Source organism: Pseudomonas morbosilactucae, assembly GCF_023241665.1.
Taxonomy (GTDB): Bacteria; Pseudomonadota; Gammaproteobacteria; order Pseudomonadales; family Pseudomonadaceae; genus Aquipseudomonas; species Aquipseudomonas morbosilactucae.
The window spans coordinates 1-56,977 of the sequence record NZ_JALQCX010000013.1; the positions used below are offsets into that span (position 1 = coordinate 1).

The window sequence follows — 56,977 nt, forward strand, 5'->3', positions numbered from 1 at the left end:
GCTTGCCAGCGATGGCGTCCGTGAGAACGATGTCCGCTCCAAGGCCTATCGCCGGCAAGCCGGCTCCTACAGGGCGAGGGCGTTCGTGAGAGCGATGTTCGTTCCGGGGTTAGCGGTAGCGCCGTGGGTCGGCGTCGATCAGGCTGGCCAGTTGGGTCAGGGCAAAGCGCAGCTCATCCTGGGTGGTGGGCGACATCAGCACCACCCGCACACAGCGCGAACTGACGCCGCGCTCCGCCTGGAACTGAGTCCCACTCATCACCAGCACGCCATTGGCCCGGGCCAGGGTGGCGAACTCATCGCCGGTCCAGGGCTCCGGTAAGGTCAGCCACAGGTGATAACTATGGGGCTGGGTCTGCACCTGCAGGCCGGCAAAGACCTCGCGGGCGATGGCCTGGCGCGCCGCCGCCTCGGTGCGCTGGGTTTGCACCAGCTTGCGGTCCAACCCCTCGACAATCACATTGCTCGCCAACTGCGCCGTCAGGGGCGAGGGCATCCACACGCTGCTGCGCACCATCGAACTCAGGCGCGACAGCAACTTCGGCGGGCTGTAGAGATAGCCCACGCGCAACGCCGGCATGATCGCCTTGGACAGGCTGGTGAGGTACACCGAACGCTCCGGCGCGTAGGTAGAAAGCGGCTTGATCGACGGATCGGTGGCGAGAAACCCGTAGATGTCGTCGTCGATGATCAGGAAGTCGAACTCTTCGGCAATCGCTGCGATTTGCGCGCGACGCCCTGGCGACATGATCGCCGTGGTGGGGTTCTGGCAACTGGCGACGCACACCAGCAACGCCGGTTTTTCCCGCAGGCACTGCTCGCGCAGGGCCTCGGGAATCATCCCCTCCTCATCCATCGCCACACCCCGCAGGCGCCGCTCCAGGCCATGGGCCACGGAGAGAATGCCCGGGTAACTCAACGACTCGCAAAGCACCAGGTCCCCGGCATTGCTCAGAGCACCGATGGCCACCATCAGCCCGTGCTGGGCACCCGAGGTGATCACCACTTGCTGCCAATGGGCTTCGGGCAACGCGTGCCGCAACCACTGGGCACCGGCCTCGCGATGGGCCGGGTGGCCGCCGTCCGGGGCATAGTCCAGGGCGCGACCGAAGTCGCTGCTGCGGGCCATGCCCACCAAAGCACCCCGCAACCAGTACTCCAGGGTTTCGCTGTAGGGCTTGATGATCGACAAGTCCAAGGCTTCGGATTGCCCCAGGGACAGGGACGGCGCGCTGGACCCTTCAGGCACCATCAACGCCGGTTGCGCCAGCACATAAGTGCCGCGCCCCACCTCGCCCTGCACCAGGCCACGACGCTGGGCTTCGCTGTAGGCGCGGCTGATGGTGCCGGGGGTGACGTTCAGGGTGACCGCCAGCTCCCGCAGGGTCGGCAGGCGATCACCGTCATTCAACAATCCGCTGCCGATATCCCGCGCCAGGGCGTCAGCGATGGACAGGTAGACCGGCTGGTTGAACTCGCTTAACTGGGGAACCCACATAGAGGCTGATGACCCTCGGCTGCGTTGAAGTGGGCCGGAGCATATCACAGGCCATCACTCGCCTCTTGCATCGACTCAATCAGTGGATTGATTCGATTAACACGCACATGAAAAACCGCAGGCGACTCGATAGATTTTTTATACCCCCTATAAATACTTATAAATCATCAAGTTAATTCCTCACAAAGAGCTTCAGAGATAAAACCAAGTCGAGAAACAATTGAATCGATTCAATTCGTTGAAATACACTCAACCACCATCAACTCAATCGATTCAATCCCACTCCCACTCCACGCCAGTCGAGATGCCATGCACAGTCTCAGAAAGGACCTGTCCCTCTCCGCCGTGATCGCCGGCCTGATCGCCGTGATCATTTCCTACGCCGGCCCCCTGATCATAGTGTTCCAGGCCGCCCGCGAAGCCCACTTGCCCAGCGACCAGGTGTCATCCTGGATCTGGGCCATCTCCATCGGCAGCGGCCTCACCGGCCTGCTGCTCAGTTGGCGCTTGAAGGTGCCGGTGATCACCGCCTGGTCCACGCCCGGTGCGGCGCTGCTGGTGTCGATGCTGCCAACGGTGTCGCTGCCCCAGGCCATCGGCGCCTACATGGTCGCCTCGTTGATCATTGCCGTGGTCGGGCTTTCCGGGGCTTTCGACAAGCTGATGAGCCGCCTGCCCAAGGCCATTGCCGCCGCCATGCTGGCGGGCATTCTGTTCCGCTTCGGCGCCGGACTTTTTACCTCGGTGACCCTGCAACCGGCCCTGGTGCTGGCCATGATTGCCGCCTACTTGCTGGGCAAGCGCCTGTCACCGCGCTACGCGATTCTCGCGGTGCTGCTGGTGGGCTGTGCAGTGGCCGCCGGCCTAGGTGAATTCAACGGTGGCTCCATCACCCTGGCAGTGGCCCAACCGATCTTCATGGCCCCCGAGTGGAACTGGCACGCGATCATCAACATCGGCCTGCCCCTGGCCCTGGTGACCCTCACCGGGCAATACGTCCCGGGCATGGCGGTGATGCGCAGCGCCGGCTACACCACCCCGGCGCGCTCCATCGTGTCCTGGACGGCCCTGACGTCAGTGCTGCTGGCACCCTTCGGCTCCCACGGCATCAACCTCGCGGCCATCACCGCCGCCATCTGCACCGGCCGCGAAGCCCATGAAGACAAGGACAAGCGCTACATCGCCGGGATCGCCTGCGGGCTGTTTTACCTCCTCATGGGGGTGTTTGGCGCGACCCTGGCGTCGGTGTTCGCCGCCCTGCCCAAGGAGCTGATTGCCGCCTTGGCCGGCCTCGCCCTATTCGGCGCCATCAGCGCTGGCCTGAGTGGTGCCATGGCTGACGAAAAACAACGGGAAGCGGCCCTGATCACCTTTCTGGTGACCGCCTCCGGCATGAGTTTCCTCGGCCTGGCGGCGGCGTTCTGGGGCTTGATCTTCGGCCTGGTGGCTCACGGCGTGCTCACCTACACCCGGGACAAGTCCGTGCTGGGCGCGGCGCAAAACCCGCGCTGAATCAGGTGGCGCCATCGCCACTGTTACCAAATTCGAAATGCTTCATGTCAAGAAAAGCGCTTTCTCTCCACGAGACGGCGCTTTATCCTTCCCGTCCCAAAGCAGAACCGTTTCACCTTCTCTTGTAAATCAGCCGTTTGCCGTGGTGCTTCGCCCCGCCGCATGCCGCCTGATGCCAGCCCATTTCTAGAAAAAGACTGCCATTTCATCCTTATGCCTGACGTACCTACTTTTAAAGACAGCGCTGTCTCACACCCCAATGCCCGCCACAAAGCCCTGGCTCTGCTCAGCGCCCTGGGGTTTGCCAGCTGCGCTCACGCGGCGCCCGCCTTCGACAGCGACTCGACCTGGATGCTCGGCGACTGGAACGGCACGCGCACAGACCTGGCTCGCCAGGGCTACGACCTCAAGATGGACTACGTCGGCGAAGTGGGCGCCAACCTGCACGGTGGCTACGACCATGACCGCGCTGCCCGCTACAGCGATCAGTTCGCCTTCGGCAGTCACCTGGACCTGGAGAAGATCCTTGGCTGGAGCGACGCCGAGTTCCAGCTGACCATCACCGAACGCAGCGGCAACAACATCAGTAACGACCGCATCAACGACCCTCGGGTCGGCGGCTTTACCTCGGCCCAGGAGGTCTGGGGCCGCGGCCAGACCTGGCGCCTGACGCAAATGTGGTACCAGCAGAAATTCTTCGACCAGAAGCTCGACATCAAGGCCGGCCGCTTCGGCCAGGGCGAAGACTTCAACAGCTTCCCCTGCGACTTCCAGAACCTGGCGTTCTGCGGCTCCCAGGTGGGCAACTGGGCCGGCAGCGTCTGGTACAACTGGCCGGTCAGCCAATGGGCACTGCGGGTCAAATATCACCTGACCCCGGAGCTCTATGCCCAGGTCGGCGCCTACGAGCAGAACCCGTCCAACCTGGACCGCGGCAACGGCTTCAAGCTCAGCGGCAGCGGCACCCAAGGCACCCTGCTGCCAGTAGAACTGGTGTGGACGCCCAAGCTCGGCGGGCTGCCGGGCGAATACCGCGCCGGCTATTACTACAGCAGCGCCAAGGCCAGCGACGTCTATAAAGACGGCAACGGCCAGCCAGCGGCCCTGAGCGGCGACGCCTACCGCAGCAGCTCGAGCAAGCACGGCCTGTGGCTGGGCGCGCAACAGCAGGTCACCAGCCTGTCCAGCGACCATTCCCGGGGCTTGAGTGTGTTCGCCAACGTGACGATGCACGACAAGAAGACCAACGCCATCGACAACTACGTCCAGGCCGGCCTGGTCTACAAGGGGCCGTTCGACGCCCGGGCAAAAGACGATATCGGCTTTGCCGTGGCCCGGGTCCACGTCAACCCGGCGTACCGCAAGAACGCCGAGGCGACGAACCAGGCCAACGTGGTCTTCGACTACGACAACCCGGCCTACCTGCCTGTGCAAGACACCGAATACAGCGCCGAGCTGAACTACGGCGTGCACCTGAGCAACTGGCTGACCGTGCGCCCCAACCTGCAGTACATCCGCCATCCGGGCGGTGTCGACCGGGTCGATGACGCACTGATCGGCGGGATCAAGATCCAGAGTTCGTTCTGATCCACCTCGCTGCGCCGAACACTTTTTTGCTGAACCATGCCCGCGCCTGAACGTCATCTACAGTGAACAAGCGCGGGAACACTCTTAACGTCACGGAGAACCACACTATGAGCACTGAGGGTGCTTCAAGTCCTAGCCGCCTGCTGCCGAATCTGCTCGGCATCCTGCTGCTGCTAATGGGCCTGGCCTTGCTGGCCGGGGGGATCAAGCTGAGCATGCTCGGCGGCTCGCTGTACTACCTGCTGGCCGGCCTCGGCCTGATCGTCACCGGCATATTGCTGCTGGCGGGGCGCAGTGCCGCGCTGGGCCTGTACGGGGTGGTGCTGTTCGCCAGCTCGGTCTGGGCACTGTGGGAAGTCGGCCTGGATTGGTGGCAACTGGTGCCGCGCCTGTCGCTGTTCTTCGTCTTGGGCGTGGTCCTGCTGCTGCCCTGGTTCCGCCGTCCGCTGCTGCGCAACGGCCCGGCGCCCCTGGGCACTGCGGTACTGAGTGTGGCCGTGATCCTCGCCGGCGGCTCGGCCATCGGCAGCCAGTTCACCCACCCGGGAGAAATCTCCGGCGAACTGGGCCGCGACACCAGTGACCTGGCCAGCACCGCACCGGCCATGCCCGAAGGCGATTGGCAGGCGTACGGCCGCACCGAGTTCGGTGACCGTTATTCGCCGCTGAAGCAGATTACCCCGGCCAATGCCGGCCAGTTGCAGGAAGCCTGGCGCATCCGCACCGGCGACATGCCGACCGCCAAGGACCCGGTGGAGATCACCAACCAGAACACCCCGCTGAAGGTCAACGGCATGCTCTATGCCTGCACCGCCCACAGCAAGGTGCTGGCACTGGACCCGGACACCGGCAAGGAAATCTGGCGCTTCGACCCGCAGATCCAGGGCCCCAACGGTGATGACTTCCGTGGCTGGGCGCACATGACCTGCCGTGGCGTGTCGTACTACGACGAAGCCAACTTCACCAAGGCCGACGCCATCAGCACCCCGGCCACCCTGTCGGACGCTGGCAAGGCGATTGCCGCCAGTTGCCCGCGTCGCCTGTTCCTGCCGACCGCCGATGCGCGCCTGATCGCCATCAATGCCGACACCGGCAAGGTCTGTGAAGACTTCGGCACCAAAGGCGCCGTGGACCTCAAGGCCGGCATCGGCCCGTTCACCCCGGGCGGCTACTACTCCACCTCGCCTACCGCCATCACTCGCAACCTGGTGATCATCGGCGGCCACGTGACCGACAACGAGTCGACCAACGAGCCTTCCGGCGTGATCCGCGCGTTCGACGTGCATGACGGGCACCTGGTGTGGAACTGGGACGCCGGCAACCCCGACGAAACCACCCCGCTGCCGGCAGGCCGCACCTACACCCGCAACTCGCCGAACATGTGGTCCCTGGCCAGCGTCGACGAGAAGCTGGGCATGATCTACCTGCCCCTGGGCAACCAGATGCCGGACCAATGGGGCGGCAACCGCAGCCCGGGCGCCGAGAAGTTCAGCGCCGGCACCGTGGCCCTGGACCTCGACACCGGCAAGCTGCGCTGGAACTACCAGTTCACCCACCACGACTTGTGGGACATGGACGTGGGCAGCCAACCGACCCTGCTGGACATGAAGACCGCGGACGGCGTCAAGCCAGCACTGATCCAGCCGACCAAGCAAGGCAGCCTGTATGTGCTGGACCGTCGCGACGGTAAGCCAATCGTACCAATCCAGGAAGTACCGGCCCCTACCGGCGCCGTCGAAGGTGACCACACCGCGCCGACCCAGGCCCGTTCCGACCTGAACCTGCTGCCACCGCCGCTGGAAGAGAAAGGCATGTGGGGCGCCACGCCATTTGACCAGATGCTGTGCCGCATCCAGTTCAAGGAACTGCGTTACGAAGGCCAGTACACCCCGCCATCGATCCAGGGCAGCCTGGTCTATCCGGGTAACGTCGGCGTGTTCAACTGGGGCAGCGTCTCGGTGGACCCGGTCCGCCAACTGCTGTTCACCAGCCCGAACTACATGGCCTTCGTGTCCAAGCTGGTGCCGCGTGCCGAAGTGGCCGCCGACAGCAAGCGCGAAAGCGAAACCTCGGGCGTGCAACCTAACGCCGGCGCACCTTACGCAGTGATCATGCACCCGTTCATGTCGCCGTTCGGCGTGCCCTGCCAGGCTCCGGCCTGGGGCTATGTGGCCGGTGTCGACCTGACCACCGCCAAGGTGGTGTGGAAACACAAGAACGGCACCAGCCGCGACAGCTCGCCAGTGCCGATCGGCCTGCCTATCGGCGTACCGAGCATGGGCGGCTCCATGGTCACCGCCGGGGGCGTCGGCTTCCTCAGCGGCACCCTGGACCAGTACATCCGTGCCTATGACGTGAAGAACGGCAAGGAACTGTGGAAGTCCCGCCTGCCAGCCGGCGGCCAAGCCACGCCGATGAGCTACACCGGCAAGGATGGCCAGCAGTACGTGCTGGTGGTCGTGGGCGGCCACGGCTCGCTGGGCACCAAAATGGGTGACTACGTGATTGCCTACAAACTGCCGAAATAAGCGCCAACGGCCGTGTTGAAACAGGCGGCTACCTTCGGGTAGCCGCCTTTTTTTGTGCCTCGTTCAAGCCGTCGACCAAGGCTCGTTTAACTGTTTCAGGCTTTTTCAGGCTACGGAATGACTTTTGGCATCGTTTCTGCGTCGAAGCCAAATATGACCGTTTTGTGACAGATTAATGAATACTCCTGCCCCGCACCGCATTCATCCAGTGCAGCCCTTGTTCCAGCCGCCCATGAAGGTGCATCCATGAAAAACAGAGCCACCGTGATCTGCGCGCAAGATGGGAACATTCTTCTGGTGCGCAAGGACAAGCGCAAATGGGCCCTGCCCGGCGGCAAGGTCGAACCCGGCGAGTCGCCCGCCGAAGCCGCTGCCCGCGAACTGAGCGAAGAGACCGGGCTCGATGTCCAGGAACTGCTGTACCTGCTGCAATTCAGCAGCGGCAACGTGGTGCATCACGTGTTCGAGGCCTCGGTCAGCAACCCCCAGGATGCGCGCCCGCAAAACGAGATCGCCGCCATCCAGTGGCGCCCGTATGCCGTGGCCAGCGAGGTGGATGCAAAACCCGCCACCCGGACCATCATCAGTTCGTTTTTGCGGCGCCTGTAACCCCCTCAGCCCACGCCACCGTGAATACAGACTTTTCCTACCCCTCGTAGCGGACGCCACAGCTTGTTCCTCCGAGCGCCCCTGAGTATGGTTTGGCCTGTCACCGCCCCTTCATTGGCAGACGCGCGCCCCCTCTCTGTTTGCAGCCCGGCGCACCCCGCGCCGCTTTGTGGCCCCTCCCATCACGACGAGCCGGCATCCACACCATGACAACCCACCCAGGTGATCGCGCACCTGCCGAGCAGCGCTATATGTCCCTCACCAGTAACGACTGCAACATCCCCGCCTTGCTGATCGACACCCAGGTCCCGCTGGATGTTCTGCATGAAGCAGCGGCCCACCGCATCCGCGCTGCCGCCCAGTTGCTGGAAAACATCGCCAGCCACGACGACCTCCACAACAACCCCGCGTTGCTCCAGGATTTCGCCCAGTTGTGCGTCATCCCCCTGCGCGACGGTTGCGACCTGCTGGATGTGCTGGGGCGGCGCCTGCAGGAAAAGATCCTCTGAGCGCAGAAACGGGCTGGGAAGCCTCAACGAAATAGGGCAGCATCGGCCGCCACCACCGGAGAGGCATCATGCACAGGGACGACGCGGACAAGGGTTTTGAGCAGTTGGAGCACTGGCTGGGCGACTCGCCAGAGGCCCCCTGGAATGAATACATCACCGAGCACGTCGCCAAAGGCGTGCTGCACCAGTTCTCCCCCATAGCGTGGCAGCAGCTCGCCGATGTGCTGCTGAGCAAACCCGAATACTGGCAACAACGCTGTGCGACCGCCCTTGGGGAAGCCCCCACGGCACCTTGCATCGCCCTGCTGAAACGCCTGCTGGCGCAATCCCCCTACCTGGATGTTCGGGTCCTGGCGATCTACCACCTCGACTGGTGCGAGACGCCCATCGAGCAGCAGTACCGTTCGTGCATCCAGGAGGTCATCGCCCGCCTGCCCGCTGCAGAGGTCGAGCCTGAACTGACACGCCTGCTGGCCAAAGCCGAAGCCCGCGCCCACTGAATGCCTGCCCGGCCGATACCAAGGAACTCCCCTTGTTCGACTTGAACCTGCTCACGGGAAACATCCGCTTCGATGACCTCTCGCACCTGACCGATCAGCCCCTGGCCCGCCAACTCGACGCACTCAAGGAAGACCTGCTGCAGGTCGAATACCCAGGGCAACTGCTGCTGGACGTGGGCTGGTACCCCGAATTCGATAAAGACGGGGCCTTTCGAGTGCTGGTGATCAAGGACCAGGACTGGCAGCAGCCGCTGTCGAGCCAACAGGCCCGGAGCCTGGCAGCGTTGCGCGACCGCCTGGCTCAGGCCCAGGGCCTGCTGAGCGCGTTATGTCCGTAGCAATGATCGAGCGCCGCCTAACACCATCGTCCCCGATGGCCGCTTCCTTCCGCCTTCATCCACTGACAGGATCGCCATGAGCACTGAAAAACCGGCTTCATCCACCCCTGCCCCCGTCTTGCTGGAGGCCAACCAACAGATCGTGCTGCCGGGGCCGGTGGCCCTGGAGGCGTTGCGTGAGATCGAATACATACTGATTTCGCTGCGCAAGATTTCAGATCATGCCCTCTTCAACCCCGAGTTCGATTTCGATGCCGCCACGGCCGGTTTCGTGGTCGATGGCCAGGTGCGAAACCGCCTGGCCAAAGTGCGCAAGCTGCTGTCCGAACGTTTTGACAATAGCCTGGGGGCCGATGACATGGGCGATATCGAGCGCTATGTAGAAGACCTGGCGTTCTGGAAACCGGCCTGAGCACAGGGGCTCAGACCAGTACCCGCGACTTCGTCAGCCAGGTTTCGAATGCCCTCGCATCCAAGGGCCGGCTGATGAGGTAACCCTGGGCGGTGTCACAACACCAATCCTTCAGCAGCTTGAGGCTGCCGGCGAACTCCACCCCTTCCGCCACCACCTTGAGACCCAGGTTGTGGCTCATTTCGATGGTCGAGCGCACGATCACCGCGTCACCGCTGGTGTCGTCCAGGTTGCGGATAAACGACTGGTCGATCTTCAACTCCTGCACCGGCAAGCGCTGCAACTGCGCCAGGGACGAATAACCGGTGCCGAAATCGTCCACCGACAGGCTGATGCCGCAGCCACGCAAACGCTGCAACACCGCCAGCGCCTGTTCCGGGTGACGCATGATGGCGCTTTCGGTGATCTCGAACACCAGTTGCCCGGCCGACACCCGATAGCGCTGCAAACAGGCATTGACCCGTGTCGCCAGCCCCTCGTCCTCCAGGTCATTGGCCGAGATATTCAGCGATAGCTGCACAGACAACGCCCGGCGATTCCACTCGGCCAATTGGCGAATACCCTCCTCGATGACCCAGGCAGTGAGGCTGCCCATGCTGCCAGTGCGCTCCGCCAGCGGGATGAACTCTGCCGGCGAGACCACACCGAACTCGGGGTGCTGCCAACGCAGCAAGGCCTCGGCCTGATGCACATGGTTACGGCGAAGATCCAGTTTGGGCTGGTAATGCAGGAACAACTCACCCTCCGCCGCGGCCCGGCGCAGGTCGCGGATCAGGCTGATCTGGCGCTGATGAGCCAGGTCGCGATCCTGCTGGTAGATCTGCAAATAGCCCGGGGCACTGGCGGCGTCGTGACGGGCAATGGCCGCGCGGCTGATCAACTCTTCGGCGGACTGGCCATCCGTGGGGTAAGCCGCCACGCCGATGCAGATCTGCCGCCGCACTTCGTCGCCATTGATCACCTGAGGCCGGCTGAGCAACGTGTGCAAGCGATCGGCCATGGCCACCGCACCATCGACCTGGGTGTTTTCCAGTAACAACAGAAACTCATTGGCGGTGATGCGCGCCGCCGTGTCGCCCAGGGACAGCGCCTCCGACAGGCGTCGACTGGCCTCGCGCATCATCTGCTCCAGCCCGTCAGGACCGACCCCTTCATTGATCGCCCGGTAGTTGTCGATCCCCACGTACAGCAACACCACGCTGCGGCGCGCGGCAATCGTGCTGCTCAGGCGTTCCATGGCCAAAGCGCGATTAGGCAACCCGGTCAGCGGGTCGTGCAGGGCGTTATGGGCCAGTTGCCGTTCACGGGTGGCAATCGCGCTTTGCATGGCGTTGATAGCCTCGGCCAGCACCCCGAACTCATCGCTGCGCCGGGCCACCACCGGGGTCTGGTAATTACCGTCACCGATGCGCCGAGCCGCCAGCGCCAGCCCCTCAAGCGGCCGGGACACCCGACGCGCCATCAGCAAGGCCGCAAGCAGCGACAACAGCAAGGCCACCAGGGCGATCCCCAGAAACTGGCTGTCCAGGGGCGCAAAGGCTTCCAGCGAATGCTCCAGGGGGCTCTGCAACAGCGCCAGCACCTTGGGGTCTCGAGTGTCGCCGGTGTTGGCCAGTTGCAGGGCCTTGTTCAGGAAACGCTTGCCATGGACCTCGCTCAATTGGGGCAGTGCTTCCCATACCGAGTCGCCCAGGGCGCGGATAATCGGGGTCCAGAACGGCGCCTCTTGAGTGCTGAACAGTTCACCAGGCGTCTGGTTATCCACCGCCAGAAACGACACTTCCAGGTTGCTCATGGAGCGCAGCTCTTTGGCGAACTGGTCATCCATGGCAAACCCCATGACCACTCGGGCGATGGGCAACGGCGACAACACATCCCCCTGCACCAACAGAAAAGGCCGACCATCGATGGCGACGATCAGCATGCTTTTGTGTTGTCGCAAGGCCAGGCGCAAGGCCCGGTCGTAGGGAAAGGGTTGATCGCGAACGATGCTCGCCAAGGTACTGGCGATCACCGTGCCCTGCGGGTCGAGCACGAACAGTTGACTGGAACGAATACCGCTACGGTGCTGCCCCAGGGCCGCGAGGATATCCGCCGGTTTGCCACTGAGCACGGCACGGCGGAACTCCGAATCCTCCACCAGCCAGTCCACCCCGTGCTGCAGATTGCGCCCACGCAGGTCGAGCAGGCGTTCGAAGACCCGGGAGCCGATGTTCAGTTGAATCTGCGCCTGCTTTTCCACCGCCTGGTTGGTGGCGGTTTTCACCGCGAAATACACCGCACCGATCAACACCAGCAGCAGTACCGCCAACACTCCGGCAATCCGTGCCTGAAACGTCTGGCGCCACCTCATGAACGGGGGCTCGACGGCACAGCAAACCGCTGCACAGCAGACAACAGGGCCGTGGGCGAGGCGCGCCTCACGCTGAAAAATCCGTTCTTCATACCCAGTCCTCTGAGGAGCCGAATGCGAGCGTCAAATAAATGCCTATTGCAATAATAGGCAGACAGCTCGATCAGATTAATCCTCTAGAAGCGGAAGAGCACGCACTAATACGGGGGCTCAGGCAGACATTTAATTGACGCCAGCGTCTAGCAGCCCACCTAAGTGAATCCTGGAAAACACCCATTCAGCGTTCGATGACCTCGCCACGCATCGGCGCCAGGCGAGCAATCAGACGGTTCTGCACCGGCACTGCGATGCCCTGGCTGTCCATCGAGGCGATCAGGTCTTCCACTAGGGCGTTGAAATCGCTGCGGCTGACATTCTGTCCCTTGTGGCTCTCGGCCATGGTGTCGCCGGTGTAGGTGCAGGGACCACCGCTCTCGAAACAGAACTGCTCGATCAACTTGTCTCGCAGGCGCTGGATATCGATCTTGCGAAAACGCTCGACGATCCGCGGGTCGCGGGCAATGTTCAACAGCATGCCTTCGACGATGCGAGTGATCCCGGGGAGCTGCCCCAGGTCTCGGTAGAGGCTGTCATCACGGGCCGGTTGCTGCGCGCAGGCACTGAGCAACAGCGTCAGGATCAAGGGCAGGACACGCATCAGAAACTCCCCTGCAAGGACAGATAAGGCCCGTTCTGGTGATCCAGGGTGGCGATCTCCCCCAACCGCGCATACGCCAGGACGATCGACAGGTGTTTGTTGGGGAAGTAACCGAGAAACAGGTCGGCCCAGTCGCTTTCCCCGGAGAACGACAGGTTGTCGGGTTTCTCCCGGTACTCCACACCCAAGGCCCAGCGCGGGTTGAACAACACCGCAAGCGAACCTTCCTTGAGCAGGCTGCGGCTGTCCCGACGGTCGCCGCCAAAACCCAGCAACCCGGTTTCGTTGGCCCGGCTGTAACGCACACCACCATTGAGCAACAAGTTGTAGCCAAAGGCCGCGCCCACCAGCAGGCGACTCGCGCTCAGGTAGGCTTCGCTGTCGCTGTCACGGCGTGCGCCCACCAGGCTGGGGATCAGGAAATTGCGCTGATGCTTGTATTGCACACCCAGGGACACCTGGGGCAGCGAGTCGTAGATCAGGTCGCCGAACAGCCGCACTTTGACCCCGAACACGTCCTGGCTGAGGTTGTCCTCGGGCAAGCCGAGCTTGTGCACCAGGGAACCCAGGTCGAAACGCTGGCGGGCGAAGGACAACTCGACACGGTTGTCATACGCCAGTGCCAGGCCGGCCACATCCAGGCGGTAGTCCGGCAAGTTGACGCTGGTGGCAAAGGCGCTGGCGCCCCACTCGCCCTGCTCGCCATAACCGGTGAGCACCGCCCAGGGCGTGATGCCGCCACCGGCGGCACCTTCGATACTGCTGGCGCCGCCTGTGGCCAGTAACCGGCCGTTGTCCGCCAGGGCCGTGGCCGTCTGCAGCGCAGCCAGGCAACCCAGTAATACCCATCTACGTAGAGTCATAAGCATCAATGAACCAAGGAAGTCTGTGCCGCCAGGGGTAAAGCCACCCAGGCCTCGAACGCCGCCGCACTCAGCGGCCGGCTGATCAGGTAGCCCTGGGCAGTGTCGCAATGCCAACGCTCAAGCAAACGCAGGCTGTGTTCGTATTCCACGCCCTCGGCCACCACCTTGAGCCCTAGGTTGTGGCTCATCTCGATGGTTGAACGGACGATCACCGCATCCTCGCTGGTTTCGTCCAGGTCGCGGACAAACGACTGGTCGATCTTCAACTCTTGCACCGGCAGTCGCTTGAGGTGGGCCAGGGAGGAATAGCCAGTACCGAAGTCATCCACCGACAGGCTGATGCCGCAGTCACGCAAGCGATGCAGCACCTTCAGCGCACGCTCCGGCTCCTGCATCACCGCACTCTCGGTGATCTCGAAAATCAACTGCTCGGCCGGCACCCGACAGGTTTGCAACAAGGCTTTGACCCGACCCACCAGATCGACGCCGAGCAAATCCTGGGCGGATATGTTCAACGACAACTGCAAGTGCAGGCCCCGGCTGTTCCACTCTGCCAATTGGCGCATGCCTTCGCCGATCACCCAGTTGGTCAGGCTCTGGATGCTGCCGGTGCGCTCGGCGAGGACGATGAACTCCGCCGGCGAGACCATGCCGAACTGCGGGTGTTGCCAGCGCAACAGGGCTTCGGCCTGGCGCACCCGACCCTGGCGAATATCCAGCTTGGGTTGGTAATGCAGCAGCAATTCGCCGTTGTTGGCGGCGTGGCGCAGGTCGCGGATCAAGGTCACCTGACGTCGATGGGCCAGGTCCCGGCCCTGCTCGTAAACCTGCAAGCGCCCCGGCATCTGCGCCGCATCTTTCATGGCGATGGCCGCCCGATCGAGTAACTGCTGGGCCGACTGGCCGTCTTCGGGGAAGGCCGCAATGCCCAGGCGACAGTCCAGGGCCACATCCTGCCCGGCCAGGCGCTGGGGCTTGAGCAGCAATTGCTGCAACTGGTCGGCAATGGCCACGGCGCCGTCACTGCCGAGGTTTTCCAGCAACAACAGAAACTCCCCGGCAATCAGGTGCGCCACGCTGTCGCCAGGCCGCATGGCTTGCTGCAGGCGTTGCCCAACGTCCTGCAGGGTCAGGTCGACCAGCGCCGGGCCACCGGCCTCGTTGACCGAACGCAGGTTGTCGATACCCAGATAGACCAGCGCCATCGGCCGCTCCGCGGCGATCGAACTGCCCAGGCGCTCCATGGCCAGCGCCCGGTTGGGCAACCCCGTGAGTACATCGTGCAAGGCATTGTGGGCCAGTTGAGCTTCCCGTTCGGCAATGCCGCCCTGCATCGAGTTGATGGCCTTGGCCAGCAACCCCAGCTCATCACTGCGGCTCAGGGCCACGGGGGTCTGGTAATTGCCCTGGCCGATGCGTGCGGCCGCCTCGGCCAAGGCGCGCACCGGTTGCGACACGCTACGGGCCAGCAGCAAGGCACCGGCCAGGGACGCCAGCAAGGCTGCCAGGGCGATCAGCAGGATGCGTCGGTCCAGGGGCAAAAACACCTGCATCGCCGCATCCTGGGGGCTCTGCAACAGGGCGATCACCTGGTGGTCATTTTCATCCTGGCTGCTGGCCAGGGTCAGGGTCTGGCTGAAGAAGCGCTGGTGCAAATGCTCCACCAGTTGCACGTCACGGTGCTGAATGTTCTTGAGCATCAGGTTGACGATGCTCTCGCCCATGGCGCCAGGTTGGGTACTGACCAAGGCCCCTGGCTGCTGCATATCCACCGCCAGGAACGACACCTCCAGGTTGGTCAGGGAGCGCAGTTCCTCGGCGAAGGCCTCGTCCATGCTGAAGCCCATCACCACCCGGGCAATGGGCAGGGGCGCCAGCACGGGCGCTTCTACCAGCAAGTGCGGCTTGCCCTGGACCGGCACGATCAACATGCTCTGCCGGGCACTGCGCGCATCGCGCAAGGCTTGGTCAAAACGAAACAGCGAACCGTCCGGCATGTTCTCCAGGGTGCTGGCCAGCACGTGCCCGTCCATGCTCAGGAGGATCATGTCGCTGGCGCCGATGCGCTTGCCGTGGTTGATCAGCACCGAGCGGATGGTCGGCGAATCACCACTGGCCACCGCATCGCGAAAACCGAAGTCGGCCGCTAGCAGTTGCACGCCATCGTTCAAGCGCCGACCGCGCACTTCCAGCAGACGCTCGAATACCCGCGTACCCACCGCCAACTGCTCATAGGCCTGGGTGCGCACAGCGCTGTTGGTGGCGGCCTTGACGCTGAAGTACAGCGCGCCGATCACCACCAACAACAGCAGGATCAATACGCAGGCGACCCGCGCCTGGAAACTACTGCGCAGTTTCACTGGCAGCTCGCTTGAAGGCATCGCCAAAGGCACTCGGCGCTGGCGGCGTGGGCATGTCTGCGGACAGTGGCTCCAGGGTCAGTTGAAAGGTCTGCTGCGCCCCCTGGGCCGGAATCTGCACCGAGCCACCAGCCTGGGGTTGCAGGTCACGAACCTGAGGGTGCCACAAGGTGGCCTGGTAACTGCCCGCCGGCAATTGCTCCAGGGTCAGGTTGCCCTGGGTATCGGTCACACCGAAACGCGGGTCGTCGGTGACGTACACATAGCCCAGCATCCAGTCATGGATGTTGCAGCCGAGCACCACCACGCCCGGCTTTTCGAACAGCACCGGGTCCGAGGGCGTGCCTTCATACAAGCGCAGTTCGAAGCGTTTGGTCGGTGAAAAGGAATACACCTGGTGGCGGATATTGTCGCTGTTGGGAAACTTCACCGGGGTGCCGGTGTGAACGGCCAGCACATGGGGGGCGAACTCTTTGTCGCGCTGGTCCATGTCGGCCTTGAGCACGCCGGCAGGCTGGCCGAGAGGCCCTTGCAAGGTAACCACCGCGTCTTTTAACGGACGGCCGGCGGCGTCGAGTACCTGCACCTGCAGGTTGGCCGCGCAGGCAAAGGCACTGACCAGCCACAGGCCGGCAACCGCAATACTGGAGTGAATCCTGGCCATGCAAATCCCAAAAACTTGATAGAACGGACGGCCAGCCTTGGCATGAGTACCCACCGCGAGGAACGCAGCTGTGCAGCATGATGCCGCAAGCAAGGCAATTTGCCATCACTGCATCCGCACAAGGGGCAGACCGTTCGTCCGACAAAAACTGATACAAACGGTCAACTTCTGTAAAGCTTTCGGCCGCAATCAGAAAAGCTGAAGTCCGCGCCGCCATTGAAACCACTCGCCGGGTGCCCCATCTAAGTGGCATACCCCATTGCGCAGGTGCCCCATGAGCGACCAGCAAGCCTTCCCCGAAGACCTCAGCGACTACGCAGACCCGGAAAACGCCGAATCCCAGACCTCTTCCCACACCGGCCTGGCCCTACCCGGGCAGAATCTTCCGGACAAGGTCTACATCATCCCGATCCACAATCGGCCGTTCTTCCCGGCGCAGGTGCTGCCGGTCATCGTCAACGAAGAGCCCTGGGCCGAAACCCTGGAGCTGGTGAGCAAGTCCGAACACCATTCCCTGGCCCTGTTCTTCATGGACACACCGCCCGAAGACCCACGGCATTTCGACACCTCGGCCCTGCCGCTGTACGGCACCCTGGTCAAGGTGCACCACGCCAGCCGCGAGAACGGCAAACTGCAATTTGTCGCCCAGGGCCTGACCCGGGTGCGCATCCGTACCTGGCTCAAGCACCATCGCCCGCCGTACCTGGTGGAAGTCGAATATCCCCACCAGCCGACCGAGCCCACCGACGAGGTCAAGGCTTACGGCATGGCGCTGATCAACGCGATCAAGGAGCTGTTGCCGCTCAACCCGCTGTACAGCGAAGAGCTGAAAAACTACCTCAATCGCTTTAGCCCCAACGATCCCTCGCCACTCACCGACTTCGCCGCCGCACTGACCTCGGCCACCGGCAACGAATTGCAGGAAGTGCTCGACTGCGTGCCGATGCTCAAGCGCATGGAGAAAGTCCTGCCGATGCTGCGCAAAGAGGTGGAAGTCGCGCGCCTGCAGAAAGAGATCTCTGCAGAAGTGAACCGCAAGATCGGCGACACCAGCGCGAGTTCTTCCTCAAGGAACAGCTCAAGGTGATCCAGCAAGAGCTGGGGCTGACCAAGGACGACCGCAGTGCCGACCTCGAACAATTCGAGCAGCGCCTGCAAGGCAAAGTCCTGCCGCCCCAGGCGCAGAAGCGCGTCGAGGAGGAAATGAACAAGCTGTCGATCCTCGAGACCGGCTCGCCGGAATACGCGGTGACCCGCAACTACCTGGAATGGGCCACCGCGGTGCCATGGGGCGTGTATGGCGAGGACAAGCTCGACCTCAAGGTCGCACGCAAGGTCCTGGACCAGCACCACGCCGGGCTCGACGACATCAAGAGTCGGATTCTCGAATTCCTCGCGGTGGGTGCCTACAAGGGCGAGATCAGCGGCTCCATCGTGCTGCTGGTGGGGCCGCCGGGGGTGGGCAAGACCAGTGTCGGCAAATCCATTGCCGAATCCCTGGGCCGGCCGTTCTATCGGTTCAGCGTCGGCGGCATGCGCGACGAAGCCGAGATCAAGGGCCACCGTCGCACCTACATCGGGGCCCAGCCGGGCAAGCTGGTGCAGGCGCTCAAAGACGTGGAAGTGATGAACCCGGTGATCATGCTCGACGAGATCGACAAGATGGGCCAAAGCTTCCAGGGCGACCCGGCGTCGGCGCTCCTGGAAACCCTGGACCCGGAACAGAACGTAGATTTCCTCGACCACTACCTGGACCTGCGCCTGGACCTGTCCAAGGTGCTGTTCGTGTGCACCGCCAACACCCTGGACTCGATTCCCGGGCCATTGCTCGACCGCATGGAAGTGATTCGCCTGTCGGGCTACATCACCGAAGAAAAAATCGCCATCGCCAAACGCCACCTGTGGCCCAAGCAGTTGGAAAAAGCCGGGGTGGACAAGAGCAACCTGAGCATCAGCGACAGCGCCCTGCGCGCGGTCATCGACGGTTACGCCCGGGAAGCCGGGGTTCGCCAACTGGAGAAGCAACTGGGCAAACTGGTGCGCAAGGCGGTGGTCAAGCTGCTGGACACCCCGGACGCGAAAATCAAGCTCGGCCCCAAGGACCTGGAGGCGTCCCTGGGCATGCCGGTGTTCCGCAACGAGCAGGTTCTCAGCGGCACCGGTGTCATCACCGGCCTGGCCTGGACCAGCATGGGCGGCGCCACCTTGCCCATCGAGGCGACGCGGATTCACACCCTCAACCGCGGCTTCAAGCTCACCGGCCAACTGGGGGATGTGATGAAGGAGTCGGCGGAGATCGCCTACAGCTACGTCAGCTCGCACCTCAAGCAGTTCGGCGGCGACGGTAAGTTCTTCGACGAGGCCTTCGTCCACCTGCATGTGCCCGAAGGCGCCACGCCCAAGGACGGCCCGAGTGCCGGGGTGACCATGGCCAGCGCGTTGCTGTCCCTGGCACGTAACCAGGCGCCGAAAAAAGGCGTGGCCATGACCGGCGAACTGACCCTGACCGGGCACGTACTGCCGATTGGCGGGGTGCGGGAGAAAGTGATCGCGGCGCGCCGGCAGAAGATCCATGAGCTGATTCTGCCGGAGCCCAACCGCGGGCACTTCGAAGAACTGCCGGACTACCTGAAAGAAGGCATCACCGTGCACTTCGCCAAGCGCTTTGCGGACGTGGCCAAAGTGTTGTTCTGACCCCTGCACCGGCTCCTGCGGGCGACAACCCGCAGGAGCCGGCTAGGCGGCCTTTCGCCGGCCGGCGAATACACCTCACGTCTCAGCCCCTTTCCGCTGGCCCACACTGCGCAGCATCTTCAGTTATGCTCGCCGTTCGTCATGAATGATCGGAGCCCGCTGCCCCATGCCCCCCATCCGCCTGCTCGCCCTTCTCGGCGTGGCCTTGCTCAGCGCCTGCGCCAGCCAGCCCAAACAAAACGTCACCCTCGATGACCAGGACGACTGCCCACTGCCACTCAAGAGCGGCCAGAACCTGATCCTCACCTTGCCTAGCAATCCGACCACGGGTTACCGCTGGGCCATCCAGGACTCGGCAGGCGGCGTGCTGCGGCAAATCAGCCCCGAAGTCTACAGCAACCCGGAAGACAGCGGCCTGGTGGGCAGCGCCGGGCAATCGACCTGGCGCTTTCAAGCCTTCGCCCAGGGCAACGGTCGCCTGCGCCTGACTTCTCAACAACCCTGGGCCCCGGAAGTGCCACCCGTCGAGGTCTTCGACTGCTCGATCACGGTCAACTGATATGGGCTGGCTGATTCTCGCGCTGATGGGCGCAGCCACCTTTCTCTACGGCGTCAGCGTGCACGCAACCCTGCTTTGCCTGTTGGTCAAACCCTTGCCAGTATTGGCGCTGTTGGGCTGGTTGCACGATGCCCCGGTCAGCGATTACCGGCGCTGGATCACCCTGGGGCTGTTGTTCTCACTGTTGGGCGATGTCTTGCTGGCCTGGCCCACGGACCTGTTCGTGTTTGGCCTCGGGGCCTTCCTCGTCGCCCACCTGGCGTACCTGAAAGCCTACTTGAGCGACTGCCGACGCCTGGCGCTGCTGCCGCTGCTGGTGGCCCTGGTGATTGGCGCGGGGCTGTTGAGCCTCCTCATCTCACACGGCCTGGGCCCGTTGCTGGTTCCGGTCATCGTCTACGCCCTGGCCATCAGCGCCATGCTCTGGCGCGCCCTGGCACGCCTCGGTACACAAGTGCCGAAGCGCTCGGCAGTGCTGGCGGCAGTGGGTGCCCTGAGCTTCGCCTTCTCCGACAGCCTGATCGGCATCAGCCGCTTCGTGACGGCCTTCGATGCCGCGCCGTACCTGATCATTGTTTTCTACTGGCTGGGCCAGTGGGGCATTGCCGCGTCAGCGTTCAGCCAGAAGCCGCGCTAAACCTTGTGTCGCCCTCAGGGTCCTGAAGCCCCTTCGGGCCTTATCGCAGCCAGCGGCAGCGGCTACAATGCCGCCCCTTATTTTTATCGCCATCGCCGGAACCGCCGTGAGCAAAGAACCCGATCGCCTTTTCGCCCAGCCCCTGGCCCAGGTGCCCGACTTCGCCTTTAACGAGGATGTGGTGCGGGTGTTCCCGGACATGATCAAGCGCTCGGTGCCGGGTTACCCGACCATTGTCGAAAACCTTGGCGTGCTCGCCGCCCAGTTCGCCCAGCCGAACAGCGTGCTCTACGACCTGGGCTCGTCCCTGGGTGCGGTCACCCAGGCCCTGCGCCGCCATGTGCGCACCGACGGTTGCCGGGTGATCGCAGTGGATAACTCGGCGGCCATGGTCGAGCGTTGCCGGGAATACCTCAACGGCCAGGACTCGATGTTCCAGGAGCTGCTGCCGGTGCAGGTGATTGAGGGCGACATCCTCGCCCTGGAGTTCCAGCCGGCCTCGGTGGTGGCGCTGAACTTCACCTTGCAGTTCATTGCGCCGGAACAGCGCACCGCCCTGCTCGCACGTATTCGCCAGTCGTTGCTGCCCGGTGGGGCGTTGATTCTCTCGGAGAAACTGCGCTTCAACGACAGCGAGGAGCATGCGCTGCTCACCGACCTGCACATCGCCTTCAAACGCGCCAACGGCTACAGCGAGCTGGAAATTGCCCAGAAGCGCAGCGCCATCGAAAACGTCATGAAGCCCGACAGCCTCGAAGAACACCGCGAGCGCCTGCTGGCTGCCGGTTTCTCGAAAGTCGTGCCGTGGTTCCAGTGTCTTAACTTTGCCTCGTTGATTGCCTTGCCATGATTGATCTGTCCCCCCTCGCCCGCCGCCTGGCCGGCACCCCCCTCGCCGAGTGGGCCGCCAGCCTGCAGGGCCAGCTCGACGCCAAGATGGAGAAGGGTCACGGTGATCTGGAGCGCTGGCAGAGCGCCCTGGATGCCCTGCCGAAGATCCAGCCCAGCCAGGTCGACCTGCTGCACGGCCTGACCCTGGACACCGAGTGCGACGACGCCACCCGGGCGCAGATGCATAGCGCGCTGATGGGCCTCTCGCCCTGGCGCAAAGGCCCGTTCGACCTGTTCGGCGTGCACGTGGACACCGAATGGCGCTCGGACTGGAAATGGTCACGGGTGGCCCCGCACCTGGATTTGAACGGCAAGCGCATCCTCGATGTGGGTTGCGGCAATGGCTACTACATGTGGCGCATGCTCGGCGCTGGCGCCCACAGCGTGATCGGCGTGGACCCCAACTGGCTGTTCTTCTGCCAGTTCCAAGCGGTGCAGCGTTACCTGTCAGAGCCGTCGGTGTGGCACCTGCCCTTCCCCTTCGAAGACCTGCCGGCCAACCTGGAAGGCTTCGACACGGTGTTTTCCATGGGCGTGTTCTACCACCGCCGTTCGCCTATCGAGCACTTGCTGGCCCTCAAGGACTGCCTGGTCAAGGGTGGCGAGTTGGTGCTGGAAACCCTGGTGATCGAAGGCGATCAGCATCAGGTGCTGGTGCCTGAAGACCGCTATGCGCAGATGCGCAATGTATGGTTCCTGCCCTCGGTGCCGGCCTTGGAGTTGTGGCTGCGGCGCGCAGGCTTCAGCGACGTGCGCTGCGTGGATGTGAGCGTGACCAGCGTCGAGGAACAGCGCGGCACCGAGTGGATGAAGTACCAGTCCCTCAGCGACTTCCTGGCCCCCAACGATCACAGCAAGACCATCGAGGGCCTGCCGGCGCCGATGCGCGCAGTGATTGTCGCAAAAAAATAGATCCCGCCTTCTTGTAGGATTTGGCTTGCCAGCGAAAACGCTCGCATGAGCGGTGCAAGGCTCTAGGGCCTTTTCGCCGGCAAGCCGGCTCCTACGTGGCTGGTAAGCTCAGCGCGCTCGACGGGCTTTGAAGAATTCGCTCAGCACCGTGCCGCACTCTTCGGCCAGCACGCCGCCTTCGAACAGCACCCGGTGGTTGAGAAAAGCCTGGGTGAAAAACTGCCCCTGGCTCTGCACGATCCCCGCCTTGGGCTCCAAGGCGCCATACACCACGCGGGCAATGCGCGAATGCACGATCAGGCCGGCGCACATGCTGCAGGGCTCGAGGGTCACGTACAGGGTGCTGCCGGGCAGGCGATAGTTGTTCAACGCCTGGGCGGCCGCCCGAATCGCCACCATCTCCGCGTGAGCGCTGGGGTCGCTGCCGCTGATGGGGCAGTTGTAGCCGCGGCCGATGACTTGGCCATCCTGCACCAGCACCGCTCCCACCGGGACCTCGCCCAAGGCAGCGCCCTGGGCCGCCAGCGCCAGGGCTTCGCGCATAAAGTCCTGGTCACGGCTGCGGTCGATGATCGGCGAAGGGCGAATCTGCCGCATCAGGCCACCTCGATGGCGGCCATCAGGCCGGTTTCCATGTGGTCGATCACGTGGCAGTGGAACATCCACACGCCAGGGTTATCCGCCACCAGCGCCACCCGGGCCCGCTCGTTCTTGCCCAGCAGATAGGTGTCGGTGAAATAAGGGGTGATCTTCTTGCGGTTGGAGGCAATGACCTTGAAGCTCATGCCGTGCAAGTGGATCGGGTGCTGATACTGGGTCATGTTCTTCAATTCGAAAATGTAGCTGTTGCCCTTCTTCAAGGTCGCAATCGGCCGGTCGGCACAGGTCTTATCGGTGATGTCCCAGGCCTTGCCATTGATCTGCCACAGGCTCGGCGGCTTGCCATTATCCACGTTCACCGAGACCGAGCCCACCCACTCGAAATTGAAGTTGAGCTTTTCGGCATTTTCCAGGTCCGGCTCGGCAATCGGGTTGGCTGGCAACGCTGGAGGCCAGGCGCCCGGCGCGTCGCTGTTGGCCACCGAACGGAAAGTGCCCAGGCGCACTGGACCATTGCGCAGCGACAACTCCTCGCCGGCAGGCGGTGCCTTGATCGCCAGGCAGATGCGCATGCCCGGGCCCAACCAGTACTCCTTGCCCAGGGGGCGCGGCTCGATAGGGTTGCCGTCCAAGGCGTAGATCTGCGCCTCGACGCCGGGAATATTGATGCGGTAGGTCAGGGTGTTGTCGAGGTTGAGCAAACGTACCCGGGTGATCTGCCCGGCCGGCAGATCGACCACCGCCTGGGGCACACCGTTGATGGTCGACAAACGGCCGGCGGTGCCACCCCGGGCGGCTTCCCGGGGGATGCTGAAGGGTACGAAAGCGCCCTCTTCATCCACGTGCCAGCTTTTCAGGCTCAGGGTGCGTTCGTGTTGAAAGCCCGTGGGCTCGCGCTCTTCGATAATCAGCGGGCCCACCAGGCCACGGCCCAGCTCTTCGCTGCTGCTCACATGGGGGTGATACCAGTAGCTACCGGCATCCGGCACACGGAACTTGTAATCGAAGTATTCCCCCGGCAGCACCGGCAACTGGGACACGTAAGGCACGCCATCCATTTCCAGCGGCAGGCGGATGCCGTGCCAGTGAATGGTGGTGGCCACCGGCAGGTGGTTGATGAAACGCACCCGCAGCCACTCGCCTTGGCGTACCCGCAGTTCGGTGCCCGGCGCCGATGGGCCGAACGCCCAGGCCGGGGTCTTGTGCCCGGCCACCAACTCCACGTCCAGGGGGGCGGCAATCAACTCGTAGTCGTGCCCCGCCTCGGCGTCGGCGCGCTTGCCCAGCCAGTACCGCGACGCGCCGCCAGCCCCCACGCCAACCACCACAAGACCGGCCAGACCACCGAGTATTTGTCGACGAGTAAAGGACATGGACTCAACTACCTCACGTATCCGCGGCGGACCCAGGCCCGCAAAAGGCGAATACGATACACCCGCAGTTGAGAAACAGTAAGGGCGGCGCGGCAAGCGGCCGCACCGTCCCGCTCCGAAATCACCCCTGGGTCAATCCAGCAACGCCATCAGCACCGCACTCAAGGGCCCGGTCCGCCGCAACTCTTTGGCGGTGTTCACCTGCTGAGCGATGCGCGCCACTTCGATCACCGGGTGTTGCAGTGCGTAGCCGCCCTTGTTGTCCAGCCAGGTGAGGACCTCCGCCAGGTGCCACAGCGAAACCTGGCCTTCGTGGATCGCCAGGGGAAAGCGGCTGCCATGGCTGAGCATCAGCTTGCGCATGTTCTGCCGAGACACACCGACGATATCGGCAAGGTCACTGAGCCCGACAACATCTGGGCCGGCTTCCACCAGCCGCGCCTCGGGGATGATCTGCTTGATATCCCCCAGGGCACTGAGCATCGCGGCCTCAGCGCTGCCGGCCTCGCGGCAGAACTCCAGGGCCAGGCGGCCCGCCAGCCCGGCCCCCACCAGGGCATCGGTGCAACCGCCAGCGCCCAGGCGCTCGACCAACGGACCCGGGTCACAGTCGTCGGCGGGTAACAGATAGTTAAGGGTAAACAGGTATTCCATGGTCAAAACTCCCGACCAGGCGTCGGGACCCTGCCGCCCCGCACCTGATTCAACGTGCAGCTATCAATCACCCGGCACAACGCCCGCGCATGGGACGCGGGGTTCGTCGGCGTACGCCACACACTGGTGATACAGAACTCTCCGCAGCCACAGACCTCACTGTTGTAGGGGCAGTAGAGCCTGCCCCACCCATGGCTGCCGCCGACCTCAATTCGCCATCCCTGCCACTCGGCGTAACGCAGGGCCATTTCGATGTCTTGCTGGGGATGCCTTGCACGAGCCATCCGTGGCCTCCAGTCTCATCAGCCAGAATATGTTGTCAGCTGACAACCATACAAAAAGCGAACAATCCCGCTCAGCGGCTACACCGCACAGGTTTCAGTCGGAGGGGACATCTGAAGACTACACAGAGGGCGCTACGAAGGCCCGGGGCAACCCTTTCCTGATATTGCCAAAAGCCGGGACAAGGGGATTTCTACAGGTCCAGAAACACAAATGGCGATCGACACCCGAAGGTCTCGATCGCCATGGTTCAAGCTGGAGGGATCGCTAAGCGATCTCTCGGGGCCCGATCATTCCCACTCAATGGTCGCCGGCGGCTTGCTCGACACGTCATAAGTCACGCGGGAGATGCCTTCGATCTCGTTGATGATCCGGCCGCTGACGGTTTCCAGCAGCTCGTAAGGCAGGTGCGCCCAACGGGCGGTCATGAAGTCGATGGTTTCTACCGCACGCAGGGCCACGACCCACGCGTAACGACGGCCATCGCCGACCACGCCCACGGATTTCACCGGCTGGAACACCACGAACGCCTGGCTGACCTTGTGGTACCAGTCGGCCTTGCGCAGTTCTTCGATGAAGATGTGGTCGGCGCGACGCAGCAGGTCGGCGTATTCCTTCTTCACTTCACCGAGGATCCGCACACCCAGGCCCGGGCCCGGGAATGGGTGGCGGTAGACCATGTCGTACGGCAGGCCCAGTTCCAGACCCAGACGACGGACTTCGTCCTTGAACAGCTCACGCAGCGGCTCAACCAGCTTGAGGTTCATTTCCTCAGGCAGGCCACCCACGTTGTGGTGGGACTTGATCACGTGGGCCTTGCCGCTCTTGGCGCCGGCCGACTCGATCACGTCGGGGTAGATGGTGCCTTGGGCGAGGTACTTGATGTTCTCCAGTTTGTTGGACTGGGCATCGAAGACGTCGATGAAGGTACGACCGATGATCTTGCGCTTCTTCTCCGGGTCGGACTCGCCGGCCAGGTTGTTCAAGAACTGATCTTCAGCGTTGGCACGGATCACCTTGACGCCCATATTCTCGGCGAACATGGCCATCACTTGCTCGCCTTCGTGCAGGCGCAGCAGGCCGTTGTCGACGAAGACGCAGGTCAGCTGGTCGCCGATGGCCTTGTGCAGCAGGGCCGCAACCACGGAGGAGTCCACGCCGCCGGACAGGCCCAGCAGGACGTTGTCGGTGCCGACCTGGGCGCGCACCTGGGCGATGGCGTCTTCAGCGATTTTCGATGGAGTCCACAGAGCTTCACACTCGCAGATGTCGAGAATGAAGCGCGACAGGATGCGACCGCCTTGCTTGGTGTGGGTCACTTCCGGGTGGAACTGCACGCCGTAGTAACGACGCTCGTCGCTGAACATGCCAGCGATCGGGCAGCTCGGGGTGCTGGCCAGGATGTGGAAGTCTTCCGGCATCTTGGTGACTTTGTCACCGTGGCTCATCCACACGTCGAGGCCGAACAGGCCGTCGGCGTCAACGTGGTCTTCGATGCCGTCCAGCAGGCGGCTCTTGCCGACCACATCCACACGGGCATAACCGAATTCACGCAGTTCGGAACCTTCGACCTTGCCGCCCAGTTGCTCGGCCATGGTCTGCATGCCGTAGCAGATACCGAAGACCGGGACGCCCAGGTCAAAGACGGCTTGCGGGCAGCGCGGGCTGTTGGCTTCGTGCACAGACTCGGGACCGCCGGCGAGGATCACACCTTTGGGGGCGAATTCGCGAATCGCGTCCTCGTCCATGTCGAACGGATGCAGTTCGCAGTACACACCGATTTCACGCACGCGGCGGGCAATCAATTGGGTGTATTGCGAACCGAAGTCGAGGATCAGGATGCGGTGAGCGTGAATATCGAGGGCCATGGGAGGAACTCTTTAAAAGCAGTTGCAAGCTTCGAGCTGCAAGCTGCAAGTAATAGGGGGACTGCGCGGTAACTGCGTGGAGGCAGTTACCGCTTGCAGCTTATAACTTGTGGCTTTTAGCTGTCGGCGTTAGCCGACCCGATAATTCGGCGCTTCTTTGGTGATCTGCACGTCGTGCACGTGGGACTCAGCCATGCCTGCACCGGTGATCCGCACGAATTCAGGCTTGGTGCGCATTTCTTCGATATCGGCGCTGCCGGTGTAACCCATCGAGGAACGCAGGCCACCCATCAGTTGATGGATGATGGCGGTCAGGCTGCCCTTGTAAGGAACACGGCCTTCGATACCTTCCGGCACCAGCTTCTCGGCACCCGCGGAGGAGTCCTGGAAGTAGCGGTCGGAAGAACCTTGCGCCTGGGACATGGCGCCCAGCGAGCCCATGCCACGGTAAGCCTTGTAGGAACGGCCCTGGAACAGTTCGATCTCGCCTGGCGCCTCTTCGGTACCGGCGAACATCGAGCCCATCATCACGCAGGAAGCACCCGCCACGATGGCCTTGGACAGGTCACCGGAGAAGCGGATACCGCCGTCGGCGATCAGTGGCACGCCAGTGCCTTCCAGCGCAGCAGCCACATTGGCGATCGCGCTGATTTGCGGAACACCGACGCCAGCCACGATACGGGTGGTGCAGATCGAGCCAGGGCCGATACCGACCTTGACCGCGTCAGCGCCGGCTTCAGCCAGGGCCTTGGCCGCAGCGCCGGTGGCGATGTTGCCGCCGATGACCTGCACTTCAGGGAAGTTCTGCTTGACCCAACGTACGCGGTCGATCACGCCTTTGGAGTGACCGTGAGCGGTGTCGACCACCACCACGTCAACACCAGCAGCCACCAGGGCGGCAACACGGTCGCCCGTGTCTTTGCCGGTGCCCACGGCCGCGCCCACACGCAGACGACCTTGGTCGTCCTTGCTGGCCAGCGGGTAAGCCTTGGCTTTTTCGATGTCGTTGACAGTCATCATGCCTTTCAGGGTGAAGGCAGCGTCGACGATCAGCACACGCTCGATACGGTGTTTGTGCAGCAGCTCACGCACGTCTTTCTTGTCAGCGCCTTCGTTGACAGTGACCAGGCGCTCTTTAGGCGTCATCACTTCACGAACGGTGGCTTCCAGACGGTTCTCGAAACGCACGTCACGGGAAGTGACGATGCCGACCAGGTCGCCATCGTGCAGCACCGGAACGCCGGAGATGTTGTGCTGGCGGGTCAGTTCGAACAGATCACGTACGGTGGCGTCGGCCTCGATGGTAATCGGGTCCTTGACCACGCCGGCTTCGAAGCGCTTGACCTTGCGCACTTCGGCAGCCTGCTGCTCGATAGTCATGTTCTTGTGGATGATGCCGATGCCGCCTTCCTGAGCCATGGCAATGGCCAGACGGGCTTCAGTGACGGTGTCCATGGCGGCAGAAACCAGTGGAATATTCAGCTCAATGCCACGGGTCAAACGGGTCTTCAGACTGACTTCGTTAGGAAGCACCTCGGAATAACCGGGTACTAAGAGAATGTCGTCAAAGGTGAGGGCTTCTTGGCTGATACGCAGCATCGCGGGGGCTCCCGGGCGGGAAAATGGAAGCGCGCCATTATACTGAGACAGCCCCTCGGGCTCAATGTAAAACTCTGTCTAATATCGCTGGAGTGATAGATGGGGATCCCGCCCCTGACTGCAGGGGCGGGCTTGCCAGCGAAATGGGGCCCCACGGTGTTCACACAGAGGTTTTCACCGACAAGTCGGCCCCGCCGAGAAAGCCCTAGAGTTCGACCTTCACCCAACTCACCGGCAAGTCCAGCCAGTCGGCGAATTCGTCGATAAAGCTCTGCTTGAAGCCCGCCTCTGCCCAGTTGTTGAAGATGAACCCCAGGTTGGAAAAGCCGCACTCCTGAAGAAACAGAAAGCCGTTGATGTCATCTTCATGCCCGCACTCGGGGCAGGTGAAGTTGTCGGTGCGCCCAGGCATCCACTCCTCCAGGCTCTCGAACAGCGCCTCACCGACCTCCTGCCGACACTCGGCGCAACCGGCCTCTTCGAGAAAGCCCTTGGCCGGGGTATAGATGCAGCGCTTGGTGATGATCTCCAGGCCATTGATTGGCTCGCCAAAAGGCAACGCCTCCGGGTGCAGCACCACCGCGCGGGCGCCAGGGGCAATGGCATGACCCATGCGATTGCCGGTGCGCCCGCAAGTGCTGAGGTTTTCTTCGATGATGTTCTTGCGCACCAGCCAACGCACAATGGCCCGGGCTCGGGGCTCATGCACCGGCAAGGTGGAAATTTTCGGGACAAGGATGCTTTGGGAGTTCATGGATAAGCCTGGAACGTGCTGAAACAGAGCAAACGCTTTCGCCGAAAAGCCGGCCCCTATCGTCAATTGTAGGAGCCGGCTTGCCGGCGAACGGATTCAAAGGCCCGCAGCTTAATCCCTGAACCCCGCAGGTCAAGTGCTCAGGTAGCGCCCGATCAAGGCAACGCCACTGGCCAGCACCAACCAGGTCACCAAGCGGACAAAAGCCTCCCGAGACAGCTTCATGGTCACGCGCCGGCCTATCCACAACCCCAAGGCCATGGCCGGCAGCAAACAGCCCGCCAACACCAATAAAGGCAACTCGGCATAGACCCCGGCGATCAGGAACAGGCTCAAGCGCACCAAGGTGCTGCAACTGATCAGCGCGCTCTGGGTAGCCCGCGCCGGCTCCTTGGGCAGACGGCTGTTGAGGTAAATGGCATATAAAAAGCCGCCGCTGCCAAACAAGGCCCCAAACAGCCCGCCCACCACGCCCATAGGCACCGCCCAGCCCGCCGCCAACTGCGTGGGCCGAGCCTTTACCCAAAGGCTGTAGACGGCATAGGCGCTGATAAACAGCCCCATCAACAGCAGCAAGAGGTCGGACTTGAGGTTGAGCAGGAAGATCACGCCCAAGGTGCAGCCCACGGCCATGCACGGCAACAAGCGCAGTAACTCGGCCCTGGCCACGTCCTTGCGCGACGGCAGCAGGTTGCCAAAGGCTGCGACAAAATCCAGCAACACCAACAGCGGCACGATTTTCGACAGCGGCATAAACAGAATCAGGACCGGCCCCGCCACCAGCGCGGTGCCAAAACCGGCGATGCCGAACACGATGTACGCCAGGACGATGCCCACGCCAATCGCCAGCCAGGCCTGGGGCCCGAAGGCCCATTGCTGCAACAACTCGATAACACCCATGTGCGCCACATCCTCAGCCGGTATCGAATGACTTTAGCCAGCCGCGAACCTTGCGACTAATATCGTCGTAGTCGCCAACCCATCGCAAAAAGGCATGACTCGTGATCTCAACTCGCCAACTGCGCTACTTCGTGGAAATTGCCGAGTGCGGCAGTTTCAGCGCCGCCGCCGAGCGGCTGTTCGTCGCCCAGTCGGCCCTGAGCCGGCAGATCAAAGAGCTGGAAAACCAGTTGCAAACGCCGCTGTTCGAACGCACCTCGCGCCTGCCACGGCTGACCGCCGCGGGCGAAGCCTTCTTCCCCAAGGCGCGCAACCTGCTGACCGAATTGCACCAGGCCAGTGAGCTGGCGACCCAGGTGGGCCAGGGCCGGCGCGGAACCTTGCGCCTGAGTCACTCCAGCACTGTGCCCATGAGCGGCCGCCTGCTGAGTGGTATCAGTGCCTACCTGGAACAATGCCCTGACGTGTCGATGGACATGCTCAAGCTGTCCTCGGAAGCGCAGTTGGAAGAACTGGCCGAAGGTCGGCTGGATATCGGCCTGCTGCGCCTGCCCGTGCTGCGGCAGCGGGACGGGGTGCAGATTGTGCCGTTGTTCACCGAACCCTTGCTGCTGGCGGTGCCACCACAACATCCCTTGGCGCAGCATCCGCCCGGCCAGGGGGTGAACCTGGCAGACCTCGAACATGAAGCCTTTATTTCCATCCCACACCCCCAACGGGGTGGCTTGAGTTACCTGTCCGCCGAACTGTGCATGCGCCAGGGCTTCTTTCCCAAGGCCGCGCGGGTGGTGTCGCGCAAGACCACACAGTTGCAACTGATCCAGGCCGGCTTCGGCATCGCCCTGCTGCCGGAGTCGATGCGCGATATCGCACCGCTGAATATCCACTTCCTGCCCCTGGCAGACGCCGCCTGCCAAAGCACCGTGGCCCTCGCCTATCGGCAACAACCGACGCCCCTGGTGGCGCAGTTCGTCGAGCATTTTCGCGCCAGTGTCGCGCGATAGCCGCTGGGCCGTTGTTGCATCCATGGAGATTGTCAGGCGAATGCCATTAAACTGCGCCCCATGATTAAAGATCCCTTTGCAAGACTCGGCCTGGACCGCGAAGTCCTCACTGTCAGCCAACTCAACGGCCGTGCGCGGGTGTTGCTGGAAGACGTGTTCAGCAATATCTGGGTCGAAGGCGAAATCTCCAACCTCGCCCGCCCCGCGTCCGGCCACGTGTATTTCACCCTTAAAGACAGCGGCGCCCAAGTGCGTTGCGCGCTGTTCCGGCAGAACGCGGCGAGGGTCCGCCAGGCCCTCAAGGACGGGCTGGCGGTCAAGGTACGCGGCAAGGTTTCGCTGTTCGAAGGCCGCGGCGACTATCAGCTGATTCTCGATACCGTGGAGCCGGCCGGTGATGGCGCGCTGCGCCTGGCCTTTGATGCGCTGAAGGAAAAGCTCAGCGCCGAGGGCCTGTTCAGCGCCGAACGCAAGGTGCCGCTGCCGGCCCATCCGCAGCGCATCGGCATTATCAGTTCACCGACCGGCGCGGTGATTCGCGACATCATCAGCGTGTTCCGCCGTCGCGCGCCGCAAGTGGCATTGACCTTGATCCCTACCGCCGTGCAAGGCCGCGAGGCGACCGCACAGATCGTCCGCGCCCTGAAACTGGCCGATGCCCGAGGCTTCGATGCCCTGATCCTGGCCCGCGGCGGCGGCTCCCTGGAAGACCTTTGGTGCTTCAACGAAGAAGCCGTGGCCCGGGCCGTGGATGCCTGCATCACGCCCATCGTCAGCGCGGTCGGTCACGAAACCGATGTGTCCATCAGCGACTTCGTGGCTGACGTTCGGGCGCCTACGCCTTCGGCAGCGGCCGAACTCTTGGCACCGGATTCCAGCGACCTGCAACGCCGGGTTGAGAGCCTTGAGCGCCGCCTGATGATGCGCATTCGCGATCGCCTGATGCGCGACCGCCTGCGCCTGGAAGGCCTGGCCCGGCGCCTGCGCCATCCCGGTGAGCGCCTGCGCCAGCAAGCCCAGCGCCTGGACGACCTGGACATGCGAATGCGCCGAGCCTTCGAGCGCAACCTCAATACCCGCCGCGAACGCCTGATCCGCCTGGAAACCCGACTCGCCGGCCATCACCCGGGGCGCCAACTGGCGCTGTTGCGTCAACGCCTGGAAAGCCTCGCCGAACGCCTGCCCCGGGCCATGGGCGAAGGCCTGAAATCCCGGCGCCTGCAACTGCAAAGCCAGGTGCAGACCCTGCACGTGGTCAGCCCGCTGGCGACCTTGGGCCGTGGCTACAGCATCCTTTTGGACGAACGCGGCCACGCCATTCGCAACGCCGAGCAAACCCGCCCGGGCCAACGCCTCAAGGCACGGCTCGGCGAAGGCGAACTGCAGGTGCGGGTCGAAGACAACCACCTGACGCCTGTCACCCTCTCTTTACTGGATTGATCCATGCCGCGTTTTCTTTGCTCCCTGTTGCTGCTGTGCCTGACCTTCACTGCCCATGCCGACAGCTACATCACCCGCCTGCTGAACAAGCCGGTGCCCGGTGGCGTCGCCGTAGTCAGCCTGGGGGCCGCCAACCAGGCGCCCAAGGCCACCTATGACGGCAAGCCGGTGCTGGTGGTCAAGGAACAGGACAACTGGCTGGCGATTGTCGGCATCCCCCTGACAGTCAAGCCGGGCAACCAGCAGATCAGCGCCGGCGGCCGCTCGCTGAGCTTCGTCGTGGGCAGCAAGAAGTACCCGGAGCAGCGGATCACCCTGAAGAACCAGCGCCAGGTCAACCCCAACCCGGCCGACCTGAAACGCATCGACGGCGAACTGGCCGAACAAATCCGTGCCTACCGCAGTTTCAGCCCCAACACCCCGAGCAACCTGTTGCTGGACAAGCCGGTGAACGGCCCCCTGTCGAGCAAGTTCGGCGTGCGGCGCTTTTTCAACGGTGAGGAGCGCAACCCTCACGCCGGCCTGGACTTCGCCGTGCCGGCAGGCACCCCGATCAAGACGCCAGCCGCCGGCAAGGTGATCCTGACCGGCAACTACTTCTTCAATGGCAACACCGTGTTCGTCGATCATGGCCAGGGCTTTATCAGCATGTTCTGCCACATGTCGAAAATTGACGTGAAGGTCGGCCAGCAACTGACCCGCGGCGCCGTGGTCGGCAAAGTCGGCTCCACCGGTCGCGCCACCGGGCCTCATATGCACTGGAACGTCAGCCTGAATGATGCACGGGTCGATCCGGCGATCTTTATCGGGGCGTTTCAGCCCTGATCCAGAGGCCTGGCCGCTGGCAAGCCGCCCCCACAGGGATTGCGCAGGTGCGAATGACTGCGCAATCTTTGACATTCCATTGAAGAATACCCAGCATAAAATCTCGATATAGCGTCTATTTCGAGTATTCCTCTCAATTTTTTTCCACTGCTTGCCATCTTCCACCCCAGTGGTTAGGGTTGACGCCATGAAAACCTCTCACACCCTCATTCAACGCCGTCAACACCGAAGCCTCTGCCTCGTCAGCGCACGACTGCCAGGCTGAATCGCGGTGCCTCATCCCCCTGCGTCAACACTTCACTCTTGACCCACCGGCAGGCCGCCTCTTTTCGGCCCGGACAATAAGGATTTCCCCATGAGCATGCTCAAAGACCCGTCTTCGAAGTACCGTGCGTTTGCGACCATCAACTTGCCTGACCGCACCTGGCCATCGAAGACCATCACCACCGCGCCGATCTGGTGCAGCTCCGACTTGCGTGATGGCAACCAATCGCTGATCGAGCCGATGGATGCGGTGAAGAAGCTGCGCTTCTGGAAAACCCTGGTCGCCGTGGGCGTGAAAGAAATCGAGGCCTCCTTCCCGGCCGCCTCGCAAACCGACTTCGACTTCGTGCGCACCCTGATCGAAGACGGCCACATCCCGGACGACACCACCATCCAGGTGCTGACCCAGGCCCGTGAAGACTTGATCGCCCGCACCTTCGAATCCCTGCGCGGGGCGAAGAAAGCCATCGTTCACCTGTACAACGCCACCAGCCCATCGTTCCGCCGCATTGTCTTCAACCAGGACAAGGAAGGCGTGAAAGAAATCGCCGTGAACGCTGCCAAGCTGTTCGTCAAATACGCTGCCCAGCAGCCGGAAACCCAGTGGCAGTTCGAGTACTCGCCAGAAACCTTCAGCGCCACCGAACTGGAGTTCGCCAAGGAAGTCTGCGACGCAGTGATCGAAGTCTGGAACCCGACGCCAAGCAACAAGGTGATTCTCAACCTGCCGGCCACTGTGGAAGTCGCCACGCCGAACATCTATGCCGACCAGATCGAATGGTTCGGTCGCCATATCACCCGTCGGGACAGCGTGCTCATCAGCCTGCACACCCACAACGACCGTGGCACCGGCGTAGCCGCCACCGAGTTGGGCCTGATGGCCGGCGCCGACCGTGTCGAAGGCTGCCTGTTCGGCAACGGCGAGCGTACCGGTAACGTCGACCTGGTCACCGTGGCCTTGAACCTCTACACCCAGGGCATCAACCCGGAACTGGATTTCTCCGACATCGACGGCGTGCGCAAAGTCGTGGAAGAGTGCAACCAGATTGCAGTGCACCCACGTCACCCTTATGTCGGCGACCTGGTGCACACCGCGTTCTCCGGCTCCCACCAGGACGCAATCCGCAAGGGCTTCGCCCAGCAGAAATCCGATGCCCTGTGGGAAGTGCCGTACTTGCCGATCGACCCGGCAGACATCGGCCGCAGCTACGAGGCCGTGATCCGTGTCAACAGCCAGTCCGGCAAGGGCGGCATCGCCTACTTGCTGGAGCAGGAATACGGCATCAGCTTGCCGCGTCGCATGCAGATCGAATTCAGCCAAGTGGTGCAGCGTGAAACCGACCGCCTGGGCCTGGAAATGACCGCCCAGCAGATCCACGCCTTGCTCCACAGTGAGTACTTGCAGGCCAACACCCCGTACGCGCTGGTCAGCCACCGCTTGCAGGAAGAGAACGGCCACAGCGCAGTAGAAGTGGAAGTCTCGGGCAAGGGCCAGGGCGAAACCAACCTGCACTGGCGCGGCAAAGGCAACGGTGCTCTGGAAGCCCTGGTAGCCGGCCTGCCGATTCCGGTGGAGATCATGGACTACAACGAGCACGCCATCGGCGCTGGCACCAACGCCAAGGCTGCGGCCTACATCGAACTGCGAGTGAACGGTGAACGTGCCGTGCACGGCGTGGGTATCGATGAAAACATCACCACCGCCAGCTTCAAGGCCCTGTTCAGCGCCCTGAACCGCTCCCTGAGCCAGCTGGACGCCAAAGCGGCCTGATCCACGCAGCCCAATAAAAAGGCCCCGAGGTGCAAACCTCGGGGCCTTTTTTATTAGCCTGAATCACTGACCGAAGCCCGGTGAGCGATTGATGCCTCAAGCGTGGGTATCGACACCGGACGTCGCCTGGACCAAGGCCGCCTGCAGGGTTTGCAGGGTGGCGTTGGTGCCCATGATCTGGGTCTGCAGATTCATCACCTGCTGGGCTTTCTGCTCTGCGTTGGCCTGCCCGCGCTGGGTACCGGCCAGTTGCGCCCGCTGCTGGGTCAGCAACTTCTGGGTGTCTGCGATCTGCTTTTTCAACTGTTCCACAGGATCGCTGGCCGCTTGGGCTGCAGCAGCATCGGTGCTGGCGCTGCTGACGTTGATCTTCAACGAACCGTCTTTCTCAGTCTCGCCTTGCTCAGACACGCCAGCGACGGGACTTTTCTCTTCCTCACCACGAATTTTGGTGCTCGAGGATGGGACCAGATACGGGTTGAAGGTTGTCGCGTTGATACCGGTCATTAAGGCGTCCTCCTAGGGTTTTCCCTATATCGGCGAGCAACCCGCAAACTTGATCAGGCAGAACCGCCTAGGTGAAATGAAACGTATCGGCGTCCAGGTTCGCGGGGAACCGAGTTCGATACGCCGTCAACTCACTGGCACTCAGGCACACCTGGAACACCCCGTCTGCTTCACCAGCGCTGAGCAGGGTCTCGCCCTGGAAGTCCAACACCTGGCTATCACCGGTGTAGGCAAAGCCTTTGCCATCGGTACCGATCCGATTCACTGCCGCCACGTAACACAGGTTCTCGATAGCCCGGGCCGGCAACAGGCGGTTCCAGTGCAGGCGACGTGCCCCCGGCCAATTGGCGGTGTACAGCAGCAAGTCGGTGTCTTGGGCATCCCGGCTCCACACAGGAAAGCGCAAGTCGTAGCAAATCAGCGGCCGAATGCGCCAGCCCTTGAGCTCGAACTGCACTTGGCGCTCGCCCGGGGTGTAGTGGTTGTGCTCACCGGCCATGCGAAACAGGTGGCGCTTGTCGTAGTGCCAGACTTCGCCATCAGGCCGCGCCCACAACAAGCGATTGCGGTGGCTGCCATCGGCGGCGTGGATGATCACGCTGCCGGTGATGACCGTATTCAGCCGTTTCGCCTGGACCCGCAGCCACTGGCTGGTGGGGCCGTTTTCCGCCTCGGCCAGGGTTGCCGACTCCATGGAAAAGCCGGTGGTGAACATCTCCGGGAGGATGATCAGGTCGACGCCCCGGGCCTGCTCGAGCAACTGCTCGAAATGCTCGAGGTTGGCCTGGCGATCATGCCAGGCCAGGGTGGTCTGGATCAGTGCCAGGTTGAGATCGGGCAGTGCTTTCAGATCGCGCATAGTTTTTCCGCTGCCTGACGCAACGTCTCCTCGCGTTTGGCGAAACACAGACGGACCAGTCGCTGTTGCGGCGCCGGGTTCTGATAGAACACCGACACCGGAATGGTCGCCACGCCATGCTCACGGGTCATCCAGATCGACATTTCGACGTCATTCAAATCCGGGCGGATCTGCGAATAGTCCACCAACTGGAAATAGGTACCGGCCACCCGAGTAAAGCTGAAGCGCGATGGGGCCAGCAGGTCGCAGAACAGGTCACGCTTGGCCTGATAGAACGCCGGCAGCTCCTCCACATGTTCCGGGTGTGCAGACATGTAGTCCGCCAGCGCGTACTGCAACGGCGTGACCCCGCAGAAGCTGACGTATTGATGCACTTTGCGCAGCTCAGCACTCAAGGCCGGCGGCGCCACCACGTAACCGGTCTTCCAGCCGGTAACGTGGTAAGTCTTGCCGAACGAACTGACCACAAAGGCACGGGAGTACAGCTCTTCATGGGCGAGGATGCTGACATGGGGCACACCGTCGAACACCAGGTGCTCATACACCTCGTCGCTGACCAGGTAGATGTCGCGGTCACGGATCAGCGCCGCCAGTTGGTCCAGCTCGGCACGGCTGATCAACGCACCGCTGGGGTTGTGCGGGCTGTTGAGGATGATCATCCGCGTGCGCGGGCTCAAGGCATCGCCCAGGGACTGCCAGTCAATGGCAAAGTCCTCGAGGCCCAGTTGCACATGCACACAGCGACCACCGGCCAGCTCCACCGCCGGCTCATAGCTGTCGTAGCACGGGTCAAAGACAATGACTTCGTCACCGGGTTGGATCACTGCCTGAATGGCGCAGAAGATGGCCTGGGTAGCTCCCGGGGTGATGGTCACTTCCGTGTCGGCATTCACCTGAACCCCGTAGCTGCGAGCGATCTTCGCAGCCACTTGCTGACGTAATGCCGGCAACCCGGTCATGGGCGCGTATTGATTATGGCCACTGGCAATGTGCTGGCCAACCGCATCACGCAGCGCCTGGGGGCCATCAAAATCGGGAAAACCCTGGGACAGGTTGAGCGCGCCGGTTTCCACCGCGAGCTGGGACATTTGCGTGAAGATGGTGGTGCCGACATTCGGCAACTTACTGGTGATCATGAGGGTTCCCTGCTGAACACCCGGCTCTACGGCGGCGCGGGAGCTCCCGAGAATAGCCCAAACGCCAGCGATTAAAAAAGGGTCCTTAAAGGACCCTTTCCAATGCCTGCCTCACACTCCAGGCTTTTCAACCTGTGGCTTGCAGCTAGCCATTCACGCCTAGCTTTTAGCGTTTGTCGCGGCGTTTCTTGTCCGCTTTCTTGTGGTGCGACATCAAGCGACGCTTCTTGTTGACCTGGCGGTCGGTGAGTGTGTTCTTGTTGCCTTCGTACGGGTTCTCTCCACCTTTGAACTCGATGCGGATCGGCGTACCCACCAGCTTCAGAACGCGGCGATAGGTGTTTTCCAGGTAGCGAACATACGACTTCGGCACCTTCTCCACCTGGTTGCCGTGGATCACGATCAGCGGCGGGTTGGCACCACCCAAGTGGGCATAACGCAGCTTGATGCGACGATTGTTGACCATCGGCGGCGCGTGCTCGCCCACAGCGTCTTCGAGAATTTGCGTCAGACGGCTGGTCGGCCAGCGGGTGACCGCCGACTTGAAGGAGTTCTGCACCGACTGATACAGGTTGCCCACGCCGGTGCCATGCAGCGCCGAGATGAAGTGGATGTCAGCGAAGTCGACGAAGAACAACCGGCGTTGCAGCTCGGTTTTCACGTAGTCGCGTTCGCCTGGCGTCATGCCGTCCCATTTGTTCAGGGCGATCACCAGGGCACGACCGGCTTCCAGGGCAAAGCCCAGCAGGTTCAGGTCGTGGTCCACCACGCCCTCCCGGGCGTCCATGACAAAGATCACCACGTTGGCGTCTTTGATCGCTTGCAGGGTTTTCACCACCGAGAACTTTTCAACTTCCTCGTGGATCTTGCCGCGCTTGCGCACACCGGCGGTGTCGATCAGCGTGTACTTCTCGTCGTTACGTTCGAACGGGATGTAGATACTGTCGCGGGTGGTGCCGGGTTGGTCGTAGACGATGACGCGGTCTTCACCCAGCATGCGGTTGACCAGGGTAGATTTACCCACGTTTGGACGACCGATGATGGCGATCTTGATGCCGTCTTTCTCGCTTGGGCCCGGAATGCGCTTGGCTTCCTCGCCTTCGGCAACGATTTCTTCCTCGCCGTCTTCCGGCGCGTCTTCATCGTCTTTAGGGAATTCGCGCAAGGCGATTTCCAGCATCTGGGTGATGCCACGACCGTGGGCACCGGCGATCGGTACCGCGTCGCCCATGCCAAGTGGCGCGAACTCGGCGCGAGCCATGTCCGGGTCGATGTTGTCGACCTTGTTGGCGATCACGTAAGAGGTCTTGTTACGTTTGCGCAAATGCTCGCCGATCATCTGGTCGGCGGCGGTGAAACCGGCCTTGGCATCAACCAGGAACAGAACGACATCGGCTTCTTCAATGGCCAGCAGCGACTGCTCGGCCATTTTTTCGTCCATACCGTGCTCGTCACCGGAGATGCCGCCGGTGTCGATCAGAATGTAGGAGCGCCCTTGCCACTTGGCCTCACCGTATTGGCGATCACGGGTCAGACCGGACAGGTCGCCAACGATGGCGTCGCGAGTCCGAGTCAGGCGGTTGAACAAGGTGGATTTACCGACGTTCGGTCGGCCCACCAGGGCGATTACGGGAACCATGCGGCTCTCCACTGCGTTAATTGCGAAAATACAAAAGCCGCTGCGAGGCAGCGGCTGGTGCTCGGGGCAGCACTGCAGGAGCAAGCGTGCTTGTTCCTGCAGTTCGCTTGGGGGATCTCCCCAAGCATAGTCAAACCATTACTTGATGGTCAGGGCTTCCAGTTTGCCGCTGTTGCCATACACGTAAATCATGTCACCCATCACCAGCGGACGAGCCCGCAGGCCATCGCTGTCGATGCGCTCACGGCCGACGAAACGGCCATCAACCTGGCTCAGCAGGTGCAGGTAACCTTCCAGGTCACCCACAGCTACGTAGCTGGAGAAGACTTCCGGTGCCGACAGTTGACGGCGAGCCAGCGAGTCGTTGCTCCACAGTGCGGTGGTGGAACGCTCGTCGACACTTTCAACGGTGCCGGACGACAGGCTCACGTAAACACTGCCGAAACCTTGGGCGACGCCTGCGTAGCTGGAAGCATCACGCTGCCAGAGCGGACGACCGCTTTCCAGATCCAGGGCAGCCACGCGGCCTTGGTAGCTGGCCACGTACAGGGTGCCGCCGGACAACAGCAGGCCACCGTCGATGTCCACTACACGGTCCAGCTCGGAGCGACCTTGAGGGATTGCTACGCGCTGTTCCCACACCGGCACGCCGTTGCGGATATCCAGGGCCACCACTTTACCGGTCGACAGACCGGCAACCGCCAGGCGGTTGGTGGCGATGGGGGCGCTGGTGCCACGCAGGGTCAGTACCGCCGGGGTGCTGTCGTAGAGCCACATCTGGTTGCCGGTGGCAGCGTCCAGGCCGATCACTCGGTCATCCTGGGTCTGCACGACGACCACGTCACCGTTGGTCGCAGGCGGTGCCAGGACTTCACTGGTCACGCGAGCGCGCCATTTTTCTTCACCGCTGGAAGCATCCAGAGCGATCACTTCGCCCTTCAGGGTGCCGATCATGACCAGGCCGTAACCCACGCCCACGGCGCCGGATACAGGCAGTTCAAGATCCTTCTTCCATTTGACGTCACCGCTCATGCGATCCAGGGACATCACCACGCCGGTAACGTCCGCGGCATAGATGGTGTCGCCATCAATGGCCGGTACCAGCATGTTGTAGGTTTCGCCCTGGCCGTCACCGACCGAACGGCTCCACTGCTTCTGCAGGACCACTTCTTCTTTGAAGTCGACCAGTTCAGCCGGCGGCAGTTCTTTCTTGCTGTTGCTGCTGCAACCCGCGGCCAGAATGGCCAGAGCCAGCAATGCTGCATGTTTCCAACGGATCACGTCACGCATCCCCTTTGGCCAGGTCGTCCAGCTTGATTTGAAGGCCACCGACCGCGGCTTCATCCGACAGCGCAGCCTTGGCTTTTTGGTAGGCCGCATGGGCGTCGTCGATACGGCCCAACTGCACCAACAGGTCACCCTTGAGTTCTTCACGGGTGGCCAGGAAGGCCTTGTCGGCATCACCGTCGAGCAGCTTCAGTGCGTCGTCGACCTTGTTCTGCGCCGCCAGCACTTGGGCCAGACGCTGACGCGCCACTTCACCCAAGGTTGGGTTGGCTGGCTTGTCGGTCACGGCTTTCAGTTCGGTGGCGGCGTCGTCCAGCTTGCCGCTGTCTACCGCGACCTTGGCCACGAACAGGCGGCCGTACTGGGCGTAGGCGCTGCCGCCGAAATCGCTGTTGAGCTTGCCGGCCAGGTACGTCACACGGGCCACATCCGGCTTGCCATCAGGGGTCAGCGTGGTTTCCAGCAATTGCTGATAGAGCACCGATGCGCCTTGCGACTGGTTGCTCTGATACTTGTGCCAGGCCTGCCAGCCGAACACGATGACCAGCGCCAACAGGCCGCCAGTGACCAGGGGTTTACCGTTGCGCGACCACCAGTCCTTCAATTCCGCCAGCTGTTCATCTTCGGTACTCGACACCCCAATACTCCTTATTCGCTAAATCGGCTGTTTGACAGCTTCAACCCTGCACGACGCAGGTGGCCAGGTGCGCAGCGAGTGCATCCCAGGCAATGCTTTGTTGTTCACCCTGGCCACGCAGGGGTTTGAAACCTACCACTTGCTGGGCCAGTTCGTCGTCACCGAGGATCAGTGCATACAGCGCACCGCTCTTGTCGGCTTTCTTGAATTGGCTCTTGAAGCTGCCAGCACCGGCGTTGATCTGCAGGCGCAGGTTGGGCAACTGGTCACGCACCCGCTCGCTCAAGGCCAGGCCGGCCAATTCGGCAGCCTCACCGAAGGCGCACAGGTAAACGTCCACCTGACGGGAGATCTCTTGCGGGATCTGTTCCAGGGTTTCCAGCATCAGCACCAGGCGTTCGATACCCATGGCGAAACCTACGCCCGGGGTCGGCTTGCCGCCCATCTGCTCCACCAGGCCGTCGTAACGACCGCCGGCGCAAACGGTGCCCTGGGCGCCGAGTTTATCGGTGACCCACTCAAAGACGGTCTTGCTGTAGTAATCCAGGCCGCGCACCAGCTTCGGGTTGATCACGTATGGAATACCGGCCGCATCCAGGCGCGCCTTGAGGCCCTCGAAGTGCACTCGGGACTCTTCGTCCAGGTAGTCGGCCAGTTTCGGCGCGTCCACCAGGACGGCTTGAGTGGCCGGGTCCTTGGTGTCCAGAACCCGCAGCGGGTTGGTTTTCAAGCGACGCTGGCTGTCTTCGTCCAACTGCTCGTGGCGCGCCGACAGGAACTCCACCAGCGCTTCGCGATAACGCGCACGGGCTTCAGAGGTGCCCAGGCTGTTGAGCTCGAGCTTCACCGCATCACGGATGCCCAACTCGCCCCACAGGCGCCAGGTCAGCACAATCAGCTCGGCATCGATGTCCGGACCGTCGAGGTTGAAGACTTCCAGGCCGATCTGGTGGAACTGGCGATAACGGCCTTTCTGCGGACGCTCATGGCGGAACATCGGGCCGATGTACCACAGTTTCTGCACTTGGCCACCGCCGGTCAGGCCGTGTTCCAGGGCAGCGCGTACGCAAGCGGCAGTGCCTTCCGGACGCAGGGTCAGGGAGTCGCCGTTACGGTCTTCGAAGGTGTACATCTCTTTTTCGACGATGTCAGTGACTTCGCCGATAGAGCGCTTGAACAGCTCGGTGAACTCGACAATCGGCATACGGATTTGCTTGTAACCGTAGTTATCCAGCAAACGCGCGACGGTGCCCTCGAAATAACGCCACAGGGGCGTCTGCTCGGGCAGGATGTCATTCATGCCACGAATGGCTTGCAGAGACTTGCTCACAAAAAATCCTTAATTCGTTCGGTTAGCCGCGCGCGATCAGCGCAGCGTCGGCTTCGACCTTTTCGGCCGCCTTCTGCCGGATCAGCTTTTCCAGCTGGTCCACCAGGTTGTCATTGGTCAATTTCTGCGCCGGCTTGCCATCGATGTAGATCAGGTTCGGCGTGCCACCGGTCAAGCCGATGTGAGCCTCTTTGGCCTCACCCGGACCGTTGACCACACAACCGATCACAGCCACATCCAGCGGCACCAGCAGGTCTTCAAGGCGCCCTTCCAACTCGTTCATGGTTTTCACCACATCGAAATTCTGCCGCGAGCAACTCGGGCAGGCGATGAAGTTGATGCCACGGGAGCGCAGATGCAGGGACTTGAGAATGTCGTAGCCGACTTTCACTTCCTCGACCGGGTCGGCCGCCAACGAGATGCGAATAGTATCGCCAATCCCTTCGGCCAGCAGCATACCGAGGCCCACGGCGGATTTCACCGTGCCTGAACGCAAACCACCCGCTTCGGTAATGCCCAAGTGCAGGGGCTGGATGATTTCCTTGGCCAGCAAACGGTAGGCTTCGACAGCCATGAACACGTCGGAGGCTTTGACGCTGACCTTGAAGTCCTGGAAATTCAGGCGTTCCAGGTGTTCAACGTGACGCAGTGCAGACTCCACCAACGCTGCTGGCGTCGGTTCGCCGTATTTCTTTTGCAGGTCTTTTTCCAAGGAACCGGCGTTGACGCCGATGCGGATTGGAATCCCGCGGTCACGGGCAGCATCCACCACGGCGCGCACTCGGTCTTCGCGACCGATGTTGCCCGGGTTGATGCGCAAGCAATCGACACCCAACTCGGCCACGCGCAGGGCGATCTTGTAATCGAAGTGAATGTCGGCAACCAGCGGCACCTTGACCCGTTGCTTGATGCGGCCAAACGCCTCTGCCGCATCCATGTCGGGCACCGAGACGCGCACGATGTCCACGCCTGCCGCTTCCAGACGATTGATCTGGGCCACAGTGGCCGCCACGTCATTGGTGTCGCTGTTGGTCATGCTCTGCACCGCGATCGGCGCGTCGCCGCCCACGGGGACCGAGCCGACCCAAATCTTGCGGGACTCGCGACGTTTGATTGGTGATTCGCCGTGCATGACTTATTGACCTAACTTCAGGCGAGCGGTCTCGCCACTGGTGAACGGAGCCACATCGACTGCCTGTCCGTTGTAGCTGATCTGTGCACCGCGGGCGTAGCCCAGGCGCACGGCAAACGGCGGTTGGCCGCTGACATCGACAGTCTCACCCTTGCGCTTGAGCGCGCTCAACAGCACTTTGCCGTTGCCATCGGTGACCTGGGTCCAGCAGTCGGCTGTGTATTGAATCTGTACCTGAGCAGCGCCGGCGACGGGAGCCGCAGCAACTGGGGCAGTGACGGCTGCAGTCGGCGCCGGAACCACCGCTGGCGTGTGCACCGCAGGCGCAGCAGGTGCCGGCGTCGCGGAAACGCTGGCCGCTGGGGCAGGCGTTGTATGAGCGGGCGCTGCCGGAGCTGCCGGGGTCGTCGGAGTAACCGCCGCAGTATCAGCGGGTGCTTCGCCCGACGCCTGTGCATCCGGCAGCGCGAGGCTGGTTTCGCCCTCGGCCTGGCCTTCAGCAACAGCCTGGTCTTCCGGCTCGTCGATCGGGTGGATTTGGGTGGTGCCGTCAGCGCCTTCGACTTCAACGTGTTCCTGGTTGAGCGCGGTCAGGTCCTTGCTGCGCAGGGAGGTTTGATCCTGCCACCAGACAAAACCGCCGCCGACCACAGCAACCAGCAACAGCAAGCTGACAATCCGCAAGATGGTGTGGGAAACCCGAACCGGCTCCTCGATACGGCCCAAGGCGTGAACGCTGCTGCCCTGGGAGTCGGTGCCGGTGAACTGGTCGAACTCTTGGACGGCCAGCGCCTGGTCCATTCCCAGCAACTTGGCGTAGGCGCGGATATAACCCCGGGCAAAGGTGTGTCCCGGCAGCTTGTCGAAAGCGCCGGCTTCCAGGTTGCTCAGGGAGCTCACGGTGAGATTGAGCTTGTGGGCCACTTCAGCCAGCGACCAACCATTGCTTTCGCGGGCCTGACGCAGGGTCTCACCGGGGTTTACGCGAGTCACTGCTTGAACTTCGGGATGCGCCGCTTTCATCATTGCTCCGACAGGTATTGCTGATATTCCGGCGTACCGGGATAGAGTCGTTTTAATTGCAGACCGTAACTGGCGGCCTTGTCGCGATCTTCGAACACTTCGGCCAGACGCGCGCCGAGCAATAGACTACGTGCATTTTGCCCACTCAGTTGGCTAAAACGATCGTAATAGTCATGTGCGGGCACATAATGCCTGTCTTCGAAAGACAACTCAGCCATTTCCAGCAATGCGCGGGGTTGTTGATGGTTCAGACGCAGGGCTTTTTCCAGTTGCTGCTGGGCCAACTCACGCTGGCCAAACATCGAAGCAGTCATACCAAGGTTCTCGAACACTCGGGAGCGCTCGGGATAAAGAGTATCAGCCGCCGCTTGCTCAAAGCGCTCGTAAGCTTCTTTGTAACGTTTTTCTTCGAAGAGAAAGCTGCCGTAGTTGTTGAGGATACGGGCATCGGTGGGGCGCGCGGTGAGGGCTTTGCGAAAATACTGTTCAGCCAGCTCGGGCTCCATTTCCGCTTGGAAAACCAGAGCCAGGGCCGCATTGGCGTCGGCATCGGTGCTGTCCAGCTCCAGGGCCTTTTTCAACGGCACCTTGGCACGCTCGGCCATGCCTTGCTGCAGATAGCCCAAGCCCAGCTGCACATAGGCCTCGCGCGCTTCGCTACGTCCCTTGCTTGTATTCAGCGGGCTGGAATCACCTGACATGACACAGCCAGCCGAAAGGCCGACAACAAGCACAAGGAGCGCAACGCGCAAGGCCATGGAGATCCTCTCTCAGGTACGGTTCGCAGCGCTTTGCGGCAGATCGGCGTCGGCGCTCAATTCACGCACGGCGATATAACGCTCGCTACGACGGGTGCGGTCCATCACCTGCCCGACCAGTTGCCCACAGGCCGCATCGATGTCTTCGCCACGGGTGGTGCGCACGGTGACATTGAAGCCGGCGTGGTGCAGTTGATCCTGGAACCGGCGAATGGCGTTGTTGCTCGGACGCTCGTAACCGGAATGCGGGAACGGGTTGAACGGGATCAGGTTGATCTTGCACGGGATGTTCTTCAGCAACTCGATCATTTCAACCGCGTGCTCGACCTTGTCGTTGATGTCCTTGAGCAAGGTGTACTCGATGGTCAGCACACGCTTTTCGCCCAGGGACGACATATAGCGCTGGCAGGACTCGAGGAGCATTTTCAGCGGGTACTTCTTGTTGATCGGTACCAACTGATTGCGCAGCGCATCGTTGGGTGCGTGCAGGGACAACGCCAGGGAGACGTCGATGTGCTTGGACAGCTCATCGATCATCGGCACCACGCCGGAGGTCGACAGGGTCACACGGCGCTTGGAGATGCCGTAACCCAGGTCGTCCATCATCAAGTGCATGGCCGCGATGACGTTGTCGAAGTTCAGCAGCGGCTCACCCATGCCCATCATCACCACGTTGGTGATAGCACGGTCGACGGTCGCCGGGACGCTGCCAAAGGATTTGTTGGCAATCCACACCTGGCCGATGACTTCGGCGGCAGTGAGGTTGCTATTGAAGCCTTGCTTGCCGGTGGAGCAGAAACTGCAATCCAGGGCACAGCCTGCCTGGGACGAAACGCACAGAGTGCCGCGTTTGCCCTGGGGAATGTACACGGTCTCAACGCAGCTGCCGGACGCCACGCGCACCACCCATTTACGGGTGCCGTCGCTGGAGATGTCCTCGCTGACCACTTCCGGACCGCGAACTTCAGCAATGGCCTTGAGCTTGTCGCGCAAAGCCTTGCTGACGTTCGTCATGGCGTCGAAATCATCGACGCCAAAGTGGTGAATCCATTTCATTACCTGACCGGCACGGAAACGCTTCTCCCCGATTGAGTCGAAGAATTTCTCCATTTCCTGTTGAGTCAGCCCCAGCAGGTTGGTTTTTACAGTCGATGTCGTCATGGATTCACCTTCACTCTTAAGCCAATGCTTAGCGAGTGGTTACTTCAGTAGCTGCGAAGAAGTACGAGATTTCACGAGCAGCAGCGGCTTCGGAGTCCGAACCGTGTACAGCGTTGGCGTCGATGGAATCAGCGAAGTCAGCACGGATGGTGCCAGCAGCAGCTTCTTTAGGGTTGGTAGCGCCCATCAGCTCACGGTTCAGAGCGATAGCGTTTTCGCCTTCCAGAACCTGAACAACAACAGGACCGGAGATCATGAAGGCAACCAGGTCGCCGAAGAAACCACGAGCGCTGTGCTCAGCGTAGAAGCCTTCGGCTTCAGCTTTGGACAATTGCTTGAGTTTCGAAGCTACAACCTTCAGGCCGGCTTTTTCGAAACGAGTGGTGATCTCGCCGATGACGTTTTTTGCAACAGCGTCAGGCTTGATGATGGAGAAAGTACGTTGAACAGCCATGGTGTAACTCCAGAAACGGTAATTTGCGAAAAATTAAACCCGCGAATTATACGCGGGTTTATAGGGATTGCCTAACTGCGTACGTTGCGGAATCAGTCCGCTTCTTCGATCCAGGCCGCCTGAATGGCTTCAAGAACCTTCTCGCCACCGCGAGCGGCGTCGTCACTGAATTCCGGCAGTGCCAGAACCCATTTGTGCAGATCGACAAAGTTCACGTAGCGCGGATCCACGTCCGGCTTCGACTCGGCCAACTGAATGGCGATTTCCAGCACATCAACCCACTTGAGACTCATGAAAACTCCTTGAATCAGTGCGGCGCTTCGGCGGCGTGGTTGAGCGAGTATTTCGGGATTTCGATGGTCAGGTCTTCATCACCGACGATCGCCTGGCACGCGAGGCGCGACTGGGCTTCCAGACCCCAGGCCTTGTCCAGCAGGTCTTCTTCCAGCTCGTCAGCCTCGTTCAGCGAGTCAAAACCCTCGCGCACGATGCAGTGACAGGTGGTGCAGGCACTGACGCCGCCACAGGCGCTTTCGATCTCGATGTGATGGTCATGCGCCACGTCGAGCACAGACACACCCGGCTCAACCTCGACAACCAGACCGTCCGGGCAAAACACGGCGTGTGGCAGAAAAATGATCTGCGGCATCAGTTATTCCTCGATTTCATTCAAGTTGCGCCCCGCCAACGCGGCTTTCACCGTCGAATCCAGGCGGCGGGCAGCAAAGGCATCGGTCACTTGCGACAGACGCTTGGTCTGCTGCTCGATGGCGTAACCATCGGTGCCACGCATCAATTCAGTCAGTTCCTGCATCTGCAACTCAATGACCATGCGCTCTTCAGCATCCAGCAAACGCTCGCCGTCGACATCCAGAGCGCCCTGCACCGCTTCGATCAGGCGCTGGGCATCGACCTGCTGCTCGCGCAGCACGCGGGCGACCTTGTCGTCACTGGCGTATTGGAAAGAATCCTTGAGCATTTTGGCGATTTCGCCGTCCGTCAGGCCATAGGAAGGCTTGACCTGGATGCTGGCCTCGACGCCCGAGCCCAGCTCTCGAGCGGCAACGCTGAGTAGACCATCGGCGTCCACCTGGAAGGTCACGCGAATCTTCGCCGCACCCGCCACCATGGGCGGAATGCCGCGCAGCTCAAAACGCGCCAGGGAGCGGCAATCGCTGATCAGTTCACGCTCGCCCTGGAGCACATGAATCATCATGGCCGACTGGCCGTCTTTGTAGGTGGTGAAATCCTGGGCCCGAGCGACTGGAATGGTGGTGTTGCGCGGAATCACCTTTTCCATCAGCCCACCCATGGTTTCCAGCCCCAGGGACAGCGGAATCACATCCAACAGCAGCAGTTCGCCGCCTTCACGCTTGTTGCCGGCCAGCGTATCGGCCTGGATCGCAGCACCGATGGCCACGACCTGGTCCGGGTCGATCTCGGTCAGCGGCTGGCGACCGAACATGTCGGCCACAGCTTCGCGCACTCGCGGCACACGGGTCGAACCACCGACCATGACTACGGCCTGGACTTCGTCCAACTCGACATTGGAATCACGCACGGCACGCCGGCAAGCCTTGAGACTGCGAGCAACCATGGGTTCGATCAGCGCATCGAAGGCGTCACGGGTCAGCGGTGCACGCCAGTCGCCATAGACCACTTCGACCGACGCAGCGTCGGTCAGGGCTTCCTTGGCGGCACAGGCGGTTTGCAGCAGATTGCGTTGCGCGCCCGGATCCAGATCGGCGGACAGGCCCGCACTCTCGATGATCCAGCTGGCAATGGCGTGGTCGAAGTCATCGCCGCCCAGGGCGCTATCGCCGCCGGTGGCCAGCACTTCAAACACGCCACCAGTCAGGCGCAGGATGGAAATATCAAAGGTGCCGCCGCCCAGGTCATAGATGGCCACCACGCCTTCAGCGTGCTGATCCAGGCCGTAGGCCACAGCAGCTGCGGTGGGCTCGTTGAGCAAACGCAGCACGTTGAGGCCAGCCAGCTTGGCCGCGTCCTTGGTCGCCTGGCGTTGCGCATCGTCGAAATAGGCCGGAACGGTGATCACCGCGCCCACCAATTCGCCACCCAATGTGGATTCGGCGCGCTGACGCAGCACCTTGAGGATATCGGCGGACACTTCAACCGGGCTTTTCGGCCCTTGCACCGTTTCGATAAACGGCATGTGCGACTCGCCATCGACAAAACGGTACGGCAGCTGCTCGCCCAATTGCTTGACGTCGGACAGACCACGACCCATCAAGCGCTTGACCGACAGCACGGTATTCAAAGGATCGGCAGACGCTGCCAGGCGAGCGGATTCGCCCACTTCGACACGATCAGCGTGATAGCGCACCGCGGAAGGCAGGATCACTTGACCCTGCGCGTCGGGCAGCGGCTCGGAAAGACCACTGCGCAATGCAGCGACCAGCGAATTGGTAGTGCCCAAGTCTATCCCCACAGCCAGGCGACGCTGGTGCGGTTGAGGACTTTGGCCGGGTTCGGCGATCTGCAGTAGGGCCATGCTTATCAGGACTTATCTGTATATCAGGCGTGCGACCGGGGCGGCACTGGGTTAATCGTCGAGGCGCTCTTCTAACTGGCGCACTTCGTAGGTGAGCTTGTCGAGGAACTGCATGCGCCGCATCAGGCGTTCAGCCTGTTCACGTTGCGCCGCATCATCCCAACAGGCTGCGAAGCTTTCGTTCAATTCATCCTGAGCCGATTTCAGACGGCGCTTGAAGGCGGCTACACCACCCAGGTCGGCACTGTCTTGCAGGTCTTCGAGCTCTTCGCGCCATTGCATCTGCTGCAGAAGAAACTCCGGATCATGCACCGTGACCTCCAGCGGCAGCTCACCCCCATTCAAGGCGAGCAAGTAACGTGCGCGCTTGGGAGGACTTTTGAGCGTCTGGTAGGCCTCGTTGAGGCTCGCGGACTGTTCCAGCGCCAAGCGCTGCTCGCGCTCGCTGGCATCGGCAAAACGGTCCGGATGAACACCACGCGCCAACTCACGGTAGCGCGTAGCCAGCTGCTCGAGATCCAGGCGAAAGCCGGGCTGCAGCTCAAATAAAGCGAAATGACAAGGAGTACCCACGAGAAGCCTCAGATGTTGAAGCTTTCGCCGCAGCCACATTCACCGCGCACGTTGGGGTTGTTGAACTTGAAGCCTTCGTTCAACCCTTCCTTGACGAAATCCAGCTCGGTGCCGTCCAGGTAGGTCAGGCTTTTCGGGTCGATGATCACTTTCTCGCCGTGACTTTCGAACACCTGATCCTCTTCACCCACCTCGTCGACGAACTCCAGCACATAGGCAAGGCCGGAACAGCCTGTGGTGCGGACACCCAGACGAATCCCATCACCTTTGCCGCGCCCATTGAGGGAACGTCGCACGTGTTGAGCAGCCGCTTCTGTCATGCTGATAGCCATCGTGACTCCTTACTTGTCGCTCAATCTGTGAAAGCTGAATCCGAAATCAGATCAGGCCTTTCTTCTGCTTGTAATCGCGAACAGCGGCCTTGATGGCGTCTTCAGCGAGTACCGAGCAGTGGATTTTTACTGGCGGCAGGGCCAGCTCTTCAGCCAACTGAGTGTTCTTGATGGTCTCTGCTTCATCCAGAGTCTTGCCTTTCATCCACTCGGTAGCCAGGGAGCTGGAAGCGATAGCCGAACCGCAGCCGTAGGTCTTGAACTTGGCGTCTTCGATGATGCCTTGCTCGTTGACCTTGATCTGCAGACGCATCACGTCGCCGCACGCCGGAGCGCCGACCATGCCGGTGCCGACGTCAGGATCTTCCGCGTTCATCTTGCCGACGTTGCGCGGGTTCTCGTAGTGGTCGATGACCTTTTCGCTGTAAGCCATGATTCTTAATCCTCACTCATCAGAGAGTCGCTCTTGGGGTTCCGTACACCGCCGTTGCCGACACGCTCTACAGAACCCGTTTGCGGCGACTTATATTCAGTGTGCCGCCCACTCGATCTTCGAGATATCGACACCATCTTTGAACATGTCCCACAGCGGCGACAGAGCGCGCAGCTTGGTAACGGCCTCGCAGACTTTCTGCGCGGCATAATCGATTTCTTCTTCGGTGGTGAAACGGCCGAAGGTGAAGCGGATCGAGCTGTGTGCCAGTTCGTCGTTGCGGCCCAGGGCGCGCAGTACGTATGAAGGCTCCAGGGATGCCGAGGTGCAAGCCGAACCGGACGATACTGCCAGGTCCTTGAGGGCCATGATCAGCGACTCGCCTTCAACGTAGTTGAAGCTCAGGTTCAGGTTGTGCGGTACGCGGGCGGTCATGCTGCCGTTGATGTACAGCTCTTCCAAGTGCTCGACCTGCTGGTAGAAACGGTCGCTCAAGGCTTTGATGCGAACGTTCTCGGCAGCCATGTCTTCCTTGGCAACGCGGAAGGCTTCACCCATGCCGACGATCTGGTGAGTGGCCAGGGTGCCGGAACGCATGCCGCGCTCATGACCGCCGCCGTGCATGGTGGCTTCCAGGCGCACACGCGGCTTGCGGCTGACGTACAGCGCGCCAATGCCTTTAGGGCCGTAGGTTTTGTGGGCAGAGAAAGACATCAGGTCGACTTTCAGCGCCTGCAGGTCGATCTCGACCTTGCCGGTGGACTGAGCACCATCAACGTGGAACAGGATGCCTTTGGAACGGGTCAGCTCGCCGATGGCGGCAATGTCGTTCACGGTGCCGATTTCGTTGTTCACGTGCATGATCGACACCAGGATGGTGTCGTCGCGCAGGGCGGCTTCAACCATGGCCGGGGTGATCAGGCCGTCTTCACCGGGCTCGATGTAGGTGACTTCGAAGCCTTCACGCTCAAGTTGGCGCATGGTGTCCAGGACAGCCTTGTGCTCGATCTTCGAGGTGATCAGGTGCTTGCCCTTGGTGTGATAGAAATGCGCGACACCCTTGATTGCCAGGTTGTCGGACTCGGTAGCACCGGAAGTCCAGACGATTTCACGCGGGTCGGCGTTCACCAGGTCAGCCACTTGGCGACGGGCATTTTCCACCGACTCTTCAGCCTTCCAGCCGAACACGTGAGAGCGGGACGCCGGGTTACCGAAGTTTCCGTCGACCAGCAGGCATTCACTCATCTTTTGCGCGACACGCGGATCAACCGGGGTGGTCGCTGAGTAATCAAGGTAAATCGGCAATTTCATGGACTCTCTCCTAAATCAGGCTGGCTGGCGTACCGCTAGCTCTTTGGCTGTCATTCGACGGCGGACGCTTCAATCTTGTCCAGGCGCGGCGCCTTGCCATTACAGCGGCGCTGATCCTGACGCTGGGCTACCTCTTGCACCTCACGGCGAGTCACAAGGTCAGCCAAGCTGATACCGCTTAGAAATTCGTGAATCTGCAGGCTCAGATCGCACCACAAGTGGTGGGTCAGACAGGTATCGCCGGCATGGCAATCACCGAGCCCTTGGCATTTGGTGGCATCGACCGACTCGTTTACCGCATCGATCACCTGGGCGACCTGGATCCCTTGCATGTCACGTGAAAGCTGATAGCCGCCGCCTGGGCCACGCACACTGGAGACCAGGTTGCTACGGCGCAGTTTGGCAAAAAGCTGTTCGAGATAAGACAGGGAGATGCCTTGGCGCTCTGAGATATCGGCCAGTGACACCGGGCCATGTTGCGCGTGCAACGCCAGATCGAGCATGGCGGTTACCGCGTATCGGCCTTTAGTAGTGAGTCGCATGGACAGGTACCACGGAGTTTCGGAATGGAGGCGAGTATGTAATACCCGAGCAATCGAGTCAACTATAAGACCAACTACTTTAGTCGGGTTTACCCACAAAACAGCGCGCGAATCATAGCAAAGTCTGCGACGTAATGGCACAGCCCCATGGGAGCAACTGACCTGCGGGTCGCTTTTGACACCTGCGACCCACTCCCTGCCCCATCAGCCCGAATAAAGAACCGGCTGGCCGAGACTTAGCCGACCTGGCTGTCGCCCTTATCCTTGACCTCGGCGAAGTCCTCGTCACGCAGCACCGGCAGATCCTTCGCGCAGTAGTTACTGCCCAACTCCGTCAAGGCGCCGCACATACCTTCGAGACGACCATCAACAGCCTGCAGATGATCGAGCAGCTGGCCAATAGCCCGAGCCACCGGATCCGGCATGTCCTCACTGACGCCATAGGCATCGAAGCCGAGCTTTTCCGCCATGGCCTTGCGCTTGGCTTCCTGCTCATCACTGGACTTCATGATGATACGACCGGGGATCCCCACCACCGTGGCACCCGCTGGCACAGCTTTGGTAACCACTGCGTTGGAGCCCACCTTGGCGCCGGCACCGACCGTAAACGGCCCCAACACCTTGGCACCCGCACCCACCACCACACCATTTTCCAGGGTCGGGTGACGCTTGCCCTTGTTCCAGCTGGTGCCACCCAGGGTGACACCCTGATAAAGCGTGACGTCATCGCCAATCTCGGCGGTTTCACCAATCACGATGCCCATGCCGTGATCGATAAAGAAGCGACGACCAACCTTGGCCCCTGGATGAATCTCGATGCCCGTCAACCAACGCCCGAAGTTCGACACCAGGCGCGCCAACCACTTCCACCCCATCCCCCACAAGGCACCGGACAGGCGATGGATCCAGATCGCGTGCATGCCCGGGTAGCAGGTCAGCACTTCAAAGGCATTGCGCGCCGCCGGGTCACGATGGAACACGCTTTGGATATCTTCACGCAAACGCTCGAACATCATTGATCCTTCCGCTTTTGCAGCTCGCCACGGGCCGCTTTCTGGGTTTCCGTGAGAATGCCGCGCAATATATTCATTTCCGCCCGACTAACCGAGCTACGACCGTACAAGCGGCGCAAACGCGCCATCAAGTGCCGTGGTTTTTCCGGATCGAGGAAGTCGATGGCCACCAGCGTCTGCTGCAGATGCTCATAGAACCGCTCCAACTCATCCATGGTCGCCAGCTCATCACTGCGCGGCGACGCCACTTCATCTTTCTCGACCTTGCTTGGCCGGCCTTCAGCCGCTAGCCAGGACATGCGCACCTCATAGGCCAGCACCTGCACCGCCGTCGCCAGGTTCAGAGAGCTGAACGCCGGGTCCGACGGAATGTGCACGTGAAAGTGACATCGCTGCAGCTCGTCATTGGTCAGCCCGGAGTCTTCGCGCCCGAAGACCAGGGCTATCTCGGCACCCTGCCCGGCCTCTTCGACTACCTTGACCCCGGACTCACGGGGATCCAGCAGCGGCCATGGAATACGCCGATCACGGGCACTGGTGCCGAACACCAAGGTGCACCCCACCAGGGCCTCTTCCAAATTGGCGACGACCTGGGCGTTTTCAAGGATATCGGTAGCACCCGAGGCGCGCGCATCGGCCTCGTGGTGAGGGAAGACCCGCGGCTCGACCAGCACCAGCCGCGACAAGCCCATGTTCTTCATGGCTCGCGCAGCCCCACCGATATTCCCGGGATGACTGGTATTAACCAGGACGACACGAATGTTCTGCAGCAAGGGAGGCGCTCTCGGACGGTGGAAAGGGGAGCAAATCTTACAGAGCATCGGAAAGTTAAGCTACGAAAGCGCACGCCGGCCTTCATCTGTAAAAGTTTTCTGCTAGAATGCCCGGCTTTCTTTAACAACCTTAGGTGACACATCCATGCAGCCAATGCTGAATATCGCGCTGCGCGCCGCCCGCAGCGCCAGTGAATTGATTTTCCGCTCCATCGAGCGCCTGGATACCATCAAGGTCGACGAAAAAGACGCCAAAGACTACGTATCCGAAGTTGATCGTGCCGCAGAGCAGAAGATCATCGACGCGCTGCGCAAAGCCTACCCAAACCACTCCATCCTCGGTGAAGAAACCGGCCTGCACGCCGGTAACGGCATCGAAGGCGAAGAGTACCTGTGGATCATCGATCCACTGGACGGCACCACCAACTTCCTGCGTGGCATTCCGCACTTCGCTGTCAGCATCGCCTGCAAATACCGTGGTCGCCTGGAACACGCCGTGGTCCTGGACCCGGTTCGCCAGGAAGAATTCACCGCCAGTCGTGGCCGTGGCGCCCAACTGAATGGTCGTCGCCTGCGCGTCAGCGGTCGCACCAGCCTCGATGGCGCCCTGCTGGGTACCGGCTTCCCATTCCGCGACGATCAGATGGACAACCTCGACAACTACCTGGGCATGTTCCGCGCCCTGGTTGGCCAGACTGCCGGCATCCGTCGCGCAGGCGCCGCCAGCCTGGACCTGGCCTACGTCGCTGCCGGTCGTTTCGATGCGTTCTGGGAGTCGGGCCTGTCCGAGTGGGACATGGCTGCAGGCGCCCTGCTGATCCAGGAAGCTGGCGGCCTGGTGAGCGACTTCACTGGCGGCCATGACTTCCTGGAAAAAGGCCATGTGGTTGCAGGCAACACCAAATGCTTCAAAGCGGTCCTGACCGCCATCCAGCCGCACCTGCCGGCTTCGCTGAAACGCTAAGCAACAGCGACAAAAAAAGCACCCCGAGGGGTGCTTTTTTTATGCCCGTAAAACACCAACCTGTAGGAGCCGACTTGCCGACGAAGACAATCTCAAGACCGACGATCGCCAGCAAGCTGGCTCCTACAGTGGAAGGTTATTGCCCGGGTTGATTTTCGTTCTGACCGAGGATCAGACGACCATCTTTATCCACTGGAATCTGATTGCCTGGATCACGATCCATCCGCACCTGGCCTTGCTTGCCGCCCAGGTCGTACTTCACGTCATAACCCACGACCTTGTCGCTGATGTCATTGACCGTGTTGCAGCGGGTTTGCGTGGTGGTGTACGTATCACGCTCCTGCATGCCTTCCTGCACTTTGTTACCGGCATAACCACCGCCGACCGCACCAGCCACCGTGGCGAGCTTCTTGCCATTGCCGCCGCCCACCATGTTGCCGAGCAGACCGCCGCCGACCGCACCGACCACCGTCCCCAGGATCTGATGCTCATCCTTGACCGGCTTCTGCCGAGTCACGGCGACATCCTTGCAGACTTCACGAGGGGTCTTGATCTGTTGTTTGACCGGCTGAACTGCCAGCACTTGCGCATACTCAGGGCCGCCTTTAACCAGGCTGTAGGTGGCAACAGCACCCCCGGCGGTGACACCGACAGCACCCAATACCGCACCCACCAGCAACGACTTGTTCATAGAACCTCCTGACCATCACAAGCGGGACACGCCCGCGCTTCTCCCAGCCTTGGAGCAACAAAAAAGGCGCGAGTTCAACACTCGCGCCTTTTTCGTCGACAACCGGAGAAGTAATGACCGTCAAGGACGCTCGTCGACTTCCTTCTCGGTGTTCACGGTAGGAATCAGATCCTCGCTGTTCAGGTTCAGCCAGATCAGCACCACGTTGGCGATGTAGATCGACGAGTAGGTACCCGCCAAAACACCGACAAACAGAGCGATGGAGAAGCCCCACAGGTTGTCGCCGCCGAAGAACAGCAGCGCAACGATCGCCAGCAGGGTGGAGATCGAGGTCGCCATGGTCCGCAGCAGGGTCTGGGTGGTCGAGATGTTGATGTTCTCGATCAAGCTGGCCTTGCGCAGTACACGGAAGTTCTCACGCACCCGGTCGAACACCACGATGGTGTC

General features: G+C 61.7%; 55 protein-coding genes and 1 pseudogene (1 of these 56 cut by a window edge). 18 read left to right on the forward strand and 38 right to left on the reverse strand.

The features are described 5' to 3' along the window. Positions 1-109: 109 nt before the first annotated feature. Positions 110-1,498, reverse strand: coding sequence for an aminotransferase-like domain-containing protein (locus M1B35_RS09515; protein ID WP_268261774.1), 1,389 nt, complete (start codon positions 1,496-1,498; stop codon positions 110-112). A gap of 309 nt (positions 1,499-1,807) precedes the next feature. Here M1B35_RS09515 and M1B35_RS09520 point away from each other — a divergent pair, with 309 nt between their 5' ends. From M1B35_RS09520 to M1B35_RS09555, 8 genes are all read left to right on the forward strand, one after another. Continuing rightward, positions 1,808-3,010 carry a benzoate/H(+) symporter BenE family transporter gene (locus tag M1B35_RS09520; protein WP_268261775.1) on the forward strand — a complete coding sequence of 401 codons (1,203 nt, stop codon included), beginning with the start codon at positions 1,808-1,810 and terminating at the stop codon, positions 3,008-3,010. Between the two features lie 213 nt (positions 3,011-3,223). After that, the gene (locus M1B35_RS09525; RefSeq protein ID WP_268261776.1) at positions 3,224-4,597 is read left to right on the forward strand and encodes a carbohydrate porin; all 1,374 of its coding nucleotides are present in this window, start codon (positions 3,224-3,226) and stop codon (positions 4,595-4,597) included. 107 nt (positions 4,598-4,704) lie between these two features. Next, a complete protein-coding gene (locus M1B35_RS09530; protein WP_123328726.1) occupies positions 4,705-7,125 on the forward strand; it encodes a glucose/quinate/shikimate family membrane-bound PQQ-dependent dehydrogenase in 2,421 nt (806 codons plus the stop codon). 246 nt (positions 7,126-7,371) lie between these two features. Then, positions 7,372-7,734, forward strand: coding sequence for an NUDIX hydrolase (locus M1B35_RS09535; RefSeq protein WP_123328727.1), 363 nt, complete (start codon positions 7,372-7,374; stop codon positions 7,732-7,734). 206 nt (positions 7,735-7,940) lie between these two features. Further along, positions 7,941-8,243 carry a hypothetical protein gene (locus tag M1B35_RS09540; RefSeq protein WP_123328728.1) on the forward strand — a complete coding sequence of 101 codons (303 nt, stop codon included), beginning with the start codon at positions 7,941-7,943 and terminating at the stop codon, positions 8,241-8,243. 68 nt (positions 8,244-8,311) lie between these two features. Further along, entirely contained in the window at positions 8,312-8,743 is a 432-nt protein-coding gene (locus M1B35_RS09545; RefSeq protein WP_268261777.1) for a HEAT repeat domain-containing protein, read from the forward strand. Positions 8,744-8,775: 32 nt separating this feature from the next. Then, positions 8,776-9,081 carry a hypothetical protein gene (locus M1B35_RS09550; RefSeq protein ID WP_268261778.1) on the forward strand — a complete coding sequence of 102 codons (306 nt, stop codon included), beginning with the start codon at positions 8,776-8,778 and terminating at the stop codon, positions 9,079-9,081. Between the two features lie 76 nt (positions 9,082-9,157). Continuing rightward, complete coding sequence (locus tag M1B35_RS09555; RefSeq protein ID WP_268261779.1) at positions 9,158-9,493, forward strand: hypothetical protein; 336 nt, start codon at positions 9,158-9,160, stop codon at positions 9,491-9,493. A 10-nt stretch (positions 9,494-9,503) separates the two neighbouring features. Here M1B35_RS09555 and M1B35_RS09560 read toward each other — a convergent pair whose 3' ends face one another. The 5 genes from M1B35_RS09560 to M1B35_RS09580 form a co-directional block, all read right to left on the reverse strand. Beyond that, positions 9,504-11,846 carry a putative bifunctional diguanylate cyclase/phosphodiesterase gene (locus M1B35_RS09560; RefSeq protein WP_268261780.1) on the reverse strand — a complete coding sequence of 781 codons (2,343 nt, stop codon included), beginning with the start codon at positions 11,844-11,846 and terminating at the stop codon, positions 9,504-9,506. A gap of 277 nt (positions 11,847-12,123) precedes the next feature. Further along, positions 12,124-12,543 (reverse strand): group I truncated hemoglobin, encoded by a 420-nt coding sequence (locus tag M1B35_RS09565; RefSeq protein WP_123328733.1) that lies wholly within the window; start codon positions 12,541-12,543, stop codon positions 12,124-12,126. Then, positions 12,543-13,406, reverse strand: a complete 864-nt coding sequence (locus M1B35_RS09570; protein WP_268261781.1) for a DUF3034 family protein — start codon at positions 13,404-13,406, stop codon at positions 12,543-12,545. Before M1B35_RS09570 ends, M1B35_RS09565 begins: the two co-directional genes overlap by 1 nt. 5 nt (positions 13,407-13,411) lie before the next feature. After that, the gene (locus M1B35_RS09575; protein WP_268261782.1) at positions 13,412-15,769 is read right to left on the reverse strand and encodes a putative bifunctional diguanylate cyclase/phosphodiesterase; all 2,358 of its coding nucleotides are present in this window, start codon (positions 15,767-15,769) and stop codon (positions 13,412-13,414) included. Further along, positions 15,753-16,433, reverse strand: a complete 681-nt coding sequence (locus M1B35_RS09580; protein ID WP_268261783.1) for a methylamine utilization protein — start codon at positions 16,431-16,433, stop codon at positions 15,753-15,755. Before M1B35_RS09580 ends, M1B35_RS09575 begins: the two co-directional genes overlap by 17 nt. Positions 16,434-16,707: 274 nt before the next feature. On the opposite strand from M1B35_RS09580, the pseudogene lon reads away from it, so the two are divergent. The 5 genes and pseudogenes from lon (at position 16,708) to cmoB (ending at position 22,126) form a co-directional block, all read left to right on the forward strand. Next, positions 16,708-19,127, forward strand: a pseudogene (gene lon / locus M1B35_RS09585) (endopeptidase La). Between the two features lie 166 nt (positions 19,128-19,293). Further along, on the forward strand, positions 19,294-19,686 hold the full coding sequence (locus M1B35_RS09590) for a protease inhibitor I42 family protein (RefSeq protein WP_123328738.1): 393 nt from the start codon (positions 19,294-19,296) through the stop codon (positions 19,684-19,686). A gap of 1 nt (position 19,687) precedes the next feature. After that, a complete protein-coding gene (locus M1B35_RS09595; protein WP_123328739.1) occupies positions 19,688-20,323 on the forward strand; it encodes a lysoplasmalogenase in 636 nt (211 codons plus the stop codon). Between the two features lie 67 nt (positions 20,324-20,390). After that, positions 20,391-21,173: a carboxy-S-adenosyl-L-methionine synthase CmoA gene (gene cmoA, locus M1B35_RS09600; RefSeq protein ID WP_185039078.1), complete on the forward strand. Its 783-nt coding sequence runs from the start codon at positions 20,391-20,393 to the stop codon at positions 21,171-21,173. Further along, positions 21,170-22,126, forward strand: a complete 957-nt coding sequence (gene cmoB / locus M1B35_RS09605; protein WP_268261784.1) for a tRNA 5-methoxyuridine(34)/uridine 5-oxyacetic acid(34) synthase CmoB — start codon at positions 21,170-21,172, stop codon at positions 22,124-22,126. Before cmoA ends, cmoB begins: the two co-directional genes overlap by 4 nt. Positions 22,127-22,234: 108 nt before the next feature. Here the strand turns inward: cmoB and tadA are convergent, their stop codons facing one another. From tadA to M1B35_RS09645, 8 genes are all read right to left on the reverse strand, one after another. Then, positions 22,235-22,723, reverse strand: coding sequence for a tRNA adenosine(34) deaminase TadA (tadA, locus tag M1B35_RS09610; RefSeq protein ID WP_268261785.1), 489 nt, complete (start codon positions 22,721-22,723; stop codon positions 22,235-22,237). Further along, complete coding sequence (locus M1B35_RS09615; protein WP_123328742.1) at positions 22,723-24,099, reverse strand: multicopper oxidase family protein; 1,377 nt, start codon at positions 24,097-24,099, stop codon at positions 22,723-22,725. Before M1B35_RS09615 ends, tadA begins: the two co-directional genes overlap by 1 nt. A gap of 132 nt (positions 24,100-24,231) precedes the next feature. After that, positions 24,232-24,753, reverse strand: a complete 522-nt coding sequence (locus tag M1B35_RS09620; RefSeq protein WP_268261786.1) for a helix-turn-helix transcriptional regulator — start codon at positions 24,751-24,753, stop codon at positions 24,232-24,234. Between the two features lie 2 nt (positions 24,754-24,755). Further along, positions 24,756-25,037: a hypothetical protein gene (locus M1B35_RS09625; RefSeq protein ID WP_268261787.1), complete on the reverse strand. Its 282-nt coding sequence runs from the start codon at positions 25,035-25,037 to the stop codon at positions 24,756-24,758. Positions 25,038-25,325: 288 nt separating this feature from the next. After that, on the reverse strand, positions 25,326-26,903 hold the full coding sequence (gene guaA, locus M1B35_RS09630) for a glutamine-hydrolyzing GMP synthase (protein WP_123328745.1): 1,578 nt from the start codon (positions 26,901-26,903) through the stop codon (positions 25,326-25,328). A gap of 129 nt (positions 26,904-27,032) precedes the next feature. Beyond that, positions 27,033-28,502: an IMP dehydrogenase gene (gene guaB / locus M1B35_RS09635; protein WP_123328746.1), complete on the reverse strand. Its 1,470-nt coding sequence runs from the start codon at positions 28,500-28,502 to the stop codon at positions 27,033-27,035. A 205-nt stretch (positions 28,503-28,707) separates the two neighbouring features. Continuing rightward, positions 28,708-29,256, reverse strand: a complete 549-nt coding sequence (locus M1B35_RS09640) for a sugar ABC transporter ATPase (RefSeq protein ID WP_123328747.1) — start codon at positions 29,254-29,256, stop codon at positions 28,708-28,710. A 132-nt stretch (positions 29,257-29,388) separates the two neighbouring features. Next, positions 29,389-30,156 carry a sulfite exporter TauE/SafE family protein gene (locus M1B35_RS09645; RefSeq protein WP_123328748.1) on the reverse strand — a complete coding sequence of 256 codons (768 nt, stop codon included), beginning with the start codon at positions 30,154-30,156 and terminating at the stop codon, positions 29,389-29,391. Between the two features lie 101 nt (positions 30,157-30,257). Between M1B35_RS09645 and M1B35_RS09650 the strand changes: the two genes are divergently transcribed. The 4 genes from M1B35_RS09650 (at position 30,258) to leuA (ending at position 35,460) form a co-directional block, all read left to right on the forward strand. Continuing rightward, a complete protein-coding gene (locus M1B35_RS09650; RefSeq protein ID WP_268261788.1) occupies positions 30,258-31,160 on the forward strand; it encodes a LysR family transcriptional regulator in 903 nt (300 codons plus the stop codon). A 60-nt stretch (positions 31,161-31,220) separates the two neighbouring features. After that, a complete protein-coding gene (gene xseA / locus M1B35_RS09655) occupies positions 31,221-32,600 on the forward strand; it encodes an exodeoxyribonuclease VII large subunit (RefSeq protein WP_268261789.1) in 1,380 nt (459 codons plus the stop codon). Positions 32,601-32,603: 3 nt separating this feature from the next. Beyond that, positions 32,604-33,425: a peptidoglycan DD-metalloendopeptidase family protein gene (locus M1B35_RS09660; RefSeq protein ID WP_268261790.1), complete on the forward strand. Its 822-nt coding sequence runs from the start codon at positions 32,604-32,606 to the stop codon at positions 33,423-33,425. A 355-nt stretch (positions 33,426-33,780) separates the two neighbouring features. Then, a complete protein-coding gene (gene leuA, locus M1B35_RS09665; RefSeq protein WP_123328752.1) occupies positions 33,781-35,460 on the forward strand; it encodes a 2-isopropylmalate synthase in 1,680 nt (559 codons plus the stop codon). 96 nt (positions 35,461-35,556) lie between these two features. Here leuA and M1B35_RS09670 read toward each other — a convergent pair whose 3' ends face one another. The 22 genes from M1B35_RS09670 to trmJ all read right to left on the reverse strand — a co-directional run bounded on the left by M1B35_RS09670 (position 35,557) and on the right by trmJ (position 54,875). Beyond that, positions 35,557-35,967, reverse strand: coding sequence for a hypothetical protein (locus tag M1B35_RS09670; protein WP_268261791.1), 411 nt, complete (start codon positions 35,965-35,967; stop codon positions 35,557-35,559). A 67-nt stretch (positions 35,968-36,034) separates the two neighbouring features. After that, positions 36,035-36,826: an amidohydrolase gene (locus M1B35_RS09675; RefSeq protein WP_268261792.1), complete on the reverse strand. Its 792-nt coding sequence runs from the start codon at positions 36,824-36,826 to the stop codon at positions 36,035-36,037. Beyond that, entirely contained in the window at positions 36,814-37,962 is a 1,149-nt protein-coding gene (locus tag M1B35_RS09680) for a pyridoxal phosphate-dependent aminotransferase (RefSeq protein WP_268261793.1), read from the reverse strand. Before M1B35_RS09680 ends, M1B35_RS09675 begins: the two co-directional genes overlap by 13 nt. 166 nt (positions 37,963-38,128) lie before the next feature. Next, positions 38,129-39,601 (reverse strand): ribosome biogenesis GTPase Der, encoded by a 1,473-nt coding sequence (der, locus tag M1B35_RS09685; RefSeq protein WP_268261794.1) that lies wholly within the window; start codon positions 39,599-39,601, stop codon positions 38,129-38,131. Between the two features lie 138 nt (positions 39,602-39,739). Continuing rightward, positions 39,740-40,891, reverse strand: coding sequence for an outer membrane protein assembly factor BamB (gene bamB / locus M1B35_RS09690; RefSeq protein WP_268261795.1), 1,152 nt, complete (start codon positions 40,889-40,891; stop codon positions 39,740-39,742). Beyond that, positions 40,884-41,525 carry a YfgM family protein gene (locus tag M1B35_RS09695; protein WP_123328758.1) on the reverse strand — a complete coding sequence of 214 codons (642 nt, stop codon included), beginning with the start codon at positions 41,523-41,525 and terminating at the stop codon, positions 40,884-40,886. The genes bamB and M1B35_RS09695 overlap by 8 nt, the downstream gene beginning before the upstream one ends. A 40-nt stretch (positions 41,526-41,565) precedes the next feature. Then, positions 41,566-42,855 (reverse strand): histidine--tRNA ligase, encoded by a 1,290-nt coding sequence (gene hisS / locus M1B35_RS09700; protein WP_123328759.1) that lies wholly within the window; start codon positions 42,853-42,855, stop codon positions 41,566-41,568. 22 nt (positions 42,856-42,877) lie between these two features. Beyond that, positions 42,878-43,987 (reverse strand): flavodoxin-dependent (E)-4-hydroxy-3-methylbut-2-enyl-diphosphate synthase, encoded by a 1,110-nt coding sequence (ispG, locus tag M1B35_RS09705; RefSeq protein ID WP_268261796.1) that lies wholly within the window; start codon positions 43,985-43,987, stop codon positions 42,878-42,880. 3 nt (positions 43,988-43,990) lie between these two features. Continuing rightward, positions 43,991-45,010, reverse strand: a complete 1,020-nt coding sequence (locus tag M1B35_RS09710) for a RodZ domain-containing protein (RefSeq protein WP_268261797.1) — start codon at positions 45,008-45,010, stop codon at positions 43,991-43,993. Then, positions 45,010-45,768, reverse strand: coding sequence for a type IV pilus biogenesis/stability protein PilW (gene pilW / locus M1B35_RS09715; RefSeq protein ID WP_268261798.1), 759 nt, complete (start codon positions 45,766-45,768; stop codon positions 45,010-45,012). Before pilW ends, M1B35_RS09710 begins: the two co-directional genes overlap by 1 nt. Before the next feature lie 12 nt (positions 45,769-45,780). Then, positions 45,781-46,929, reverse strand: coding sequence for a dual-specificity RNA methyltransferase RlmN (gene rlmN / locus M1B35_RS09720; protein WP_123328763.1), 1,149 nt, complete (start codon positions 46,927-46,929; stop codon positions 45,781-45,783). 28 nt (positions 46,930-46,957) lie between these two features. Then, a complete protein-coding gene (ndk, locus tag M1B35_RS09725) occupies positions 46,958-47,383 on the reverse strand; it encodes a nucleoside-diphosphate kinase (RefSeq protein WP_017846179.1) in 426 nt (141 codons plus the stop codon). Positions 47,384-47,475: 92 nt separating this feature from the next. Beyond that, the gene (gene iscX / locus M1B35_RS09730; RefSeq protein ID WP_123328764.1) at positions 47,476-47,676 is read right to left on the reverse strand and encodes a Fe-S cluster assembly protein IscX; all 201 of its coding nucleotides are present in this window, start codon (positions 47,674-47,676) and stop codon (positions 47,476-47,478) included. Between the two features lie 14 nt (positions 47,677-47,690). Beyond that, entirely contained in the window at positions 47,691-48,032 is a 342-nt protein-coding gene (fdx, locus tag M1B35_RS09735; RefSeq protein ID WP_123328765.1) for an ISC system 2Fe-2S type ferredoxin, read from the reverse strand. Between the two features lie 3 nt (positions 48,033-48,035). Beyond that, complete coding sequence (gene hscA, locus M1B35_RS09740; protein ID WP_268261799.1) at positions 48,036-49,898, reverse strand: Fe-S protein assembly chaperone HscA; 1,863 nt, start codon at positions 49,896-49,898, stop codon at positions 48,036-48,038. Positions 49,899-49,949: 51 nt separating this feature from the next. Beyond that, entirely contained in the window at positions 49,950-50,471 is a 522-nt protein-coding gene (gene hscB / locus M1B35_RS09745; protein ID WP_123328767.1) for a co-chaperone HscB, read from the reverse strand. A gap of 8 nt (positions 50,472-50,479) precedes the next feature. Further along, positions 50,480-50,803, reverse strand: a complete 324-nt coding sequence (iscA, locus tag M1B35_RS09750) for an iron-sulfur cluster assembly protein IscA (protein ID WP_123328768.1) — start codon at positions 50,801-50,803, stop codon at positions 50,480-50,482. A gap of 46 nt (positions 50,804-50,849) precedes the next feature. Next, complete coding sequence (gene iscU / locus M1B35_RS09755) at positions 50,850-51,236, reverse strand: Fe-S cluster assembly scaffold IscU (protein ID WP_007929523.1); 387 nt, start codon at positions 51,234-51,236, stop codon at positions 50,850-50,852. 96 nt (positions 51,237-51,332) lie between these two features. Next, a complete protein-coding gene (locus M1B35_RS09760) occupies positions 51,333-52,547 on the reverse strand; it encodes an IscS subfamily cysteine desulfurase (RefSeq protein ID WP_123328769.1) in 1,215 nt (404 codons plus the stop codon). 50 nt (positions 52,548-52,597) lie between these two features. Next, positions 52,598-53,089 carry a Fe-S cluster assembly transcriptional regulator IscR gene (gene iscR, locus M1B35_RS09765; protein WP_011063217.1) on the reverse strand — a complete coding sequence of 164 codons (492 nt, stop codon included), beginning with the start codon at positions 53,087-53,089 and terminating at the stop codon, positions 52,598-52,600. Between the two features lie 236 nt (positions 53,090-53,325). Beyond that, on the reverse strand, positions 53,326-54,102 hold the full coding sequence (cysE, locus tag M1B35_RS09770; RefSeq protein WP_123328770.1) for a serine O-acetyltransferase: 777 nt from the start codon (positions 54,100-54,102) through the stop codon (positions 53,326-53,328). Beyond that, complete coding sequence (trmJ, locus tag M1B35_RS09775; RefSeq protein WP_123328771.1) at positions 54,102-54,875, reverse strand: tRNA (cytosine(32)/uridine(32)-2'-O)-methyltransferase TrmJ; 774 nt, start codon at positions 54,873-54,875, stop codon at positions 54,102-54,104. The genes cysE and trmJ overlap by 1 nt, the downstream gene beginning before the upstream one ends. A 145-nt stretch (positions 54,876-55,020) precedes the next feature. On the opposite strand from trmJ, the gene suhB reads away from it, so the two are divergent. Continuing rightward, on the forward strand, positions 55,021-55,839 hold the full coding sequence (suhB, locus tag M1B35_RS09780) for a type III secretion system regulator SuhB (protein WP_123328772.1): 819 nt from the start codon (positions 55,021-55,023) through the stop codon (positions 55,837-55,839). Positions 55,840-55,975: 136 nt separating this feature from the next. Here the strand turns inward: suhB and M1B35_RS09785 are convergent, their stop codons facing one another. After that, positions 55,976-56,530 (reverse strand): glycine zipper 2TM domain-containing protein, encoded by a 555-nt coding sequence (locus M1B35_RS09785; RefSeq protein WP_123328773.1) that lies wholly within the window; start codon positions 56,528-56,530, stop codon positions 55,976-55,978. 120 nt (positions 56,531-56,650) lie between these two features. Beyond that, positions 56,651-56,977: the 3' portion of a protein translocase subunit SecF gene (gene secF / locus M1B35_RS09790; protein ID WP_268261800.1), read on the reverse strand. It continues 588 nt past the right edge of the window; the window shows 327 of its 915 coding nt (coding positions 589-915); the start codon falls outside the window, past its right edge; its stop codon occupies positions 56,651-56,653.

Excerpts from the sequence above, each read along its gene's own strand:
- M1B35_RS09515 (WP_268261774.1), bottom strand. The coding sequence starts at position 1,498 with ATGTGGGTTCCCCAGTTAAGCGAGTTCAACCAGCCGGTCTACCTGTCC.
- M1B35_RS09520 (WP_268261775.1), top strand. The coding sequence starts at position 1,808 with ATGCACAGTCTCAGAAAGGACCTGTCCCTCTCCGCCGTGATCGCCGGC.
- M1B35_RS09525 (WP_268261776.1), top strand. The coding sequence starts at position 3,224 with ATGCCTGACGTACCTACTTTTAAAGACAGCGCTGTCTCACACCCCAAT.
- M1B35_RS09530 (WP_123328726.1), top strand. The coding sequence starts at position 4,705 with ATGAGCACTGAGGGTGCTTCAAGTCCTAGCCGCCTGCTGCCGAATCTG.
- M1B35_RS09535 (WP_123328727.1), top strand. The coding sequence starts at position 7,372 with ATGAAAAACAGAGCCACCGTGATCTGCGCGCAAGATGGGAACATTCTT.
- M1B35_RS09540 (WP_123328728.1), top strand. The coding sequence starts at position 7,941 with ATGACAACCCACCCAGGTGATCGCGCACCTGCCGAGCAGCGCTATATG.
- M1B35_RS09545 (WP_268261777.1), top strand. The coding sequence starts at position 8,312 with ATGCACAGGGACGACGCGGACAAGGGTTTTGAGCAGTTGGAGCACTGG.
- M1B35_RS09555 (WP_268261779.1), top strand. The coding sequence starts at position 9,158 with ATGAGCACTGAAAAACCGGCTTCATCCACCCCTGCCCCCGTCTTGCTG.
- M1B35_RS09560 (WP_268261780.1), bottom strand. The coding sequence starts at position 11,846 with ATGAGGTGGCGCCAGACGTTTCAGGCACGGATTGCCGGAGTGTTGGCG.
- M1B35_RS09565 (WP_123328733.1), bottom strand. The coding sequence starts at position 12,543 with ATGCGTGTCCTGCCCTTGATCCTGACGCTGTTGCTCAGTGCCTGCGCG.
- M1B35_RS09570 (WP_268261781.1), bottom strand. The coding sequence starts at position 13,406 with ATGACTCTACGTAGATGGGTATTACTGGGTTGCCTGGCTGCGCTGCAG.
- M1B35_RS09580 (WP_268261783.1), bottom strand. The coding sequence starts at position 16,433 with ATGGCCAGGATTCACTCCAGTATTGCGGTTGCCGGCCTGTGGCTGGTC.
- M1B35_RS09590 (WP_123328738.1), top strand. The coding sequence starts at position 19,294 with ATGCCCCCCATCCGCCTGCTCGCCCTTCTCGGCGTGGCCTTGCTCAGC.
- M1B35_RS09595 (WP_123328739.1), top strand. The coding sequence starts at position 19,688 with ATGGGCTGGCTGATTCTCGCGCTGATGGGCGCAGCCACCTTTCTCTAC.
- cmoA (WP_185039078.1), top strand. The coding sequence starts at position 20,391 with ATGCCGCCCCTTATTTTTATCGCCATCGCCGGAACCGCCGTGAGCAAA.
- cmoB (WP_268261784.1), top strand. The coding sequence starts at position 21,170 with ATGATTGATCTGTCCCCCCTCGCCCGCCGCCTGGCCGGCACCCCCCTC.
- tadA (WP_268261785.1), bottom strand. The coding sequence starts at position 22,723 with ATGCGGCAGATTCGCCCTTCGCCGATCATCGACCGCAGCCGTGACCAG.
- M1B35_RS09615 (WP_123328742.1), bottom strand. The coding sequence starts at position 24,099 with ATGTCCTTTACTCGTCGACAAATACTCGGTGGTCTGGCCGGTCTTGTG.
- M1B35_RS09620 (WP_268261786.1), bottom strand. The coding sequence starts at position 24,753 with ATGGAATACCTGTTTACCCTTAACTATCTGTTACCCGCCGACGACTGT.
- M1B35_RS09625 (WP_268261787.1), bottom strand. The coding sequence starts at position 25,037 with ATGGCTCGTGCAAGGCATCCCCAGCAAGACATCGAAATGGCCCTGCGT.
- guaA (WP_123328745.1), bottom strand. The coding sequence starts at position 26,903 with ATGGCCCTCGATATTCACGCTCACCGCATCCTGATCCTCGACTTCGGT.
- guaB (WP_123328746.1), bottom strand. The coding sequence starts at position 28,502 with ATGCTGCGTATCAGCCAAGAAGCCCTCACCTTTGACGACATTCTCTTA.
- M1B35_RS09640 (WP_123328747.1), bottom strand. The coding sequence starts at position 29,256 with ATGAACTCCCAAAGCATCCTTGTCCCGAAAATTTCCACCTTGCCGGTG.
- M1B35_RS09645 (WP_123328748.1), bottom strand. The coding sequence starts at position 30,156 with ATGGGTGTTATCGAGTTGTTGCAGCAATGGGCCTTCGGGCCCCAGGCC.
- xseA (WP_268261789.1), top strand. The coding sequence starts at position 31,221 with ATGATTAAAGATCCCTTTGCAAGACTCGGCCTGGACCGCGAAGTCCTC.
- M1B35_RS09660 (WP_268261790.1), top strand. The coding sequence starts at position 32,604 with ATGCCGCGTTTTCTTTGCTCCCTGTTGCTGCTGTGCCTGACCTTCACT.
- leuA (WP_123328752.1), top strand. The coding sequence starts at position 33,781 with ATGAGCATGCTCAAAGACCCGTCTTCGAAGTACCGTGCGTTTGCGACC.
- M1B35_RS09670 (WP_268261791.1), bottom strand. The coding sequence starts at position 35,967 with ATGACCGGTATCAACGCGACAACCTTCAACCCGTATCTGGTCCCATCC.
- M1B35_RS09675 (WP_268261792.1), bottom strand. The coding sequence starts at position 36,826 with ATGCGCGATCTGAAAGCACTGCCCGATCTCAACCTGGCACTGATCCAG.
- M1B35_RS09680 (WP_268261793.1), bottom strand. The coding sequence starts at position 37,962 with ATGATCACCAGTAAGTTGCCGAATGTCGGCACCACCATCTTCACGCAA.
- der (WP_268261794.1), bottom strand. The coding sequence starts at position 39,601 with ATGGTTCCCGTAATCGCCCTGGTGGGCCGACCGAACGTCGGTAAATCC.
- bamB (WP_268261795.1), bottom strand. The coding sequence starts at position 40,891 with ATGCGTGACGTGATCCGTTGGAAACATGCAGCATTGCTGGCTCTGGCC.
- ispG (WP_268261796.1), bottom strand. The coding sequence starts at position 43,987 with ATGCACGGCGAATCACCAATCAAACGTCGCGAGTCCCGCAAGATTTGG.
- M1B35_RS09710 (WP_268261797.1), bottom strand. The coding sequence starts at position 45,010 with ATGAAAGCGGCGCATCCCGAAGTTCAAGCAGTGACTCGCGTAAACCCC.
- pilW (WP_268261798.1), bottom strand. The coding sequence starts at position 45,768 with ATGGCCTTGCGCGTTGCGCTCCTTGTGCTTGTTGTCGGCCTTTCGGCT.
- rlmN (WP_123328763.1), bottom strand. The coding sequence starts at position 46,929 with ATGACGACATCGACTGTAAAAACCAACCTGCTGGGGCTGACTCAACAG.
- ndk (WP_017846179.1), bottom strand. The coding sequence starts at position 47,383 with ATGGCTGTTCAACGTACTTTCTCCATCATCAAGCCTGACGCTGTTGCA.
- iscX (WP_123328764.1), bottom strand. The coding sequence starts at position 47,676 with ATGAGTCTCAAGTGGGTTGATGTGCTGGAAATCGCCATTCAGTTGGCC.
- fdx (WP_123328765.1), bottom strand. The coding sequence starts at position 48,032 with ATGCCGCAGATCATTTTTCTGCCACACGCCGTGTTTTGCCCGGACGGT.
- hscA (WP_268261799.1), bottom strand. The coding sequence starts at position 49,898 with ATGGCCCTACTGCAGATCGCCGAACCCGGCCAAAGTCCTCAACCGCAC.
- iscA (WP_123328768.1), bottom strand. The coding sequence starts at position 50,803 with ATGGCTATCAGCATGACAGAAGCGGCTGCTCAACACGTGCGACGTTCC.
- iscU (WP_007929523.1), bottom strand. The coding sequence starts at position 51,236 with ATGGCTTACAGCGAAAAGGTCATCGACCACTACGAGAACCCGCGCAAC.
- M1B35_RS09760 (WP_123328769.1), bottom strand. The coding sequence starts at position 52,547 with ATGAAATTGCCGATTTACCTTGATTACTCAGCGACCACCCCGGTTGAT.
- iscR (WP_011063217.1), bottom strand. The coding sequence starts at position 53,089 with ATGCGACTCACTACTAAAGGCCGATACGCGGTAACCGCCATGCTCGAT.
- cysE (WP_123328770.1), bottom strand. The coding sequence starts at position 54,102 with ATGTTCGAGCGTTTGCGTGAAGATATCCAAAGCGTGTTCCATCGTGAC.
- suhB (WP_123328772.1), top strand. The coding sequence starts at position 55,021 with ATGCAGCCAATGCTGAATATCGCGCTGCGCGCCGCCCGCAGCGCCAGT.
- M1B35_RS09785 (WP_123328773.1), bottom strand. The coding sequence starts at position 56,530 with ATGAACAAGTCGTTGCTGGTGGGTGCGGTATTGGGTGCTGTCGGTGTC.